Annotated in this window: 37 protein-coding genes, 1 rRNA gene and 1 pseudogene (2 of these 39 running past the window's edge); 13 read left to right on the top strand and 26 right to left on the bottom strand. The window is 36.4% G+C overall.

Translation table 11 applies throughout. The annotated features are described in order from the left end of the window. The 13 genes from E4Z98_RS01195 to pth all read right to left on the bottom strand — a co-directional run. Positions 1-777 (bottom strand): 16S ribosomal RNA (locus E4Z98_RS01195) (it extends 783 nt beyond the left edge of the window). A 498-nt stretch (positions 778-1,275) separates the two neighbouring features. After that, positions 1,276-2,742 (bottom strand): lysine--tRNA ligase, encoded by a 1,467-nt coding sequence (lysS, locus tag E4Z98_RS01190; RefSeq protein WP_135254917.1) that lies wholly within the window; start codon positions 2,740-2,742, stop codon positions 1,276-1,278. Between the two features lie 105 nt (positions 2,743-2,847). Further along, positions 2,848-3,789 carry a tRNA dihydrouridine synthase DusB gene (gene dusB / locus E4Z98_RS01185; protein ID WP_241856737.1) on the bottom strand — a complete coding sequence of 314 codons (942 nt, stop codon included), beginning with the start codon at positions 3,787-3,789 and terminating at the stop codon, positions 2,848-2,850. Positions 3,790-3,858: 69 nt separating this feature from the next. Then, positions 3,859-4,740, bottom strand: coding sequence for an Hsp33 family molecular chaperone HslO (gene hslO, locus E4Z98_RS01180; protein WP_135254914.1), 882 nt, complete (start codon positions 4,738-4,740; stop codon positions 3,859-3,861). 65 nt (positions 4,741-4,805) lie between these two features. After that, positions 4,806-6,947 (bottom strand): ATP-dependent zinc metalloprotease FtsH, encoded by a 2,142-nt coding sequence (gene ftsH, locus E4Z98_RS01175; RefSeq protein ID WP_135254913.1) that lies wholly within the window; start codon positions 6,945-6,947, stop codon positions 4,806-4,808. 67 nt (positions 6,948-7,014) lie between these two features. Continuing rightward, on the bottom strand, positions 7,015-7,554 hold the full coding sequence (gene hpt / locus E4Z98_RS01170; protein WP_135254912.1) for a hypoxanthine phosphoribosyltransferase: 540 nt from the start codon (positions 7,552-7,554) through the stop codon (positions 7,015-7,017). A 23-nt stretch (positions 7,555-7,577) separates the two neighbouring features. Next, positions 7,578-8,984, bottom strand: coding sequence for a tRNA lysidine(34) synthetase TilS (gene tilS / locus E4Z98_RS01165; RefSeq protein ID WP_135254911.1), 1,407 nt, complete (start codon positions 8,982-8,984; stop codon positions 7,578-7,580). A gap of 97 nt (positions 8,985-9,081) precedes the next feature. Continuing rightward, entirely contained in the window at positions 9,082-9,543 is a 462-nt protein-coding gene (locus E4Z98_RS01160; RefSeq protein WP_135254910.1) for a S1 domain-containing RNA-binding protein, read from the bottom strand. Positions 9,544-9,576: 33 nt separating this feature from the next. Next, complete coding sequence (locus tag E4Z98_RS01155; RefSeq protein ID WP_167790947.1) at positions 9,577-10,014, bottom strand: FtsB family cell division protein; 438 nt, start codon at positions 10,012-10,014, stop codon at positions 9,577-9,579. A gap of 61 nt (positions 10,015-10,075) precedes the next feature. After that, a complete protein-coding gene (locus E4Z98_RS01150; RefSeq protein WP_135254908.1) occupies positions 10,076-10,351 on the bottom strand; it encodes an RNA-binding S4 domain-containing protein in 276 nt (91 codons plus the stop codon). Between the two features lie 5 nt (positions 10,352-10,356). Continuing rightward, positions 10,357-11,940: a polysaccharide biosynthesis protein gene (locus E4Z98_RS01145; RefSeq protein ID WP_135254907.1), complete on the bottom strand. Its 1,584-nt coding sequence runs from the start codon at positions 11,938-11,940 to the stop codon at positions 10,357-10,359. A gap of 10 nt (positions 11,941-11,950) precedes the next feature. After that, a complete protein-coding gene (gene mfd / locus E4Z98_RS01140) occupies positions 11,951-15,478 on the bottom strand; it encodes a transcription-repair coupling factor (protein WP_135254906.1) in 3,528 nt (1,175 codons plus the stop codon). Positions 15,479-15,488: 10 nt separating this feature from the next. Continuing rightward, positions 15,489-16,058, bottom strand: a complete 570-nt coding sequence (gene pth / locus E4Z98_RS01135) for an aminoacyl-tRNA hydrolase (protein ID WP_135254905.1) — start codon at positions 16,056-16,058, stop codon at positions 15,489-15,491. A 209-nt stretch (positions 16,059-16,267) separates the two neighbouring features. Between pth and E4Z98_RS01130 the strand changes: the two genes are divergently transcribed. Beyond that, positions 16,268-17,650: a L,D-transpeptidase family protein gene (locus tag E4Z98_RS01130; RefSeq protein WP_241856709.1), complete on the top strand. Its 1,383-nt coding sequence runs from the start codon at positions 16,268-16,270 to the stop codon at positions 17,648-17,650. Between the two features lie 49 nt (positions 17,651-17,699). Here the strand turns inward: E4Z98_RS01130 and E4Z98_RS01125 are convergent, their stop codons facing one another. From E4Z98_RS01125 to E4Z98_RS01115, 3 genes and pseudogenes are all read right to left on the bottom strand, one after another. Next, complete coding sequence (locus E4Z98_RS01125) at positions 17,700-18,041, bottom strand: hypothetical protein (protein WP_135254903.1); 342 nt, start codon at positions 18,039-18,041, stop codon at positions 17,700-17,702. 26 nt (positions 18,042-18,067) lie between these two features. Further along, complete coding sequence (locus tag E4Z98_RS01120; protein WP_135254902.1) at positions 18,068-18,751, bottom strand: zinc metallopeptidase; 684 nt, start codon at positions 18,749-18,751, stop codon at positions 18,068-18,070. Between the two features lie 139 nt (positions 18,752-18,890). Next, positions 18,891-19,227, bottom strand: a pseudogene (locus tag E4Z98_RS01115) (zinc ribbon domain-containing protein YjdM). Between the two features lie 165 nt (positions 19,228-19,392). On the opposite strand from E4Z98_RS01115, the gene E4Z98_RS01110 reads away from it, so the two are divergent. Then, the gene (locus E4Z98_RS01110) at positions 19,393-20,946 is read left to right on the top strand and encodes an AcpB/EbpR/MafR family transcriptional regulator (RefSeq protein ID WP_135254900.1); all 1,554 of its coding nucleotides are present in this window, start codon (positions 19,393-19,395) and stop codon (positions 20,944-20,946) included. Next, the gene (locus E4Z98_RS01105) at positions 20,933-22,111 is read left to right on the top strand and encodes a GGDEF domain-containing protein (RefSeq protein ID WP_135254899.1); all 1,179 of its coding nucleotides are present in this window, start codon (positions 20,933-20,935) and stop codon (positions 22,109-22,111) included. Before E4Z98_RS01110 ends, E4Z98_RS01105 begins: the two co-directional genes overlap by 14 nt. A 55-nt stretch (positions 22,112-22,166) precedes the next feature. Here the strand turns inward: E4Z98_RS01105 and E4Z98_RS01100 are convergent, their stop codons facing one another. From E4Z98_RS01100 to E4Z98_RS01080, 5 genes are all read right to left on the bottom strand, one after another. After that, positions 22,167-24,038, bottom strand: coding sequence for an LTA synthase family protein (locus E4Z98_RS01100; protein ID WP_135254898.1), 1,872 nt, complete (start codon positions 24,036-24,038; stop codon positions 22,167-22,169). A 6-nt stretch (positions 24,039-24,044) separates the two neighbouring features. Beyond that, a complete protein-coding gene (nadE, locus tag E4Z98_RS01095) occupies positions 24,045-24,869 on the bottom strand; it encodes an ammonia-dependent NAD(+) synthetase (protein ID WP_425330216.1) in 825 nt (274 codons plus the stop codon). Between the two features lie 90 nt (positions 24,870-24,959). Then, positions 24,960-26,429 (bottom strand): nicotinate phosphoribosyltransferase, encoded by a 1,470-nt coding sequence (locus E4Z98_RS01090; RefSeq protein ID WP_135254896.1) that lies wholly within the window; start codon positions 26,427-26,429, stop codon positions 24,960-24,962. Between the two features lie 167 nt (positions 26,430-26,596). Then, complete coding sequence (gene trmL / locus E4Z98_RS01085) at positions 26,597-27,103, bottom strand: tRNA (uridine(34)/cytosine(34)/5-carboxymethylaminomethyluridine(34)-2'-O)-methyltransferase TrmL (protein ID WP_135254895.1); 507 nt, start codon at positions 27,101-27,103, stop codon at positions 26,597-26,599. A 203-nt stretch (positions 27,104-27,306) separates the two neighbouring features. Continuing rightward, positions 27,307-28,152, bottom strand: coding sequence for a methyltransferase domain-containing protein (locus E4Z98_RS01080; RefSeq protein WP_135254894.1), 846 nt, complete (start codon positions 28,150-28,152; stop codon positions 27,307-27,309). 113 nt (positions 28,153-28,265) lie between these two features. Here E4Z98_RS01080 and E4Z98_RS01075 point away from each other — a divergent pair, with 113 nt between their 5' ends. The 3 genes from E4Z98_RS01075 to E4Z98_RS01070 all read left to right on the top strand — a co-directional run bounded on the left by E4Z98_RS01075 (position 28,266) and on the right by E4Z98_RS01070 (position 30,546). Next, positions 28,266-28,898 (top strand): copper homeostasis protein CutC, encoded by a 633-nt coding sequence (locus E4Z98_RS01075; RefSeq protein ID WP_135254916.1) that lies wholly within the window; start codon positions 28,266-28,268, stop codon positions 28,896-28,898. A gap of 73 nt (positions 28,899-28,971) precedes the next feature. After that, positions 28,972-29,106: a hypothetical protein gene (locus E4Z98_RS10240; protein WP_280953118.1), complete on the top strand. Its 135-nt coding sequence runs from the start codon at positions 28,972-28,974 to the stop codon at positions 29,104-29,106. A 135-nt stretch (positions 29,107-29,241) separates the two neighbouring features. Continuing rightward, the gene (locus E4Z98_RS01070) at positions 29,242-30,546 is read left to right on the top strand and encodes an ISL3 family transposase (RefSeq protein ID WP_135961155.1); all 1,305 of its coding nucleotides are present in this window, start codon (positions 29,242-29,244) and stop codon (positions 30,544-30,546) included. Between the two features lie 115 nt (positions 30,547-30,661). Here the strand turns inward: E4Z98_RS01070 and mgtE are convergent, their stop codons facing one another. Genes mgtE through yjbM form a run of 4 tightly spaced genes read right to left on the bottom strand, consistent with a single transcriptional unit; the run spans position 30,662 to position 34,418 of the window. Further along, positions 30,662-32,008, bottom strand: coding sequence for a magnesium transporter (gene mgtE, locus E4Z98_RS01065; RefSeq protein WP_425330210.1), 1,347 nt, complete (start codon positions 32,006-32,008; stop codon positions 30,662-30,664). A gap of 30 nt (positions 32,009-32,038) precedes the next feature. Further along, the gene (locus tag E4Z98_RS01060; protein WP_135254358.1) at positions 32,039-32,926 is read right to left on the bottom strand and encodes an RluA family pseudouridine synthase; all 888 of its coding nucleotides are present in this window, start codon (positions 32,924-32,926) and stop codon (positions 32,039-32,041) included. Between the two features lie 18 nt (positions 32,927-32,944). Further along, complete coding sequence (locus E4Z98_RS01055) at positions 32,945-33,736, bottom strand: NAD kinase (protein WP_135254359.1); 792 nt, start codon at positions 33,734-33,736, stop codon at positions 32,945-32,947. A gap of 4 nt (positions 33,737-33,740) precedes the next feature. Beyond that, on the bottom strand, positions 33,741-34,418 hold the full coding sequence (gene yjbM, locus E4Z98_RS01050) for a GTP diphosphokinase (RefSeq protein ID WP_135254360.1): 678 nt from the start codon (positions 34,416-34,418) through the stop codon (positions 33,741-33,743). A gap of 161 nt (positions 34,419-34,579) precedes the next feature. Between yjbM and E4Z98_RS01045 the strand changes: the two genes are divergently transcribed. From E4Z98_RS01045 to E4Z98_RS01015, 7 genes are all read left to right on the top strand, one after another. Next, entirely contained in the window at positions 34,580-35,167 is a 588-nt protein-coding gene (locus E4Z98_RS01045) for a CYTH domain-containing protein (protein WP_135254361.1), read from the top strand. A 285-nt stretch (positions 35,168-35,452) separates the two neighbouring features. Next, positions 35,453-37,027 (top strand): ABC transporter substrate-binding protein, encoded by a 1,575-nt coding sequence (locus tag E4Z98_RS01040; protein ID WP_135254362.1) that lies wholly within the window; start codon positions 35,453-35,455, stop codon positions 37,025-37,027. Positions 37,028-37,093: 66 nt separating this feature from the next. Beyond that, complete coding sequence (locus E4Z98_RS01035; RefSeq protein WP_135254363.1) at positions 37,094-38,056, top strand: ABC transporter permease; 963 nt, start codon at positions 37,094-37,096, stop codon at positions 38,054-38,056. Beyond that, the gene (locus E4Z98_RS01030) at positions 38,056-38,889 is read left to right on the top strand and encodes an ABC transporter permease (protein ID WP_135254364.1); all 834 of its coding nucleotides are present in this window, start codon (positions 38,056-38,058) and stop codon (positions 38,887-38,889) included. The genes E4Z98_RS01035 and E4Z98_RS01030 overlap by 1 nt, the downstream gene beginning before the upstream one ends. Further along, positions 38,890-39,786, top strand: a complete 897-nt coding sequence (locus tag E4Z98_RS01025) for an ABC transporter ATP-binding protein (RefSeq protein WP_209316304.1) — start codon at positions 38,890-38,892, stop codon at positions 39,784-39,786. Beyond that, positions 39,779-40,681, top strand: a complete 903-nt coding sequence (locus E4Z98_RS01020; RefSeq protein ID WP_135254366.1) for an ABC transporter ATP-binding protein — start codon at positions 39,779-39,781, stop codon at positions 40,679-40,681. Before E4Z98_RS01025 ends, E4Z98_RS01020 begins: the two co-directional genes overlap by 8 nt. Positions 40,682-40,723: 42 nt before the next feature. Continuing rightward, positions 40,724-41,074 carry an OsmC family protein gene (locus E4Z98_RS01015; RefSeq protein WP_425330211.1) on the top strand — a complete coding sequence of 117 codons (351 nt, stop codon included), beginning with the start codon at positions 40,724-40,726 and terminating at the stop codon, positions 41,072-41,074. 80 nt (positions 41,075-41,154) lie between these two features. Here the strand turns inward: E4Z98_RS01015 and pepF are convergent, their stop codons facing one another. Continuing rightward, on the bottom strand, positions 41,155-41,986 hold the end of the coding sequence (gene pepF, locus E4Z98_RS01010; RefSeq protein ID WP_135254368.1) for an oligoendopeptidase F. The gene runs 980 nt beyond the window's last position; the window shows 832 of its 1,812 coding nt (coding positions 981-1,812); its start codon lies beyond the right edge, outside the window; the stop codon is at positions 41,155-41,157.

Here is a 41,986-nt window from a genome sequence, read left to right as displayed (position 1 = left end):
TCAGCGTCAGTTACAGACCAGAGAGTCGCCTTCGCCACTGGTGTTCCTCCATATATCTACGCATTTCACCGCTACACATGGAATTCCACTCTCCTCTTCTGCACTCAAGTTCCCCAGTTTCCAATGACCTTCCTCGGTTGAGCCGAGGGCTTTCACATCAGACTTAAAGAACCGCCTGCGCTCGCTTTACGCCCAATAAATCCGGACAACGCTTGCCACCTACGTATTACCGCGGCTGCTGGCACGTAGTTAGCCGTGGCTTTCTGGTTAGATACCGTCAAGGCGTGAACAGTTACTCTCACGCTTGTTCTTCTCTAACAACAGAGTTTTACGATCCGAAAACCTTCTTCACTCACGCGGCGTTGCTCGGTCAGACTTTCGTCCATTGCCGAAGATTCCCTACTGCTGCCTCCCGTAGGAGTCTGGGCCGTGTCTCAGTCCCAGTGTGGCCGATCACCCTCTCAGGTCGGCTATGCATCACGGTCTTGGTGAGCCATTACCTCACCAACTAACTAATGCAGCGCGGGTCTATCCATCAGCGACACCCGAAAGCGTCTTTCATCATTCGATCATGCGATCAAAAGAGATATGCGGTATTAGCACCTGTTTCCAAGTGTTATCCCCCACTGATGGGCAAGTTACCCACGTGTTACTCACCCGTCCGCCACTCTTTTTCTTTCGGTGGAGCAAGCTCCGGTGAAAGAAAAAGCGTTCGACTTGCATGTATTAGGCACGCCGCCAGCGTTCGTCCTGAGCCAGGATCAAACTCTCAATAAAAGTTTTGATAACACCCGAAGATGTCGCTCATTTATGTTTGCTAGCGAATTACTTCACTAAAATTTAAAAATTGTTGGTTTTGTTTTACACTTTGTAAAACACCCTACACATTTGGTTTGTCTTATTCATTGTTCAGTTTTCAAAGGTCTACTTTTTAAGTTATTGTCTTTTGTGACAACTTCTAAAGTTTATCATGTTTAGTTGACGTTGTCAACAACTTTTTTAAACTTTTTTATTTTGTTTTTTCAAGAACTTTCGTTCCTGACAACTTCTAAATATTATCATGAATAGTTGAATCGGTCAACTACTTTCAAGAAAAAATTTTCAGTTTTTTTAACAAATGATGTCTTTTTAAGAACTTTATTAGATTATCATCTCAACAACTAATCGTCAAGTGTTTTTTTATTAAAAAAGCTCTTTCCAATTAACTTGTTTTATAAGTCAATTGACTTATATCAATATAGCAAGTTATGTTGGAAAAAGCAATTATTTTTTAAATTAATTTCTCATTGTCGGAAACAATAGTACGTCACGAATTGATTGAGAGTTCGTTAATAACATAACTAAACGATCGATACCAATTCCTAATCCACCTGTTGGAGGCATACCGTATTCTAACGCTTCGATGAAATCTTCATCAATTTCATTTGCTTCGTCATTTCCTAGTTCTTTTTCTTTCATTTGTGCTTCAAAACGTTCACGTTGATCGATAGGATCGTTTAATTCTGTAAAAGCATTTCCGTATTCGTGGCTGCAAATAAAGAATTCAAAACGATCAGTAAAGCGACCATCTTCAGCATTTTTCTTAGCTAATGGCGAAATTGACACTGGGTGACCATATACAAATGTTGGTTGTATTAATGTTTCTTCAACGAACGTTTCGAAAAATTCATTTACTACGTGGCCAAAGTCCATATGATCTTCAATCGCGACATTATGTTCTTTTGCAATAGCACGTGCTTCTTCATCTGTCATTTCTTGCCAGAAGTCTACACCTGACGCTTCTTTAATCGCATCTACCATATGCACACGTTTCCAAGGTCCTTCTAAATTAATTGAATGCTCACCGTATTCAATTTGTAGTTTACCTAAAACAGTTTGTGCTACGTGTGTAATAATTCCTTCTGTTAAATCCATAATATCACGGTAATCAGCATATGCAGTGTATACCTCTAACATAGTGAATTCTGGATTATGTGTTGTATCAATTCCTTCGTTACGGAATACACGGCCAATTTCATAAACTTTCTCCATACCACCAACGATTAGACGTTTCAAATGTAATTCTAAGGCAATACGTAGATATAATTCCATGTCTAATGCATTATGATGCGTAATAAACGGACGAGCTGCTGCCCCGCCTGCTAAATTATGTAACGTTGGGGTTTCAACTTCTAGATAGCCGTGTTGGTTTAAATAGTTACGAATTTCTGACACGATTTTACTTCTTAGCATAAAGCGGTCAAAACTTTCACGGTTACTAATTAAATCTAAGTAACGTTGACGGTAACGTTGTTCTACGTTTGTTAGCCCATGATATTTATCTGGCAAGGGACGTAGTGCTTTACTTAAAAATGTAAATGATGAAGGTTTAATCGTTACTTCACCTGTATTTGTTTTCATCACTTGACCTGTTACACCAACAAAGTCTCCTAAATCAGCGTGATCAAACAACTCATATTCTTGTTCCGTCATGGCATCTTTACGTACATAAATTTGAATTTGTCCTTCACGGTCTTGTAAATGGGCAAACCCTACTTTACCTTTACCACGTTTAGTAACAATACGACCTGCAACTGTCGCTTCGTTTTTTTGCTCTTCTAATTCTTCTTTTGAAAAACCATCATACATAGTATGTAATTCTTGAGAATTATGCGTTCTATCAAAACGAGTGCCAAATGGATCTAGACCTGCGTCTGCGATTGCTTGCATTTTTTCTCTTCTTACTATAAGCTGATCATTCATTTCTTGATGTTCAGTCAATTGATATCTCTCCTGTCCTATATATTCAATTACTATAATGACACAAAACCACAAAAAAAGGCAAGGGAAAATTCCCCTTTGCCTCTACTAACTTCTTCTTAGTGCAATCTCTTCTGATTTTTCCATGAACTCTTCCAAAATAGATGACATCTCTTCTGGTGTTTCTGCGCGATTAATCGCTACTTTTGCTTTTGCTGAACGTGGCACACTCTTCAAATAATAAGCGGCATGTTGTCTAAACTCTAAAGTTGCTAATTTAGCACCTTTTAATTTTACTAAACGTTCCAAATGAAGCTTAGCTGTAGTAATCTTCTCACGTGGACCTGGTTCTTCTAACAATTCACCTGTACGTAAGTAATGCTCAGTTAAATAAATCATCCACGGATTTCCTAACGCTGCACGACCAATCATGACGCCATCACACCCTACTTCATCAAGCATGCGTTTAGCATCTTGAGGCGTACGCACATCGCCATTCCCCATAAAAGGAATCGTCAAGGCTTCATTTACTTGACGTAAAATATCCCAATTGGCTTTTCCTTCATACATTTGAACACGTGTGCGCCCATGCATTGCAATAGCACTAGCACCAGCTTTTTCAGCTGCTAACGCATTTTCTACCGCAAATAGATGATCTTCATCCCAACCGATACGCATTTTAACCGTCACAGGCTTATCAACCGCAGAAGAAACTGCCTCTACCATCTCATACACTTTGTTAGGATCCAATAACCAACGAGCACCAGCTTCGGCTTTTATGATTTTATTAACTGGACAACCCATATTAATATCAATAATATCTGCTTTCGTATTTTCCGCAACAAATTGCGCGGCTTCTACTAATGTTTCTTTTTGCCCACCAAAAATTTGGATGCTAATAGGGTGTTCTCCTTCTTCAATGTGCAACATATCTAAAGTTTTTTTGTTTTTAAAATGAATCCCTTTGTCACTGATCATTTCACATACTACCAGACCAGCACCAAATTCTTTAACCGTTAATCTAAATGCGCTATTACTAATTCCTGCCATCGGCGCAACTACGACACGGTTTGGAATTTCAACGTTACCTATTTTCCACAAAGTGGGATCCTCCTTTTATTACGCTTGAATCTCTGTGATAAGTTCATTCAAGTCATCTTCTGAAAAATGATATTTATTATTACAGAAGTGACACACTGTTTCAGCGCCATGATCTTCTTCAATCACTTCTTGCAATTCTTTTACACCTAATGTCATTAACATAGCACCAAAACGATCTTTTGAACATTGGCACTTAAATCCAACGTCCATTTTGTCTAATACATGAACGTTTTCTTCTCCTAATAAACGATTCAAAATTTCTTCTGGTTGTTCCCCTTGTTCAATCAAACGTGAAACAAATGGAATTTCTGATAAACGACGTTCAATTTCGCTTAATGTTTCTTCGGTTGCCCCTGGCATTACTTGAATCATAAAGCCTCCTGAAGCAATAATTGATTCATCCGGTGCTACTAAAACACTTAAACCAACAGCTGAAGGTACTTGTTCTGAGTTAGCTAAGTAATAAGTAAAATCTTCACCTAGTTCACCAGAGATTAGCGGAACTTGTCCAGAAAAAGGTTCTTTCATTCCTAAATCTTTAATGACTGTTAACGTTCCTTCTGTCCCTACAACACCACGTACATCAATTTTTCCTTTTTCATTCAATGGCAACGCAACGTGTGGGTTAGTAATATACCCTTTCACTTCACCCTTACCATTTGCATCAACCATAATTAAGCCACCAGGGCCATTACCTTCAATTTTTACAGTTAATTTATCTTCACCTTTTAATTGTGAACCTAATAATAATCCTGCTACTAAAGAACGACCCAAGGCAGCTGAAGAGCTATGCCAAGTATCATGGCGTCGTTGTGCTTCACTAACTGTTTCTGTTGCATTCACTGCGAATGCTCTAATTTGTCCGTCAAATGCTAATGCTTTAATTAAATAATCTTCCATGTTTTTCACCTTTTCTTTTCTAAACATTAAAAGTGGGTCGCCTAAGCAACCCACCTTATCATAACCTATTGTTGTTCATTTTCACTATCGTTTTGCTCAATTTGACGCTCTGAAGGAAACTCAGTTACTTCTGGTTTTGCTTCAGCGATAACCTCTTCAACAGTTTCTTCAGCATCAGTTGACACGTCCGTAGCTGTTTCTGGATGTTGCTCATCATATTCCGCTTGCTTCTCAGCTTCTTTCTTTTCTAAAGCTTGTTTAGCTTCTTCAAAAGAGGCAGCTGTTTCACTTGGAAATTCATCTGCTAAATCATTAGAAGGCATTTGGCCTGTTTCAAATAATGATTTAATTTGACGAGCATCTAATGTTTCATGTTCTAATAACATTTTAGCAATTAGTTCATGTTTATCACGATTTTCTTCGATAATTTCTTTTGCTTTATCATGTGCTTCATTTAAAATACGACGTACTTCTTCATCGATTTCATAAGCCACTTGATCTGAGTATGCTTTTGTTTGACCGTAGTCACGACCAACAAACACTTGATGATTTCCTTCATACTGAACAGTTCCTAGGCGGTCACTCATTCCGTATTCTGTTACCATGCTTCGTGCTAAACCAGTTGCTTGTTCAAAGTCATTGCTTGCACCTGTTGACTTAACACCGAAGAAGACTTCTTCAGCGACACGTCCACCAAGCAACCCAACGATTTGTTCAAACATTTCTTCTTTGGTCATTAAGAAACGATCTTCTTTAGGTAATGCGATCATATAACCACCAGCACGACCACGTGGAACGATTGTTACTTTATGAACCGTACGAGCATCTCCTAATACTAAACCACAAATTGTATGACCTGCTTCATGGTAAGCAACCAAGTCACGTTCTTTAGAACTAATCACACGGTCTTTCTTAGCTGGACCAGCAATTACACGATCTTGTGCTTCATCTACATCTGATGAATCAATTTTCTTCTTATCACGACGAGCGGCTACTAGGGCTGCTTCGTTTAACAAGTTTTCTAAATCCGCACCAGCAAAGCCTGGTGTTTGTTGTGCAATTACTTTTAAGTCAACATCTGCTGCTAACGGTTTGTTTTTTGCATGAACTTTAAGAATTGCTTCACGTCCTTTAACATCTGGACGACCTACTAAGATTTGACGGTCAAAACGACCTGGTCTTAATAACGCTGGATCCAAGACATCTGAACGGTTTGTTGCCGCAATAACGATAACACCTTCGTTACCATTAAACCCATCCATCTCAACTAACATTTGGTTAAGGGTTTGTTCACGTTCATCGTGTCCGCCACCCATACCAGCACCACGCTGACGACCAACTGCGTCAATCTCATCAATAAAGATAATAGATGGCGCATTTTTCTTAGCACTTTCAAACAAGTCACGTACACGACTTGCTCCAACCCCTACAAACATCTCAACGAAGTCTGAACCTGAGATTGAATAAAACGGCACGCCTGCTTCACCGGCTACTGCTTTAGCTAGTAATGTTTTACCAGTCCCTGGAGGTCCCTCTAATAAGACACCTGCTGGAATACGTGCACCTAATTCAACGAAGCGACGTGGATCTTTCAAGAATTCTACTACTTCCACAAGTTCTTGTTTTTCTTCCTCAGCTCCTGCTACATCAGAAAAACGAATTTTGTTAGCTGTTTTGTCTGCTTCTTTGGCTTTTGATTTACCAAAGTTCATAACGCCACGGCCTCCGCCACCTTGTTGCCCTTGTCCCATCATCATATAGAATAAGAATCCCATAAACAATAACGGTACAATTGATAATAGAATCGTTAAGAAGGCACCACTACTGCTTTCTTCATGAACTTCAACACTTGCGCCAACTTCTTCGGCTTTATCAATAACTTTTGCAATTGAGCTATCATTTGGTAACAAGGTTGTACTAAAACTATCTGTTTCAACCGATGTCCCTCCAAATACTTTAACCCCATTACTTTCAACTTTTTGTTTCTCTGTGTACGTACCATTAATAACATACGCACCATTACCAGGTTTTATATCAAAATCTTTAACCAAACCTTTTTCTAATTTTTGGCTAAATGTAGAATAAGGTATTTCTGTTCCTACACTGCGGTCTCCATTAAAAAACCAACTCATTAAAAGCGCTAGTGCGATTAAAAGCACTAAATAATAAGCTGTCCCTTTAGGCGCACCACTTTTCTTTTTGTTCATTCAAGCGCCTCCTCCTATTTTACCATTGATAGCTTTATTTTATCATAACTTCATTAAAAAGTTAGAATTATGACTCATAAATCTCTTCTTTTAAAACGCCAACATATGGCAAATGACGGTAATTTTCTTTGTAATCTAGTCCGTAACCAACGACAAATTCGTTTGGTACTAAGAAGCCAGCATAATCTGCGTCTAATTCAACAGCGCGACCTTCAGGCTTATCTAGAAGTGTCACAATTTTCACTGATTTGGCTTGACGATAAATAAATAGTTCTACTAAATATTTTAATGTACGTCCGCTATCGATAATGTCTTCGACGATTAACACGTCACGACCCATCACGTTAGTATTTAAATCTTTCACAATTTTTACTTCTCCTGAAGATACCATAGCATCCCCATAGCTTGAAACGTCCATGAAGTCCATTTCTAAAGGTACTTTGATTTCACGAACCAAATCAGCCATAAAAGGAACTGCGCCTTTTAAAATACCTACGACTAATGGCATCGTGTCTTTATATTCTTCTGTTAAAATTGACCCTAATTCTTGTGTTTTCTGTGCAATTTCCTCTTTACTTACTAGTACTTTTTTAATATCTTTTTCCAACTTGTGTTTCTCCTTCCGAATAACTACTCATTTTTTGAATAAGTTAGCTTGTAAAATATTTTATCAGTTTCAAGAGCAATACTCAAATAACTTTTTCTAAAACCGACAATCCAAATGACTTCTCCTTGATTATTAACGACCAACGGAATTTTCTTGCGTTCTTCTCGGGGAATCTTTTCATCGATAAAAAAACGAGAAACTTTCTTTGTATGACCTAATGCATCCAACTTCAAACGATCCCCCTCTTGAATGTAACGAATGCGTAATGGCAACCATGACGGACTTACTTGTAATTCAAATGGGTTATTTTTTTCAGAACTATCTTTTGTCAATACAAATTGCTCATCATTATCAACTTGGATTGTCTGACCCACATTAGAAAGTAGCCATTCCTTTTTATCAGGACTTTCTTGCTCTTTTTGCGAGAGTTTAAGAAACTGATAAGTTTTTTTGACGTACCAACCGTTTGATAAATGCCAAACTTGTTCACCTGCTACTTTTAGATCTTTCATCATCATCTGTAATTGTCGTTGTGAAAGCTGACCGCCTTTAGTGATTAACTCCTCTTGAAAATAATTGGTCAACACAAAGTATTGTTTTGCTTGCGATAATTCAGACCATTTCTCAACATCTAATAACACTATCCCGTCCGCTTCATTGACTAGACACGCTTCATAAACTGGTTGAATACTTTCATGAATCAGCTCATTCGCCAAATGAAGTTGATAAGAAAAATCCGACCATTTCTCTACATAATTGGGCGCTTCTTTAGCTATCTGAGGAACAATATGATGACGCAGACGATTTCTTAAATAATCATCCCCTTTATTACTTTCATCTTCCCAAAAACAAATCGACTGTTGATCTGCCCACTGTTGAATTGTTTCTTTATTAAACGACAGTAACGGACGCACTAATTTAATAGTGTCTCTATAACTTACAGGTCGAATGCCTACCATATTAGGTAAAGAACTTCCACGAATCATTTTGATTAATAATGTCTCCACTTGATCATCACCATGATGGGCAGTCAATAACGTCGTATAACCATAATTCCTAGCTGTTTCTAATAAAAACGTGTATCTAGCTTTTCTAGCGGACGCTTCTACCCCGTCTTCAATCACTTGATTATCCCATATTCCTCGGTGATAAGGTAAGTCATGTTGTTTACAGTAATAAGCGACTGCCTTAGCTTCATCAAAAGAGGACGCTCTTAATTGATGGTCAAAATGAGCCACGCCTATTTTACCAGGTGAAAGATTAGACGGGAGCCTCTCCATTAATCTCAATAGAACCATAGAATCTACCCCACCTGATACAGCAATTAAGACGTGATCTTCCTTTTGCCAATAGCGAGAGGCTTCGATTATTTTTCTAAACGCTCGTTCCATCTTCTCACCACCTTTAAAATGATAAAAGAGGTGTGACATTTAGTCGCACCTCTTTATTTTTACAGTTGATACTTTTATCTTACTTAGTTTATTCTAAGACACATCATTGTTAATCAACTACTAAGCGGTCTTATTATTAGCTACGGCGTCCGCCGCGTCCGCCACGTTTTCCTTCAGTATTACGTTTTAATGATAACAAACGATCTTCACTATCTTTCATGAAATCACTCATTAAATCATCAAAATTTTGTTTCTTCGCTACTGTTTGAACAGCTGGTTTACGATACTCTTTACGAGGAGCGCGTTCTTCTCTAGGTTTTCTCGGAGGTCTGCTAGCAGTTTCATTATTAGAACCTTCTGCTCCTTCTAATAAGCGACGGATAGATAAACCAATCTTTCCATCTGTGCCAACACTCATTACTTTAACATCTACAGCATCACCCACGGTTAATACTTCGTTGATATCTTTTACATAGTTGTTAGAAACTTCACTGATATGGACTAAACCTGTTTTTCCTTCTCCTAAATCAATAAATGCTCCAAAATTAGTAATCCCTGATACTTTCCCCGATACTTTTCCGCCTACTTCAATCGACATAAAACCATTGTTCCCCTTTCAAATCTTTACCTTTTATTGGTTATTTTTGTTATCTTCTTGTAATTTTTTTTCTAATTTAGGAATGTAATAAACCGTCTCATCATCAGTTGAAATCAATAATTTTTGACGTGCTAATTTCGCTAAATATTCTGGATCATTAAGCAATTCCACTTCTTGCGATAGCAAATCTTGCTTGTCGTTCAAATTTGATTGCTCTTTAAGAGAGCTGACATATTCTTTTTCAAGAACCGAAATTTGACTTAAGTTTCTGATAATAGTGGTACCTAAAAAACCTAACATTAACACCGAAGTAATACCTACGATGGCCATTCTGCGTCGTCTATAAATGATTTGCTTTTGTACGTCACTAAAGTCTCTTCGTTGCTCTTTCGTATAATGGGTTGCTAACTCGGTTACATTAGATTGTTGATGATTGTCTTCATCATAATGATAATTATTCAATTGTTCCATAGTAACCCCCATAGTTAATTTATTTTCTACTTTCCATTATAGCAACATGTTTAGTCATTGTCTAATCAAAATTAGTGTTTTCACGCGTATCAATTTCTTGAATAATTTCATACATTAAAGCAGCATCTTCTTTTTTTGTCGACTCGTGTAATGCGAGCACTTTAACTTCTAATGTTTTATTCCCAAAAACTATGGTTAATTTATCTCCTAACGCCACTTTACTGGATGATTTAGCTAATTTATCATTAATTGAAATGCGCCCTTTATCCGCGACTTCTTTAGCAACTGATCGCCTTTTAATCAAACGTGAAATTTTTAAAAATTTATCTAAACGCATATTGATCACCTCTTTATTTTTTTTATTACTTTGTCTACTGAAAATACTTCATATTCATCTTTTGTTATTAAGTGTGTTTTTATCATACCATAACAAAAAAGAAAGCCTCCAATAATTGCTGCTGTAACAGCAAAGAGTATGGCTGATACCCGCTCAGAAAATAAATCTGTCATACCTAATGAGTGAAACGCATAACGTAGCCCAACTACCGTAAGATACATCACCACTAATAATAGTACTAGATGCGTTAAATAATAGGGGATGGCTGATCCTGCTTCTTTTAAATACACCTTATAATACAAACAGCCTAAAATAACCATTAATCCAAACAATGTTGATAGACTTGCACCGATGCTTCCCCACCAATAAATCAACGGATAACTTAACAAACATTTAGTCGCTATTCCTATCACACTCACCTTTAATAATAATTTGTTTGCGTGATTAGTTTGAGCAATCACTTGCAACATTTGGATAACACTCATTAATGCAACAACCACAAGAAACACTCGAATGGCTGGCACTTCTTTATTATCACCAAACAATCCCACGTTTAACTCTGGCACCAGTGCCATCAATCCTACCGTTGCTGCTAACCCAACAATAGTTGCTAACTTCATTAATTGTTTAAATCTTGTTTGATACAATTCGCCTAATTCTTTTTTTAATTGCATTAAGTTGGGTAATTGACCAATTACAAGTGCCGTACTAATCACCATGCCTACTTGCGCTAGTGGCTGACCGCGATCAAACGCACCTTTAATAATTTTAGCTTCAAGTTCGGAAACACCGGAAGCTACTAACGCATTTTTCATCATAAAGGAGTCTACTAGTTGAAAAACAACCAATAACGCGGCGTATAAACAAATCATTCCTCCCTCTGATAGAAGTCTTTTCCAAAGTGCTCTGGTATTGTCGACTTTTTCTGTGACATGCTCAAAAGAAATCAATGCATTTTCTTTGCGCGTAACACGCGTAATATACATAACCGCACCTGCTGCACCGATAATCGCTCCTGTTGATGCAACAACACCTATTTGATAAACATTTTCTAACAAACCTTTTTGGAGCATAATGGCACTCGCGATAATGACCATTACTCGCAAGACTTGTTCGATTAGTTGAGAAATAGCCGTCCCTTCTAACATCAATTTACCTTGCATATAACCGCGATATAACGCTAGATTAGGCACCAACAAAAATAAGAATGCTGTCACACGAATTAACGATGATAACCGTGTATCCCCCATTAATTCAGCTAACGGTGTTGCAAATATCAAAAAGAAAAAGAAAAAAACAAGACAAATTAACCAAATCATTCGTCTAATACTATTAAGTTGACGAAGTGTTGACAAATTATCATCTGACTCTGCTACTAATTTAGAGATGAATAGTGGTAGCCCCTCAAGCGCCATAATACTGGCAATCCCATAAATTGGATACACTTGCTGAAAAACATAAAATCCTTCATCTCCAACGATATTTTGAAATGGCACGCGATAAGTCGCACTTAATATTTTAACTAAAAATGCACTGATAGATAAAATAACAGTCCCCTTCAAGAGCGTACTTTTTGATGTTGTCTTCATAAGTACCTCCTTAGGTTGAAATAGTTTTAGTCAAACGTTGTTTACGCAATGCTTCAACAAACTTAGCCAGTTCTTTTAACCAGATTTCTTCTATCATTTGATTAGGAATAGTCAAAGTTATCACCATGTGTTCACCATCTTGTCCCATATCTGATTTAAGCGTAGTCGCACTTAGGGCTTTAAATAAGTCTTCAACCATATACGTCTTCGAACCAACTTTGCTTAATCGAATGGTTAATCGCTGAGCAGTTTTACGAATAGAATCGATTAAAGCTCGGTCCCCGTCCATCTTAATTCGACCTACTGTTAATAAATAAACCACTTCATCTGGGAACTCGCCAAAACGATCAATCAAGTCGCCTTCTAGCTCCTCATACATTTCACGACTCTCTAATTGTCGAACCCGTTTATATATTTCTATTTTTTGACGTTCGTCGCTAATATACGTTTCTGGCAGATAAGCGTTAAGCTCTAAGTCAATTTCGACAGACGTACGATACTCGCTAGTATCTTTTCCTTGCTTACGTGCAACTGCTTCTTCAAGCATTTGTGAGTATAGATCAAAGCCGACTGTATCAATAAATCCGTGTTGTTGAGCACCTAACAAATTCCCTGCCCCACGAATCGACAAGTCACGCATCGCAATTTTAAAGCCTGAACCTAGTTCGGTAAAGTCTTTAATCGCTTGCAGACGTTTTTCTCCTACTTCGCTTAATATTTTTTGCGGAGCATGCATAAAGTAAGCATAAGCCACTCGATTACTACGACCGACACGACCACGTAATTGATACAACTGTGATAAGCCCATATGATCCGCATTTTCAACGAACAATGTATTAGCGTTAGGAATATCAATACCTGTTTCGATAATTGTCGTAGTGACTAACACATCATAAGCCCCTGCAATAAAGTCCATTAACACATTTTCTAACTGAACTTCAGTCATTTGACCATGGGCATGTGCCACACGTGCATCTGGAACTAGTGCTTGTAACTCTGCCACTTTTTGTTCAATCGTATCCACGCGATTATGTAAATAAAAGACTTGACCACCACGTGACATTTCACGCTCAATTCCATCACGAATCGCACCGAAATTTTCTTCCATGACATAAGTTTGAACGGGATAACGGTTTGATGGTGGTGTTTCAATAACCGATAAATCACGTACACCAAGCATCGACATATGTAACGTCCTTGGAATTGGTGTTGCAGTTAAAGTTAAGACATCGACTTGTTTACGCAACTGTTTCAAACGTTCTTTGTGTTTTACCCCAAAGCGTTGTTCTTCATCAATTACAAGTAAGCCTAAATCTTGGAACTCAATATCACTTGATAATACTCGGTGAGTACCTACTACAATATCTAATTGGCCTTTTTTCAATTGTTCAATCGTTTCTTCTTGTTGTTTTTTACTCCTAAAACGGCTAAGTAAACCTACACGAACTGGAAAATCTCTAAAACGATCCACCAACGTTTCATAATGCTGTTGTGCTAAAACTGTCGTAGGCACTAAAATCGCCACTTGTTTATCATCTCGAACTGCTTTAAAGGCAGCACGAATAGCGACTTCTGTTTTACCATAACCCACGTCACCCACTAATAAACGATCCATTGGTTTTTCTTTTTCCATGTCTTTTTTAATTTCTTGGATACTGCGTAATTGATCTTCTGTTTCAGAATACGGGAAGGCATCTTCAAATTCTTTTTGCAAGCTATCATCTGGCGAAAAGGCAAAACCTCTTTCTGCTTCACGAGCGGCGTAAAGTTTGATTAAGTCATCTGCTATATCTTCAACTTTTCCTGCTACTTTTCTTTTAGTCTTAGTCCACTCACTTCCACCTAACTTGTTAATTTTAGGTGTTTTAGATTCTGAAGCAACGTACTTTTGAATCAGTTCTAATTGTGTCACAGGGATAAATAATTTATCGTTATTCTGATACAAAATGGATATATAATCTTGATGAACACCTCCACTAACAAGTGTCTCCATCCCCACATACTTCCCAATTCCGTGGTTCACATGAACGACATAGTCGCCCACTTTTAATTCATTATAGCTACGTAAACGCTCTGCATTTGAAATGGTTTGACGACGTGCGCGCTTACGTTTAACTGTCTTAAGCAACTCTTTTTCCGTGACAACGACTAACTTTTCGTCAATCCATTCAAAACCATTTTGTAAAGAACCTAGACGAATTTGCGTTTGAGCTTCTATAATCTCACCAGTATGTTGCACAACCACTGGAATATCATAGTCTTCCATCATTTCTAATAGTTTTTGACTCTTTTCCTCATCAGAAGCCAAAATCAACACTGTTTCTTTTTTCTTGTGCCAGTTAGCAACTTCTTCTTTTAATAGTGGCATTTGGCCAAAGAATTGTTGCATCGCTCGACATTCAAAAGCAACCACTTCTTTAAAACTCATGCGTCCCATTCCTTTTTGGAAAAGAGAAAGAAATGATTGTGAAACTATTTCTTGTTTTACCAACTGACGGATGTCTTTACCAAAAGAAATATCCGTTAGCATACGGACTTCTTGTAGTTTCATCGCTTGCCACTCAGCTTCTTCAACTAACAATTCTTTTTCAACTTCTAAAATACGTGCATAATCATCGAAAATCAAACAATCGTTTGGATTCAAATAATCAAGCAACGTTAACTTTTCTTGATAGATAAGATCAAGCCACTGACGGATGGTCTCAGTTGGATACCCTTGCGCCCATTCCGTCGCCATTTCGTCAAAATAAGCCATAAACAGGCCCTTATCATCAGGGTTTGTCATGACGGTTGCTTGTTTTAATACTTTTTTACGAAGGCTTTCAGATGCGTGTGCTAATTCGTCGTTTGTTACTACTACATCAACTGCTGGCGTTAGAGTAAATGACGTTATATTTTCTAATGAGCGTTGTGTCTCAACATCAAACATGCGTAGCGAATCAATTTCCGTATCAAACAAATCAATACGATAAGGATTCGCATTAGTTAACGGGTAAATATCAATAATACTCCCACGGATACTAAACTCACCTGGCTTAGTAATCATGCCTTCACGACGATAACCCATTAATACAAGTTTCTCAATAAAGGTTGGAAGCTCAATATCCATGCCAACACTTATCGTTTGTTCATAAGATAACCAGGTTGTTTTAGCTGGTAAATAGCGACGAAAACCCGCTGTTGGGACTACTAAGATACCTGATTTTTCACTCGCTAAAAAAGAGAGTGCTTGAATCTTTTCAGCCATAACTTCTGGTGAAACAATACTCATTTCTGCCGATGTCACTTCATCAATTGGGAAACTAAATAATTGTTCATCAGGAAAGAGATGACGTAAGTCTTCCAGTACTAGCCCCATTTGATAAACATTGGGTACTACAATCACTGTCTTATTTTTCTTTTTTTCATACAGAGCAGCCATCGCCAAGGTTTTAGCCGAATTGGTTAAGCCTACTAGCAACTGATTGCCTGGTTCATTGGTTCGTTCAACCCATTGTCTTATCTTGGAAGAAGCCAATATTTTTTCTAATAATGCCATAATGCCACTCCTAAATTCTGCCGTTAAAGCGATTCATCGTCCCTACAAAATCATTTTGTGCTACCCAATCTTCGCATGCATCTGCGGATGTCTTCACTGCTAGTAACATCTCTTCATGCGTGTCCTTAGGAAATGGGCTTAAGACATGACTTACCACATCTTGCCCTGAATAAGGACGATTAATACCGATCTTAATTCTTTTGAAATTTTGTGTACCCAAATGTTGAATTAAACTTTTGATACCATTGTGACCACCTGCACTTCCTTTTTCACGTAAGCGAATTTTCCCTACAGGTAAGTCCATGTCATCATATATCACAACGATATCTTCTACGTTCAATTGATAATAATCCATTAATGGACGCACACAACGTCCTGATTCATTCATAAACGTTTGTGGTTTTACCAATAATACTTTTTCACCATTTAAAAACAATTCTGCTATGTCACCTTCAAATTGATTTTTATTAAAGCTAACCTTCTCACGACTAGCCAATTCATCTAATGTAATAAACCCAATATTATGTTTAGTTGGGGCATATTTTTTACCAGGATTTCCTAGTCCAATTATCATCTTCATTTATTGCTTACTCCTTTGCAATTCTTCTAGACCAACACAAAATACCGAGCAATCGAGATTGCTCAGTCTTCCTCGTAGTATATCATATTCGCACCTTATTCGGCTAATAGCTACTCACATCATTTTTTAACAATAGACCTTTTTATATTCTTACTTAATGAAAGTATGATACAATAAATTACAGAAAAAAGTTTGAGAGAGGTATGTATATGAATAAAAAAGCTATTTTACTCTTATTATCCGGCCTCCTAATTGTCTTAGCTGCTGTTGGTTATTTTTTAAAAGCCGATTATTATAACAATCACTTTTTACCTAATACTACTATTAACACTTTAGATGTTAGTAATTTAACAGCTGTTGAAGCTAATCAAAAATTAGTTGAAAAAGCGGATGAGAATCAATTTGTCATTACAGACAAAGAGAAAAGTTGGAAAGAGATGCGTACGTCATCTTTAGGAGTTGAGTACGACTTCAAGCAAAAAGCAACAGACTTATTAGCAAAACAAAACAAGAACACTTGGTTATTAAGTTATCTTAGTGACCACAAACATACGATTGAAAGTAACGCTATTAATGAAAAAGTTTTGAACTCGGCACTAGATGAGTTATCCAAAGAGGTTAAACAATTAAACGAGCAACGAACACCGTCAAAAAACGCTTCTATCGAGCAAACAGATAAAGGGTTCCAAATAACTCCTGAAGTATATGGTGATGCGATTAACGTGACCGCGTTTATCAAAGAATTAAAGAACAACCTTACACAAGGCAAACACACCATTGAAATGGAAGCATTTGTCGATAAACCATCTGTCACTGAAAAAGACGAATCATTAACAAAAGAATTAGAACATATCCATAGTATTACTAAACAAACCGTTACATATCACATTAACGGTGAAACTATCAACGTCCCTGCTGAAACAATTACATCATGGGTTATTTATGACAGTAAAGAAAAGCACGCAACATTAGATCAAACAGCTGTATTAAACTATTTAACTAGCCTAGCAGAAAAATATAATACCAGCTCACAGCCAACCAAATTTGCTAGTTCTAAACGTGGAACAGTTACCGTACCTGCCGGAAGCTATAGTTGGTCAATCGCAACGGAAACCGAAGCTGCAGCACTAACAGCTGATTTAACTGAAAATAAAAGTGTCGATCGATCACCCGCTTACCAAGGGAGTGCTTCACCAGATAGCCCTCTAATCGGTAATACATATATCGAAGTAGACCTAGACAACCAACATATGTGGTATTACAAAGACGGTAAAGTCGTGTTAGAAACAGATATCGTATCGGGTAAACCCAAAACACTTACCCCACATGGTGTTTTCTATGTTTGGAACAAGGAACGTAATGCAACATTACGAGGCACCAACGATGATGGAAGTAAATATGCTTCACCTGTTGATTACTGGATGCCTGTTGATTGGACTGGTGTTGGTATTCATGACTCAGATTGGCAACCAGAATATGGTGGCGATTTATGGAAGACACGCGGCTCTCATGGTTGCATCAATACACCACCCGCGATTATGAAACAATTATTCGAAAAAGTGGAAGTTGGAACACCTGTTTTAATTTTCTAATCACAAAAAAAGAGAATGCCTAAACACGGCATTCTCTTTTTTTACTCACTTAAAGTATTGGCATCGTATCTAAAAATTTAACTAAAAAATTCTTTACTGTTTCTTTTTCTTCCGACACACTTGGCCCTACAACATTAACATTTTTTTTGCGTTGTTTAACGCGTTCTAATATTTCTGACAAATTAAAAATTTCTTGTTCCGTTAGTAAATCAACTACTTCTCGATATTGTTTATTACCTGCCATATTATCATCGACAAATTTTTTCAATTCTTGCTTTTTGGCATAACCTTTTAAACGTTTCACAACTTTTTTTGATGCTAAAATAGCTGCACTTGTTCCAACCAATGTAATCGCACTTCCACCAACTAAAACTTTTGTTAAAGACTTCATACAAAAAACCTCCCTTGAATGTGTAATTAATTATCGCGACGGTCGCCAAATAATAGAATTAAACGATAGAACTGTAAAAATGTTGCTATCGCACTTGCTATATAAGTTAATGCTGCTGCTGTTAGTACTTTTTTTACTACCGCTAATTCTTCTTCCTCTAGAATGCCATCTGCTCTTAAAATTTTCATTGCACGATTAGACGCGTCCAATTCAACAGGTAACGTAATCAGTTGAAAAAGCAAGACTAATCCAAAACATAAAATACCAATATTAACCAATGGCCCAATAGATAAAAACAAACCGCCCAATATTAGTGGAAAAGATAAATTAGCACTTATATTAACAACTGGTGCCATAAAATTACGCATATTCAGAGGGAAAAAAGACACGTCATCTTGAATAGCATGCCCACATTCGTGCGCTGCCACACCAATTGCAGCAACCGAGGTTGAAGGCCCTACGCTTTCAGATAAATTCAACGTTTTTTCTCTTGGATTATAATTATCGGTCAAAGAACCCGTCATTCGTTTCACTTGTACATCACGGATATTGGCATCGTTTAAAATTAGACGAGCAACATCATCTCCTGTTAACCCTTTGTTATTCTGATACTCGCTATACTTGGCAAACGTGCTTTGAACATAGCTTGAAGCCGCCATGGATAACAACGCCCCAACAATCACTAAAAAATATGTCTGGTCAAACCACATAGATTCCCCTCCTTTTTACTTTAATTATATTATAACGCTTTCTTGATTAATGATAAATAAATTGAGACTAACTTAAGAAAACATTAAATCTTGTTATATAAAAAGGCAACCCTCGTAAGGATTGCCTTTTTATAATGGCTTATATTTTTTTTACAAATTCGGATTTTAATTGCATGGCACCAAAACCATCTATTTTGCAGTCAATATCATGGCCATTGACCGGATTTTCTAATACACGGATATTTTTAACTGTTGTTCCTTTTTTGATAGCTGTAGAACTACCTTTAACTTTTAAATCTTTAATAACCGTTACAGTATCCCCTGTTTGAATAGGATTTCCATTTGAATCTTTCACAACAACCACTTCTTCTACAGTATCCTCTTCTTTAAATTCATGCCCACATTCTGGACACACAAAAAAAAAACTGGTCCTCATATACATATGTCGATTGACATTTCGAACAATTTGGAATCATTTAGATTTCCTCCTTTATATTTTTCACTAGCATATCATAATTACCTATCATTAGACAATCTACATATTGCTATTAAACAAACGAATTTTGTAGTAAAATATTCATATACTTACTTTTATCAAGTAGTAAATTGACTTATTCGTTACAGTAAAGGAGTGGTGGCTCATGCGTAAACTATTAGATAATTCAACACGTCGACGCCTAGAATTATTAGAATATTTAAGTAACACTTCTGGTTGGGTTAACTCAAATGACTTAGCCACCAAACTAGAGGCTTCTTTGCGTACGATCAATAGTGATATTCAATATTTAAAAGAAAATTGGTCTCAATATATTACTATTGAAACATCTAAAAAAAATGGTGTGAGATTGACTACGCCACCTAATAGTCACTTACAACTAATTTATAAAGAAATTGTTGCTAATTCTGATAACTTCCTGTTGTTAGAAAACATGTTCTTTTGTCCTACCAAAAATTTAGAAGATTGGGAAAACGACTTATATACAAGTTACTCCTCTCTTTATAGAACCAGCCAATTAATTACTGAGGTTGTTAGTAGGCATGGACTTGAATTGAAAAAAGCGCCCTTTCATATTTCTAATAAGAATGAGATTAATGTTCGTTACTTTTTTATTAATTATTTTAATGAAGTTTACTTTAATCAGCATTGGCCATTTAAACTAGATCGTCAATTGGTCACATCACTTGCTATAGATATTGCCGAAGCTTTCTTTGGTGTTTCTCACCATGAAATAGACGACATTATGCTCGTCTATCTTGCTTATGTTCTAGCGGTTAGCTTAACCCGTTATTCACAAGGATTTATCATTGATGATGCCTTTAACTCCTCTCTAGAAAAATACTTACCTATTGTTGAAGGAGAAAAAGGACAACTAAAAGAATTAGCAAAATACCTAGCAATTGACTATAATGACGAGTTATTAAAAGATATCGTATCAAGTATCTATTTATTTAAACGCGAAGCATTTTCTGTCAAAGAGTGGGCGTTAATTTCAAATGAACTTAATACATTTATCGATGAATTTGAAGTCATTTTGAATGTACATCCTACTGAGGAAGATCGTTATTTAATCAATCGTACGTTCAAAGCTATTTTCTTACATCATCAAACATACCCTGAGCGTGAAGACGTCCTATTTAATTCTTATACTTATAATGCAAAATTAATTATGGAGAATTATCCAGGTTATTCTAACTATCTAAAATACGGATTAAAACAGCTAGAAAATAAAACAAATTTCCCATGGTATTCTCAATACTACGAACATTTAATTTACTGGTTAATGATCAAGTGGAATAATCTTGCAGTGTTGATCGATCAGAAAAAAAAGAAAGCGAGTGTGCTTATTTTAAACGATCACGGAAAAGACCATACGCTCTTTATGGCGAATCTTTTCCAACACAACTTTGGCAATAAAGCATCGTTCACTCCGTATACAGGAGAAATGTTGTCAATTGAGACACTAGATCCAAGTTTATGGGAGGATTATGATGTCGTTATTTCTAACTTTGCCTTGAATGATATTCCTGAAGAAAAACTGGTACTCGTTAACTCATATCCTAGTAATCAAGAATGGGCAAAAATACGTTATGCCATTAATAAAGCACATCATCTAGGAATAGAATTGCTACACAGTATCTTTAATTTAGCAGAAGAAACCTCACAAGACGAGGAGATAATGAATGAACAGCATTGAAACGATCATTAGTAGTGTTAGCGTTAATATTTCAATTATTTTCAGCTCCATCTTATTGATGTATTTCGGCATACTAAAAAAAATCATTTTACGTCCTCCTGTACAATTAAAACAGTTTAATGAAATGAAAATGTCTCGTTCAACCCGTATTCATTCAGGGATTATTTTTGCTATAGCCTGTTACTTGCTGTCAATCAATGGTATACAAATTGACCAATGGCAAACTGTTGATACTCGTTATTTATTGATTTACTTTGTCATGTATTACGCTTCTACCTTATCAGGAATGGTCTGTGGCTTACTATTTATGGCCATCAAGTCTGTTGTCATTTTATTGTATGGCTTTCCTATTTTGTCTGTTGAATTTCTGAATAATTTATTTTTAACAGGTGCTACGTTAATTATTGCGTATTTTTGTACACGAAATAAATCAAAAACTTGGCTGAACAACTCGATTTTCCTGATTATTTTGTTCATAGTACGTGCCGTATTAATTTATAACTATATCCCTTATATTGACAATCAAGAATGGTCACCTAATTTATTAGCTTATTATTTAATCACCACAGGATTATTTGTTATTGTTTTTACACTTATCAAATCAAGTACGCAACTTATCAACTCGATTATTACGTATAAATTAAGTGCACAAATTGATTCATTAACTTATTTATTTAATCGCTCTGCATTATTAGAGCATTTTGATACAATTCTTCGTCGATATCTGCCTAATGATAAACAGCCACCCTATGTCATATCCTTAGGTTTAATTGATTTAGATATCTTCAAAGAAATCAATGATGAACACGGACATGCCATAGGTGATCAAATATTAGCAGAGTTTTCTAATGAAATGAAAGAACATTTCGTTACAAATTTCTTATATCGTTTTGGTGGTGATGAATTTGTTATGATGTTTATCGAAGATCCGTCAACAGTCAATTCACACGTCACACAATTCATCACCCATGTACAAGCCCATATCTTCTTAGAGAAAGTGAAGCCGATGAAATTATCTATTTCTGTAGGGCTTACGCATGCCGTTCTCAACGAAGACCTTGACCTACAATCATTACTAAGTCAAGCTGATGATGCTTTATACGAAGCAAAAGACAATGGTAAAAACCAATTAGTGACGTACAACGAGACAATGAAACTATCCTAAGCAAGCACTAACTCTAACTACAAAAAGGACCGATACGACTGTATCGGTCCTTTTTCTATTCAAAAAATCCTGTTGCCGTACTATACTGATTGCCACCAACAATATCATATTGAATCATTTGATAATCTTCATACAATTCTTTTGTTTCTTGATCGCTTAGATCAAGTTCTTCTTGCCATACACCATTTTGATAACTATTTGTTTTTTCAAATGCTGGTATTTTTTTTGATAATTTAGACAACATTCGGTCTATAGGGGCTTGATTTAATCCTGCCTGCCCCATCATTGTCGACGTAAAGTAAAATGGACTAATAATCGCATCATGTTTCTGATGATTAACCAAGCGATTGTCAGTATCATACATCAAAAATTCTGTTAAATGTAAATCTACAGAATTCACACGTGATTGTAAGTCATCTGAATAAAGCGCTGGTAAATGATCTCCCCAAAATACGACAATCGTACGTCGTTTCACTTGTTTCAAATCATTTAAAAATTTAATAAATGCTTGAGATGAATACTCAATATCTGTTAAATAATCAGCAATTCCTTCTGTATTAACGTCCCCAGTCGCTTGAATAGTTCGTTCAGGATATTTTTTCCCATAAGGCATATGCGTTTGCATCGTCACTAAGTGAACAAAATTTGCTTGGTCTTGATTCGTTTGTAAGGTCTCATAGACTTCTTGGTATGCCGCTTCATCCGAAATATAAGGATTATCAGCTAATTTATTTTGATTGCTTATCTTGTTTTCATCCAAAAATTCATCAAAGCCAAACACCTTATATACATCCTTACGTTTATACATCGACGTATTATACGGATGAATCGCGGTTGTATAATAATCTTGTTGTTTCAAACGTGATACGAGTGTTGGAAACTTTTCTTTTTTAGGGACTAACATCGTATAAGGTGTAGTCATTTGTGCATTCATTAGTTGCATTGATAAACTAGATAACGCTTCAAACTCAATGTTTGCTGTCCCTCCTCCATAGTTTTGGGAAAGCATTAAGCCACTGTACGTTTGATTGGCTAACTTGCGATAATTTTCTAACGGATCTTTTGTCGCCTGAATACCTAACCTAAAAGGATCCGAAAAGCTTTCTGACATGACATACACAATATTAGGTTTTTCTTCATTTGTTGTTGATGCTGATGTTACTTTATACTTTTCTGTAATTTCTTTAATTGCTTGTTTAGAATAGCCAGCTGGCTTTTCCATCGGTTCAACAGTTAAATTATATAAAAATCCTGCTACAAATCCTGTATTATAGTAATTCATTTTTTGGCTATAAGGAATCCACTTGGCTGTTTTATCATATTCTTTACGCAATAAGTTATTTGGATTATTAAAATCACTAATATACCATATGCCCAACAGACTAAGTCCTAGACAGATGACGCGAATAATTTGTTGCCATTTTTTTATTTTAATACTGTTCCAAATTGTCTTAAGTAGTACATAGGCTAGTAACAACATCAAGAGAACAAACCCCATATACAGTGGGGTGCCAATCATATCATGAAGAATACCCCATTCATTAATCATCGATAAATCATCAGGATATAGTGGCTCCATCCGATTAAACATTTTGCTATAGTTAGCAAATCCTAATACTAAAGACCCTACAAAGAAAAATAAACTTCCCATTGCAACCGATCCTAGCAAAGAAATCATAAACATCAAAAGACACGCTAAGACTAAGCAAGACAACAGAAATTTATCCGTATGCCATTCAAATGCAAACTTATACGCAAGGTCAAACGACCAATTATTTTGAGATAATTGTAAAAAATAATTAGCTAGAAAAGGTAACGCCAATACCACTATCCAACCGATTGGCTGTACTAATCGTTTCTGCTTGAAACGTTGCCAATTAGACAGCCATTTTTCTTCTTTATCTAGCCAATAGTTAAACCACTTCATGTGTGCTTACTTCTTCCAAAATGTATCGTTAATAGTAATTGGCAAATGGCGTTTATGTTCACTATTTTGGTAAAGTTGTTCAATGCGTGCACTCGCTTCTGGCGTCACTTCTTTACCAGCTAAATAACTATCGATTTCTTCGTACGTTACGCCTAAAGCAACCTCGTCTGGTAACTGCGGTTTATCATCTTCTAAATCTGCAGTTGGCACTTTTTCATATAGACTAGCGGCTGCACCTAATGCTTTTAATAATTGTTTTCCCTGTCCTTTGTTTAGACCAAATAATGGCACTAAATCTGCTGCACCATCTCCAAACTTCGTATAAAAACCTGTCACTGCTTCTGCCGCGTGATCTGTTCCGATAACGGCACCTTTTGTTTGACCAGCAATCGCATATTGAGACGTCATTCGTAAACGTGCTTTAATATTACCTTTATTAAAATCGCTAATGTCAAATCCTTGCGATTCAAATTGTTCCTCTAACTGATCCACACTATCTTTAATGTTAATCGTCATTGTCTTGTCCGGCTGAATGAAAGCCAACGCTTGTTGACAGTCATCCTCATCTGCTTGAACACCATAAGGTAGACGAACGGCAATAAATTGATAGTTAGCATTACCTGTCTCTTCACGTAGCTCATTAATCGCTAATTGTGCCAAGCGTCCTGCTAATGTTGAATCTTGTCCACCACTTATGCCTAATACATAACTTTCTAAAAATGGATGTGCAACTAAATATTCCTTTAAAAAATCAACACGCTTTCTCACTTCTTCTTGTGCGTCAATTGTTGGTGCCACCTGTAAGGCTGCGATAATTTCTTGTTGTTTCATATTCATCTAAAGGGCCCCCTGTCATTAATTTTAATAAAGTTGGGGATTTGCCTCTATTAGCCAACCCCCCATTTTATTAAGTTTTTATTCTTATTTTTGATATAATGCTTGAACGCCTTTCTTCACTTCTTCAATAATTGAAAGTTTATTATTATAGGCTGCTGTTGATAAATCAACGGGATACGTTTGTGGATTTAAATCACGACGGTATTCTTCCCATAATGATTCATGACGCGTTGCGGCGTATTCTTTCATTTCTTTTAACGTAGGAACTTCATAAACCAGCTCACCTTTACTAAAAATATCTTGTAATAAAGGTCGTGCGGTAAAATCCGTAATGGTTTTATTTACGTATGTATGAACTGGATGGAACATGAAAATTTCTTCTTGTAAATCTGGACGTTCTTCCCATAACGCAATATAATCGCCTTGTGATTTGTCATCTGAATTACGTGTGATACGCCACACTTGTTTTTTACCTGGTGTTGATACTTTTTCAACATTACTTGATAATTTGATTGTATCTACCATTTTGCCCTTATCGTCTTCAATCGCAACGATTTTGTAGACCGCACCTAATGCTGGTTGATCATACGCCGTAATTAACTTCGTCCCAATTCCCCATGCATCAATCTTAGCTTTCTGCATTTTTAAGTTCATAATCGTTGTTTCATCTAAATCATTTGATGCATAAATTTTGGCATCATAAAAACCTGCCTCATCTAATTGCTCACGAACTTTTTTAGAAATATACGCCATGTCTCCGCTATCAATACGCACGCCTAGGAAGTTAATCTTATCGCCAAATTCTTTAGCTACTTTAATTGCATTTGGCACACCGGACTTCAAGGTATCATACGTATCCACTAAGAAGACACAATCTTTATGTGTTTGGGCATATGCTTTGAATGCTTCATAATCATCACGGTAAGATTGCACAAGTGAATGTGCATGTGTCCCGCTAATTGGAATCCCAAATAGTTTGCCTGCTCGAACGTTACTTGTCGCATCAGCACCACCAATATAAGCAGCTCTTGCTCCCCAAAGTGCCGCATCTAATTCCTGGGCACGACGAGAACCAAACTCCATGAACAAATCATCGCCTAAAACTGATTTAATACGTGCCGCTTTAGTCGCAATTAACGTCTGATAATTCACTATGTTTAAAATAGCTGTTTCAATCAATTGACATTGTGCTAGTGGCCCTTCGACTTGAACAAGTGGCTCATTGTTAAAGACAATTTCCCCTTCAACCATCGAACGAACATCACAGCTAAATTTAAACTCTTTTAAATAAGTTAAAAATTCTTCAGGATATTCTTGCGTTTCACGTAAATAAGCTAAATCAGCCTCGGTAAATTTAAACTCTTTCAAGTAATTAACAATTCTTTCTAATCCTGCAAATACTGCGTAACCATTATCAAATGGCATATCTCTAAAATAACATTCAAATACCGCATGGCGGTCAGCACGACCTAATTCCCAATACGTTTTCATCATATTGATTTGGTATAAATCTGTATGTAATACTAAACTATCATCTGGGTATTGATACGACATGTTCTTAATTCCTCTCTTTATAAGCCTGTATTTTTTCCAAAGATGCTTCCATATTCTCTTATTAAATTAATCTTATCCCTTATATTTTACTATACATTGCAAAAATAAAAAAATACAAAACAACCTTTAAAGATTATTTTGTATTTTAATTAATATATTCATTATGATTATGATAATTTATCATTCTCATAAATATGAGTTAATTCTAAATTTGGAAATGATTGTTGTTTTAACGCTTCATAGACAATTAATGCGGCTGTATTGGATAAGTTAAGTGAACGTACATGCTCGTCATTCATCGGAATACGAATGCACTCTGCTTCATGAGCGCGCATAAATTCTTCTGGTAAACCTGTCGTTTCTTTACCAAAAATAAAATAATGGTCTTGTCCGTCATTATAGTCTAAATCTGAATAGACGTGGCGAGCAAATTTTGATACTAAATGTAACGGTTGGTCACCAATATGTGCCATAAAGGCCTCTAAAGAAGCATGGTAGGTAATGTCTACATCATGCCAGTAATCTAAACCTGCACGTTTCAACATTTTATCATCGGTTGAAAAGCCTAAAGGTTCTATTAAATGCAAAGGAGAGTTCGTTGCTGCACATGTTCTGGCGATGTTGCCAGTATTAGCTGGAATTTGTGGTTCAAATAATACGATATGGTTCGTCATAATAACGCCCGCTTTCTTAATTTGGAGTATAAAAAAAACGTAGCGGCTCGGTGATTGTCCACGGCGAGTCCGTACGTTAGTGAAGTTTCTTCACTAACTTTTATCAGAACAGGAATCTGAGAAAAATCAATGAAACAACTAGGACTACTATAGCAAAATTACCGTCTTAATGCAATGAATTTTCATGCGAAATTGTGAAGAAATCAAGAAAAATCTCCGACTAATACATGAACATCGATTGTTATCGTTTTTATTGGATGTTTTTTAATCTCTTCTCGCTTTTCTTCGCTTGCCTGCCAATGTAGAGGGGACATGTAAAGAAAGTCCACATAATGATTTTCAGGTATTTCAAATTCATAAGTTATTTTTTCTTCTGAAATCAATGTTAACTCTTCTTTAAAACGTTTATAAACTTTTTCATTAGAATACGTTTCTTTAGACGTCCCACCTAAGACGCGTTCTCTTAGTTCTTTTAAATAATAGGGCCCTGGAATAATTTTGATTAGTTTACCATTTGGTTTTAAGACACGTTTAAATTCATGATAATGACTAGGAGAAAAAATATTCAAAATATGACTCATGCTTTGATCTTGTATTGGTAAATTTGTTAAATCAGCTACTAACCATAATGCTTCAATTTCTTGACTTGTGGCTAATTCGATACCTTCTTTTGAAATATCAAACCCAATGTTTATCGACGAGGCAACTTGAGTCGCTAATTTTTGTAAAAAGCTCCCCTCACCACAGCCAACATCTAACAGACCATCCACGTTCGTTAAGTGTTTAGCAATTGCCTCCAACATTGGCGCATACATGGCCGTTTGAATCATCTGTTGACGATGACTCAGCATCTCTTTTGTATACTCACTATCAATTTTTTTATTCAAGAAATACAGTGAGCCTTTTTTGGATAAATTATAAACATGACCTTGTACACAGCGTATACTATGTCCTTCAATTTCAAAGGCATTATGGCATTTTGGGCAAGCTAGTCGGTTGGGATTATTTGCAATCCAACTAGCTGAGCGATCAATTTTTTTCTGTAACATGGCTTTTCCTCACTTTTATAAACATCTAATAACCTTGCTCTATCATAACATAAATGTATTCAGTACACATTTATGTTACTATAATAATAACTAAAAACTGGAGGTTTCTTATGATTATTAAAGAATTTTGTGCTGAAAATTTTACAACTATCCCTCAAGCTATTCAACATGGTGCACGTCGCATTGAGTTGTGCGATAACTTAACGGTTGGTGGCACTTCCGTGAGCTTAGGTGTCTTAACTGAAACAATTAGTTACTGTCATGAACTAGATATTCCAGTCATGACGATTATTCGTCCACGTGGCGGAGATTTTTTCTATAATGATACGGAACTAAAAATGATGGAAATTGATATTTTAGAAGCAAAAAAAGTTGGAGCTGACGGTGTTGTGATTGGCTGCTTAACCGAAGACCAATCAGAAATCGATATTGAAGCAATGGACCAATTATTGGCTCATACTGAAGGGCTACAAGTAACATTCCACATGGCCTTTGACGCCTTATCAAAAGAAGAACAGTTCAACGCCATTGATTGGTTAGTCGAGCGTGGTGTGGAACGTATTTTAACGCATGGTGGACCAGCAGGCACACCGATTCAAGATAACTTTGAACATTTACAAGCATTAATCGCACATGCTGATGGCCGAATCATCATTTTACCTGGCGGCGGGATTACAGCTGAAAATGCACAAGAAGTCATTGAGACGTTAGGCGTTAAAGAAGTTCACGGTACAAAGATTGTTTAGGCCGCTACTATGAAAAAAACTATCAAGCATTTAAGAAAAACATCCTTATCTCACTTTATTTTTATGGATGGTGTTGGCTAGTTTTATCAGGATTACGATTGAGTACGTCTTGAATAAGGACTTTATTGCGGGTGGTATTTTTACAACCATCGCGTTATTCATTATCGCGACTTTACAAATTAAAAAGAAAAACAGTCACAAGGATTAACGGCTCTATAATAAATAGGACTGATGAAGGTTTATTCCTTCTTCAGCCCTATTTTTGTATTTAATCTTAAAAAAACATATCGCCTTTTGTTAAAATTAAGTTACCACACAAAACAAACAAAAGGAGCGATATGCTATGATTAATGATATCAAAAAAATTTATGGAATTGAAGACTCTAATCTAACAATTTCTAGTGTTTCCGAAGGAACCTATCGTAATAAGCCTGCGAAAATTATAAAAGCGAGCTATAAACCTAAAACGATAGCTTGCCCTAATTGTGACTCTTCTCCAAGAGAATGCGACGGCAAGTACGTTATTGTTAAGAATGGTTCTAAAGAAGTAGAGATTCTATTAACACATGAGAACACAGGAATTGTCTCTATGAAGCTATCTAAGCAACGCTATCGTTGTCGCAACTGTAATAAGCACTGGACTGCTCAAATTGATTTAGTTAAACCTTGTCACAATGTTTCAAGGATAATTGAAGGCAAAATTATTGAGTTATTAGGTGAAAGAATATCTCTAAAACTAATTGCTAAATTATGTAGTGTTTCAATAAGTAAAGTGATTCAGGTATTAAAATCGTTAGAAACTTACCTTCCTAGTCCAAAAAAACGTTGGTTGCCTGAGGTTTTAATGGTTGATGAATTCCGTTCGCATACAGCCATAGAAGACTCTATGAGTTTTATTTGTGCTGATGGTGAATCAGGACAATTAGTTGAAATATTGGAAAGCAGAAGATTAAATTATCTTATACCTCACTTTAATCGCTATCCAGATGAAGAACGATTCAGAGTCAAATACCTTGTGACAGATATGAATGCAGCTTATTTCCAATTAGTGAAGGATATCTTTCCAAATGCTGAATTAATCATTGATCGTTTTCATATTGTTAAACATTTGAATGAAGCCTTTAATAGTTTCAGAGTACGGGAAATGAAAAAACTCAAGGCATCGGGACATAAAGTAGAAGCAAGTAAACTTAAGAAAAATTGGCGCTTCCTACTTAAAAATAGATTAGACATTAATATCTCTGAATACAAAAGATGGCCGAGCTTTCGGTCAAATAAGTATCCTTATTTGACCGAACAGATGATGATTGATCGGTTATTAGATTTTTCCGAACCTCTAAAATTAGCCTATGGCTACTTCCATGATTTATTAGATTCATTTAGAAGAAAAGAATATGAACGATTCTTTGAATTATTGAATACTTTACCAGATGAATTAGATGAAGAGTTTAAAGGACAAGTACAAAACCTGATACGTCATCAGGAAGGAATTACCAATGCTTTAATACATCCCTATTCAAATGGGAAGATTGAAGCAAAGAATACACACATCAAAACATTAAAACGAGTTTCTTATGGATTCAAATCTTTCAGCAATATGAGGATTAGAATCTTTTTAACCGAAGGTTTGATAGAAGTTAATCATTAAATAACAAAAAACCATGAAATCAGAGAATGTTTTCTCCATTTTCATGGTTGGCTAAAATTACTCATCAGTCCAATTTGACAAAGAGCCGGATTAACACCTTGCGACTGTTTGTTTTTTATCCAATAAAATAGCCCATAAACATGCTTGCGATACTAAAATAAATCAGAACACTCGTTAAATCACTCAACGTCGTAATAAATGGCCCACTTGCAACAGCTGGATCAAAGCCTAATTTATCCATTAACATTGGAATCAAGCTACCCGCCAAGTTGGCCACCGTAATCGCGCATAACATAGCCATCCCGATGACAAATCCTAGCATAAAATTATGTTTCCAAATCCCAACGATCAGCATAATCGTTATACCGGTTACTAAACCAGTGATTAAACCTGTAATTAATTCCGACATAATCAATCGCAAAAAACTACGATCATCTTCTTGGACCGCTAAACGGCGAACAGCCACGGCTAGAGACTGTGTACCGGCATTTCCGGCTGTTCCGGTAATAAGCGAAATAAAGACGGCTAAAATACTCGCCTCACTTACAAGCGCTTCATAATGCCCAATCAATGTAGCTGTAGACATACCTAAGAAAAGTAAGGTAATTAACCATGGCAAACGTTTGGTTGCGGCGTGAAGTGGATTTTCTGCCACTTCATCAACGTCAACCCCCGCTAAACCAGAATAGTCAGACGTTGCTTCTTCATCAATAACATCAATAATATCATCGACTGTGACAATCCCTAACATACGATTCTTATAATCAGTAACTGGTACTGCTAAAAAGTCATAGTCACGCATGGTATTCGCAACATCCTCTTGATCGTCGCCAACTTTCACTGAAATAACACGCTCACTCATCACATCACGAATCAACGACTGATCGTCATTAACAATTAAATCTCTTAACGAAATAACACCCACTAAATAGCCATTTTCATCTACAACGAAAATATAATAAATAATTTCAGCGTCTACGGCAGCTTCTTTTAGGTAACTCATTGCCGATTTAATCGTTTGATCAGCCGCAATGGCCACGTATTCTGTGGTCATAATTGAGCCGGCTGTATCGTCTTCGTAATGCAACAGATTTTTAATCTCTTTTGCACTTTCAGGATCCATAATACTCAAATACATTGCGACATCTTTTTTATCTAATTGATTCAAGGTATCTACTGCGTTATCGGTAAACATATACGCTAACATATCGGCAGCGTAACCCGAATCCATTTCTTTTAGCAATTGTTCAACGTCTTCTTGTTCCTCTTCAATACCGTCGAATAAGTCAGCTAATTCTTTTGGAGATAAATAACGATAAAGTTGTTGACGTTCTTCGGTTGTTAAAGAGAGATAAAACTCACCTTGTTCATACGTATGTAATTCAAAGAAAATATCACGGAACGTCTTCATATCACCGTTCATCAGTTCTTCTAATAAAAATGGGGTAACATTTTCATTCATCTCTTCTGACATTTATTTGCCTCCTTCTTCTCATAATAACTGCTGCATATCCCTCGGTAATGCTTGCTCTAATTCAATATTTTCTTTAGTAAACGGATGATTAAACACTAATTTAGCACAATGTAACGCCTGTCTTTCCATCCCAACATCCATTCGTCCGCCGTACATATCATCTCCTAATAAAGGATGACCAATCGCTGAAAAATGAACGCGAATTTGATGGGTACGACCTGTATGTAATTGAATCATCACTAAAGAAAAACGTTCATCCTCTTGCAACACGTGATACTCTGTATGAGCAAATAATCCCTCTTGGCCTGTTTTACGCTTTATAATACTTGTCTCATCGCGCATAATTGGCAACAAAATATCGCCATCTCCAGACAATTGTTTAGCATGTATGTTACTCACTAGGGCTTGGTAATATTTATGAATAGTACGTGCTTGTAATTGTTTATCCATCATAGCATGCGCATAGCCATGCTTAGCAAACAACATTAAACCCGTTGTATCACGATCTAAACGCGTCACAACATGTACAATTTGATTCACATAACCTTGTCTAACATAATAGCCTTTGACACGATGCGCCATTGTACCATTAGGATGATATTGTGCAGGGATGGAGGCAACGCCACTTGGTTTATTAACTACCAAAAAGTGTTCATCTTCAAACACAATATCTAGTGGCTCATGTTCAGGAACCAGTGTCTCATGTTCTCCTTCATCAGGAATTCTAACAGAAATATGATCTCCAGCCGTCAAATAGACTAAGACGTTTTGTACTGTATCATTAACACGGATTTCGCCACCTTGAAACTTAATTTTTGCTAATAACCCTCTAGAAATTCCTTGGTCCTTTAAAAATGTTCGTAACATTAGTGGACTTTCTTGTTCATAAGTCCATTCAAACTTCATAATCTACTTCCTTTTTCTTTATTTAATGAAGGCATCTTTCACACGTGTCCAAAAATGATTGTGACGATAACCACCAAAATGAATACGTTCTTGGGCTACACGGTAAGATATTTTTTCAACATTTTCCTCAGCCATAACTAAATGGTCTATCGATAACATATGTTGCCCTAACTCGTTAACCGCAATGGCTATCCACTCTTCTTGTCCGATGACTAAGGGAGAGCCTAATGTTCGATACACACGGTTATTAATCGACGCTATTTCAGCTAGTTGAAGGGCGTTCACACTAGGATGGAGAACTGCTCCTCCCACACTCTTATTATAGGCAGTTGAACCAGTTGGTGTTGAAACAGATAGGCCATCTCCACGAAATTGTTCAAACAGCTCATCTTTTATATAGACATCTGCCCTCATTGTTCCAGTTACGCGACGAATAACGCATTCATTGAGTGCCAAGAAATGTTTTGGTTCTTGATCATCACAATACGTCACCTTTATCTCTAATAACGGATAACTCACACTGTGACTAACAATTTCTAATAAAGAGTCAACCAACTCTTCCAATTCAAAGTCACGCCAATCCGTATAAAATCCTAAATGTCCCGTATGAATTCCAATAAAACGAATACGATCCAATCGGTGAACAAAACGATGAAACGCAGATAACAAGGTCCCATCTCCACCAATTGTAATAACTGTTTCTGGGGTCTGATTGTCTAGCGTTAACCCTTTTTCTATAATCAACTTTTCAAGCTCACGCTTTTTTAACTGGGAATGATCCGTATCACTCGCAAAAACAGCTATTCGCATTCACTTATCCTCCTATGTTTTTAGCCATGTCATCATATAGTGTCACGATATCTTCTAAATCCTGTCCTTTTCCATGTGAAAATAAGTGCTGAGCTTCTTGAATTTCTTCGCGAATTTCAGACATTTCTTCATCTAATAAATAGGCCGCTTCTGCCGCGTTAATTAATCGTTGCTTTATTTCAACAGGAAAATCACCTTGATATTTATAATTTAAAGAATGCTCGATGGTCGCCCAAAAATTCATTGCTAAGGTTCTAATTTGAATTTCTGCGTATATTTTTTTCTCCCCATCAATAGATTGCACAGGGTATTCAATAATTAAATGATACGAACGATACCCACTATCCTTCTTATTTGCTATATAATCCAGCTCATTAATTACACGCATATCTTTACGTTGCTTAATCAATTCTACCACTTGATAAATATCATCAACAAATTGACACATAATACGCAACCCTGCTATATCAGTCATATCCTTTTCTAAACGCGCTTCACTAATACCACGTCGCTTCAATTTTGTCTTGATACTATGCTCTGGTTTCACCCGTCCCGTAACAAATTCAATCGGTGAATGCTCTCCTTTTTCGCGAAACTGTTTACGAATCCCTTTTAACTTAATCTTTAATTCAGAAATAGCTTGTTCATACGGAACAAAAAATGCATGCCAATCTTCCATTATTTATCGACTCCTTAACCTAACCAATAATCATCAATCGTTTATATTTTAGCATATTCCACACAAAATAGTTATTCTTGCCTATGAAAAAACAGACTTCTGTTAGTTGACTAATTCCCGCTTTTATTCGACAATTAAGAAAAACAAGACAAAGGAGCCCGTAAATGTCTGAACAAATCGAAATTGAATTCAAAAATTTATTAACCCAAGATGAATATCGTCATCTGATTAAACACTTTAACTTAACAAATGTTCCACCCATTTTTCAGGAAAACATTTACCTAGACACACCGGATTTCAAACTAAAACAACACCACGCTGCACTTCGTGTTCGAATAAAAGAACACCAACAAAGTGAAATCACATTAAAAACACCTATCGAAAAAGGTCTATTAGAAACAAATATTCCATTAACAACGGAAGAATGTTTAATGTTTATGACGGATCAACAATTACCCGAAAAAAAAGAATTAGAGATGAAATTAAAAACGTTTGGAATGAACCATTCATCCGTTGATGTCTTCGCCTCTTTAAAAACTAAACGAATAGAAAAGCAACTGACACCGGACATCCTCATTGTTCTTGATGAAAGTTGGTATCATGGACAACATGATGTTGAATTAGAAATAGAAGCTAGTAACTACGAAGACGGTGAACGTTTTTTCTTGACTCTGTTAGCACAGCATCACATCCCTAGACGCCACACACCTAATAAAATCCAACGTGCCATGCAAGCAAAATTAAATCCCTAATCTTTAATTTCTTTTGAAGTTAGTCGAGGTTGTGACAGACGTTTGTCACACCTTTTTTTGTTATAAAAACGTTTTTCTTTTTCCTTTTCACTATCAATTGTACCACTCCTTTACCTTTAATGAACATATTATGTACAACACAAATCGTAAATGTTCCTATTTTGTACAAATGAGACAAATTATGAAGATTTTGATTTTTTGTATGTTATAATTTCGTCAATGCTTACCAAAACTAAGCAAAAAAGTTTTATTAATGTTTTATTAGGGAAAGGAATGTAGTAAATAATGAAGAAAAAGTTTTTAGGTTCATCCGTCGTTGCAACAATAGGGTTATTGGTATTAACTGCATGTGGCACTAACGATGACCAAACAATCTCAAACAATGAAACAACAAAAGATACCTTTACATATGCAATTAGTGGCGATCCAACCTCATTAAATCCTATTAACGTTAGCGACCGTTGGGGGCTAACTGCTACTAATATGATTTATTCACCTTTAGTACGTGTCGAAGAAGATGGATCATTAAAGTACGAACTTGCGGACAGCATGGAAACAACTGATGGTGGTAAATCAGTGACTGTTCACTTAAAAGAAAACGTTAAATGGTCTGATGGTGAAGCTTTTACCGCAGATGACGTTGTCTTTACTTATGAAAATAAAGTATTAAAAGAAAACGGAAATGCTGATGCTTTGTGGATCGGTGATGAGCCTGTCAAAACAGAAAAAGTAGATGAACATACTGTTAAATTCAATTTTCCTAAAGTAAGTGCAGCAGCAGCTAATAACATTGCAACTGAAACGTATATCATGCCTGAACATTTATATGAAGGCCAAGAAGAAATCGATTTTTCAGGTGCTGAATTAGCAGATGGGAATGAAGTAGGAACTGGTCCTTATGTATTATCTGAATATAAACGTGGTGAATATTTACAATTCAAAGCAAACCCTAACTACTACGGTGGGGAAGTTGGCGTTAAAAATGTTACCTTACGTATTATTACCAATGCGGATACTACTAAAGTAGCTTTACAAAAAGGCGAAGTCGATGCTTCAATGGTATTACCAAGTGATATTGAAGATTTAAAAAACAACAACCTTAACACATTTTCTTACAGTGAGAATCGTGTCGGTTATATGGGATTAAACTTAAATTCTGATAAATTAAGCGATCAAAAAGTACGCCAAGCAATCTTCTTTGCCCTAAATAAAGAAGACATGAACAAAGCAGCCTACTTGTCAGAAGAATTCTATAACACGCCTAACACTATTTTGCCTCCAAATAATCCGTTTGCGACAACAAACGTAGAAACTTACGCACAAAATGTTGAAAAATCAAAACAATTATTATCAGAAGCTGGTGTAACTGATTTAACAATCAATTTAGCTTACGGTTCTGATAACCCAGAACAAACTTTACAAGCTACCTTAATCCAACAACAATTACAAGCTGTTGGAATTAACGTTGAATTAGCCGGTGGGGATGCAGCTGCCATCTTTACTGAACTAAGAAACCCTGGTTCAACTAAGTATGACATGTTCCTTGGTGGATATATTATGGGGAATGACCCAGACTTATATGCTTCTTTATATAAATCTGGTGCTGGCGCTAACTATTTCAATTATGCTAGCGAAAAAGCAGACGCCCTATTTGAACAAGGTGCAGTTGAATTAGATGAAAACAAACGTAAAGAAATTTACGCCGAATTACAAGCAACCATTAATGAAGATGCTATCGTTTACCCTATTGTAGACAACAAGAAAATTTTAGCAGCAAGCAAAAATATTCAAGGCATTGAAGAGGCACGTTTAGTTCCAATTTACTCATTTGAAGATTTATCAAAAATTTCTTTAAAATAATGAGTTCGATTAACAGCACAATAATCCTGATTATTGTGCTGTTTTTTCATTTGAAAGGAGTTCCACATGATTAAATATATTATCAAACGATTATTGCAATTGATTCCGCTATTATTTGTGATTTCATTTATCGTTTTCTTTTTGATTCATCTAGCTCCGTATGATGCGATTGATGCAATTGTCACGCCTAATATGTCCGTTGAAACGGTTGAATTGATGAAGCAACGGTATGGATTAGATCAACCCTTTTTAGTCCAATATGTGAAATGGTTAAGTGAACTTTTGAAAGGAAACATGGGGTATTCCTTGCTTAACCAACAAAGTATTTCCGCTGAATTAGCTACACGTATTCCTAATACGATGAAACTTATCATTCCTGCTTATTTAACAGCGTTAGTATTATCCATGATATTTGGACTTCTTGCTGCCGCTAATAAAGGGAAATGGCTAGACAAACTTATCGATGGCATTTGCTCTATCGGGATTGCTACCCCTACTTTTTGGTTTGCGATGATTTTAATTTATTTCTTAGGATACAAATTGAATCTTTTCCCAATTATTGGAATGAATACCATTGGACAGACACCAACAGTCGGAGATTTTTTAAAACACTTCTTTATGCCCTATTTAGTTCTAACCGTTGCGTTCTTCCCAGATTTAACACGCTATATTCGTAATTCTGCAATTTCTCAGTTAAATGAAGACTACGTCATAGTGCAACAAGCATTTGGTTCAACAAAAAGAGAGATTTTTATGAAACATATTAGTCGAAATGTCTTAATTCCTGTCGTTACACAAATTGGCCAAGCTCTACCTATGTTAGTAACAGGCGCGATTATTTCTGAAAGTATTTTTGGTTGGCCTGGTGTGGGACCTTATATGATGAGCGCAACGAAGGCGTTAGATTATCCCGTTATTATGGCGATTATGTTGTTATCCGCAACGCTAGTTATTTTAGGAAACCTTCTATCCGATGTTCTTTATCGTTTAGTGGACCCTCGTATTCGTCAAGCAGGAGGTACTAACTAATGATCACTCTTAAACGAATCAAAAAAGTTCTAACAAACACGCCGACCTATTGGTTAGCTATTGGCTTTCTTACCTTTCTTATTATGTTGAGTTTGGCAGCGCCATTTATTCCTATCGACCCCAACAAAACAGACGTTAGCAACATGTCAGCTATGCCTAGTTTAGCGCATTTATTCGGAACAGATGAAGTGGGTCGTGACTACTTTATTCGTGTAGTTCATGGTGGACGTATTTCTTTATTAGTCGGTATATTAGCCATGATTGCTTCGACCTTTATTGGAACAGTGATTGGCTTAGTATCAGGCTATTTTGGTGGAATAGTTGATGGTGTCTTCATGCGTATTGTGGATGTTCTTTCAAGTATTCCTTGGATGGTTCTCGTCATCGTGCTAAGTGTCTTTATGAAACCAGGATTAATTACCATCATTATTGTTATCGGTTGTTTCTCATGGATGTCTACTGCCCGTTTAGTACGAGCCGAAACATTATCAGCCAAGGAACGTGAATATGTAGTCTACTCTAATTTTATTGGTATTAAACCCTTAACAATTATCACGCGACATATTCTTCCTAATGTATTACCCACATTAATTATCGCGGCTACTATGAACATTTCAGGTGCTATTATGACAGAATCAGCGTTAAGTTTCCTAGGCGTTGGGATTCAACAACCCATGGCTTCTTGGGGAAGTTTGCTTCAAAATGCACAAAGTAGTTTGCAACGAGCACCACATATGGCCGTTCTTCCAGGACTATTTATTATCTTTACCGTTTATTCATTTAACACATTAGGCAATTTCTTACGCGACATTGCTTCAGTTGAGGAGGCTTAAATAATGTCAAAGATTATAACCATCAAAAATTTAACCATTCAGACACATAAAAAGAACCAACCACCTACCGAATTGATTCATGGAATTGATTTAACTATTACCAAAGGGAAAATCACTGGTGTAGTGGGTGAATCTGGTAGTGGTAAAAGTTTAACAATGAAAGCTATCATGTCGATTTTACCAGAAAGTTTAGACGCTCATATGGCTTCTTTCAGATTTAATGAAGAACCCGTTGACTTTCACAAGCGACTACCTGCTTCTATGATATTCCAAGACCCTATGACTGCTCTTAATCCATTACGCACGATTGGCTATCATTTAGTCGAAGTCATCCAACGTTTCCAGCACATGTCAAAAAGACAAGCACTAAAACTTGCTGAAGCTGAACTAGAAAAAGTAGGAATTACTTATCCAGCGAAACGTTTGAAACAATACCCACACGAATTATCTGGTGGTATGCGTCAACGTGTGATGATTGCAATGGCTCTTCTGGCTAAACCAGAATTATTAATTGCGGACGAACCGACCACTGCCCTTGACGTTACAATTCAAGCCCAAATATTGACCTTAATCAAACAGATTCAAAAAGAAGAATCCCTTTCTATGGTATTAGTGAGTCATGATTTTGGTATTATTGCTAGTATGTGTGACGAAATAAAAGTAATGTATCAAGGAAAAATTGTAGAAGAAGGGCTAACCGAAGAAGTCTTCGCTAATCCTCAACATCTCTATACAAAAGAATTATTAAAAGCCATTCCTACAGGTGATAAATCAGACAAACTTTACGCTATTAACCACCAAGCATTACAGGCGTTCATGCAACATGAGCATACTTTCAAAAAAGTAAGCCCAACGCATCGCTATTTAGCGTTAACAAAGGAGGTAGCTTATGACTAATGAATTAATTCGCTTAGAATCAGTAAGTAAACATTTTCCAATAAAAAAAACGTTGGGACGTGTCACTGAAACACTTAAAGCAGTTGATGATGTATCGTTTACCATAAAAAAAGGTGAAACATTAGGCCTAGTAGGTGAATCTGGTAGTGGTAAAACCACATTAGGACGAACTATTTTACAACTAGAACACGCAACGGGTGGAAAAATCTTCTTTGATGGCATTGATATTACTAATCTGAATGCCAAAGATAAACGTGAAATTCAACAACGCATGCAAATTATTTTTCAAGATCCTTATGCATCCCTTAACCCAAAAAGAACTGCTATCGAACAAGTCATCGAACCGCTAAGTTTACACTATGACAAGCAAGAAGCGCATCAACGTGCCCTTGAGATGCTAAACAAAGTAGGAATTGAAGGTGACGCAATTCATAAATATCCACGCGAGTTTAGCGGTGGGCAACGTCAACGTATCGGGATTGCACGTGCCGTGGTAATGAACCCTGACTTTATTTTGTGTGATGAACCTATTTCAGCTCTTGACGTATCGATTCAAGCTCAAATCATTAATTTGCTCGTTGAGTTACAAGCGTCACTAGGCTTAACGTATCTCTTTATCTCACATGATTTATCCATGGTTCGCTATATTTCAGATCGAATCGCTGTTATGTATTTAGGTAAATTGGTAGAATTAGGACCAACTGATAAACTATTTGAACAGCCACAGCATGCCTATACAAAAAAACTACTATCAGCAATTCCTGTAGCAGATCCTGCCTTGGCTAGTCAGGCATTTAACCAAACATCACCTGCATTATCAAATACAAACATTTCAAACGAAGGTTACTGGACCGAAGTCAGTCCGGAACACTTTGTTTTAAAGGAGGATATCTAAATGAGTCAAGAAACATTAGAGTTAGTACAAGGAACTAAAGGAATGGAATTACCTTTAGCACAAGGTAATTGGGTGTTACTACGTGAAGAAGGCTATTCACCTGTACAAAGTTTAGTCGCAGCGACTGGAGCTTGTGGGGCTTATGTTTACCAAAGCGTTTTGGAAAACTCAAAAATCCCCTATACGTTCCACAAAGTAACCATTAATTATGAACGAGACATGGAACATGCTCCTAATCCAATTTCTTCTATTAGCATGACCTTTCATGTGACCATTGAAGAAGACTTACAAGACCGTGCCACACGTGCCTTACGCTTGGTATCAAAACATTGTCCCGTCATCCAATCATTAAATCCGACTATTACAATTGAAGAACTCGTTGATTTTATTTAAACAAAAAACAAGAGCGATGCCATAAAAAGGCATCGCTCTTATTTTTCATCACGGGATGATGAATTGGTTATAGTCTATGATTATAATTGATCGATTAACGCTTCAAATTCGTTTAATCTTGTTTCAAATACTTTCATAGCATCTTCTAAATAATTGGCTTGTGTCATATCAACACCGGCTTTTTTCATGATATCAATTGGATAATCACTACGTCCAGCTTTTAGATAAGTTAGATAGTTATCTAAGGCACCTTCTTCACCAACCACAATTTTAGCAGCTAACGCTGATGCTGCCGCAAAACCTGTTGAGTATTGGTAAACATAGTAATTATAGTAAAAATGAGGAATACGAGACCACTCTAGCGCAATTTCTGCATCTTTTTCTACAGCTGGTCCATAATAATTAGCATTTAAATTCGCATAATAATCACTTAAGAATTCACTTGTTAATGGTGTTCCTTTAGCATCTTCTACATGAATAAAGTGTTCAAATTCTGCAAACTGTGTTTGACGGAAAACGGTTCCTTTGAAACCATCTAGGTAACGATTCAAGATGAAGGCACGGACTTTAGGATCTGTTTCAGTGGCTAATAAGTGCTCTGTTAAGATATTTTCATTGGTTGTTGACGCAATTTCCGCTAAGAAAATTGAATAGTCTCCATAAACATACGGTTGATTACTGCGTGTGAAATAACTATGCACACTATGCCCCATTTCATGAACCAATGTATATAGTTGATCCAAACTATCGTGCCAGTTCATTAAAATGTAAGGTGCAGTATCGTAGGCGCCTGAAGAATACGCACCACTACGTTTCCCTTGATTTTCAACTACATCAACCCAGCGATTCGTATAAGCTTCTTCTACTACTTTACCATATTCTTCACCTAATGGTTTTAACGCTTCTTTTGAT

The sequence above is a fragment of the Vagococcus xieshaowenii genome (genome assembly GCF_004792515.1).
Taxonomy (GTDB): domain Bacteria; phylum Bacillota; class Bacilli; order Lactobacillales; family Vagococcaceae; genus Vagococcus_A; species Vagococcus_A xieshaowenii.
The sequence above is the reverse complement of the archived record's forward strand: the minus strand, read 5'-3'. Positions and strand labels throughout refer to the sequence as shown.

Excerpts from the sequence above, each read along its gene's own strand:
- lysS (WP_135254917.1), bottom strand. The coding sequence starts at position 2,742 with ATGAATGATCAGCTTATAGTAAGAAGAGAAAAAATGCAAGCAATCGCA.
- dusB (WP_241856737.1), bottom strand. The coding sequence starts at position 3,789 with ATGGCAGGAATTAGTAATAGCGCATTTAGATTAACGGTTAAAGAATTT.
- hslO (WP_135254914.1), bottom strand. The coding sequence starts at position 4,740 with ATGGAAGATTATTTAATTAAAGCATTAGCATTTGACGGACAAATTAGA.
- ftsH (WP_135254913.1), bottom strand. The coding sequence starts at position 6,947 with ATGAACAAAAAGAAAAGTGGTGCGCCTAAAGGGACAGCTTATTATTTA.
- tilS (WP_135254911.1), bottom strand. The coding sequence starts at position 8,984 with ATGTCACACCTCTTTTATCATTTTAAAGGTGGTGAGAAGATGGAACGA.
- E4Z98_RS01160 (WP_135254910.1), bottom strand. The coding sequence starts at position 9,543 with ATGTCGATTGAAGTAGGCGGAAAAGTATCGGGGAAAGTATCAGGGATT.
- E4Z98_RS01155 (WP_167790947.1), bottom strand. The coding sequence starts at position 10,014 with ATGGAACAATTGAATAATTATCATTATGATGAAGACAATCATCAACAA.
- E4Z98_RS01150 (WP_135254908.1), bottom strand. The coding sequence starts at position 10,351 with ATGCGTTTAGATAAATTTTTAAAAATTTCACGTTTGATTAAAAGGCGA.
- E4Z98_RS01145 (WP_135254907.1), bottom strand. The coding sequence starts at position 11,940 with ATGAAGACAACATCAAAAAGTACGCTCTTGAAGGGGACTGTTATTTTA.
- mfd (WP_135254906.1), bottom strand. The coding sequence starts at position 15,478 with ATGGCATTATTAGAAAAAATATTGGCTTCTTCCAAGATAAGACAATGG.
- pth (WP_135254905.1), bottom strand. The coding sequence starts at position 16,058 with ATGAAGATGATAATTGGACTAGGAAATCCTGGTAAAAAATATGCCCCA.
- E4Z98_RS01130 (WP_241856709.1), top strand. The coding sequence starts at position 16,268 with ATGAATAAAAAAGCTATTTTACTCTTATTATCCGGCCTCCTAATTGTC.
- E4Z98_RS01125 (WP_135254903.1), bottom strand. The coding sequence starts at position 18,041 with ATGAAGTCTTTAACAAAAGTTTTAGTTGGTGGAAGTGCGATTACATTG.
- E4Z98_RS01120 (WP_135254902.1), bottom strand. The coding sequence starts at position 18,751 with ATGTGGTTTGACCAGACATATTTTTTAGTGATTGTTGGGGCGTTGTTA.
- E4Z98_RS01110 (WP_135254900.1), top strand. The coding sequence starts at position 19,393 with ATGCGTAAACTATTAGATAATTCAACACGTCGACGCCTAGAATTATTA.
- E4Z98_RS01105 (WP_135254899.1), top strand. The coding sequence starts at position 20,933 with ATGAACAGCATTGAAACGATCATTAGTAGTGTTAGCGTTAATATTTCA.
- E4Z98_RS01100 (WP_135254898.1), bottom strand. The coding sequence starts at position 24,038 with ATGAAGTGGTTTAACTATTGGCTAGATAAAGAAGAAAAATGGCTGTCT.
- nadE (WP_425330216.1), bottom strand. The coding sequence starts at position 24,869 with ATGAAACAACAAGAAATTATCGCAGCCTTACAGGTGGCACCAACAATT.
- E4Z98_RS01090 (WP_135254896.1), bottom strand. The coding sequence starts at position 26,429 with ATGTCGTATCAATACCCAGATGATAGTTTAGTATTACATACAGATTTA.
- trmL (WP_135254895.1), bottom strand. The coding sequence starts at position 27,103 with ATGACGAACCATATCGTATTATTTGAACCACAAATTCCAGCTAATACT.
- E4Z98_RS01080 (WP_135254894.1), bottom strand. The coding sequence starts at position 28,152 with ATGTTACAGAAAAAAATTGATCGCTCAGCTAGTTGGATTGCAAATAAT.
- E4Z98_RS01070 (WP_135961155.1), top strand. The coding sequence starts at position 29,242 with ATGATTAATGATATCAAAAAAATTTATGGAATTGAAGACTCTAATCTA.
- mgtE (WP_425330210.1), bottom strand. The coding sequence starts at position 32,008 with ATGAATGAAAATGTTACCCCATTTTTATTAGAAGAACTGATGAACGGT.
- E4Z98_RS01060 (WP_135254358.1), bottom strand. The coding sequence starts at position 32,926 with ATGAAGTTTGAATGGACTTATGAACAAGAAAGTCCACTAATGTTACGA.
- E4Z98_RS01055 (WP_135254359.1), bottom strand. The coding sequence starts at position 33,736 with ATGCGAATAGCTGTTTTTGCGAGTGATACGGATCATTCCCAGTTAAAA.
- E4Z98_RS01045 (WP_135254361.1), top strand. The coding sequence starts at position 34,580 with ATGTCTGAACAAATCGAAATTGAATTCAAAAATTTATTAACCCAAGAT.
- E4Z98_RS01040 (WP_135254362.1), top strand. The coding sequence starts at position 35,453 with ATGAAGAAAAAGTTTTTAGGTTCATCCGTCGTTGCAACAATAGGGTTA.
- E4Z98_RS01035 (WP_135254363.1), top strand. The coding sequence starts at position 37,094 with ATGATTAAATATATTATCAAACGATTATTGCAATTGATTCCGCTATTA.
- E4Z98_RS01030 (WP_135254364.1), top strand. The coding sequence starts at position 38,056 with ATGATCACTCTTAAACGAATCAAAAAAGTTCTAACAAACACGCCGACC.
- E4Z98_RS01020 (WP_135254366.1), top strand. The coding sequence starts at position 39,779 with ATGACTAATGAATTAATTCGCTTAGAATCAGTAAGTAAACATTTTCCA.
- E4Z98_RS01015 (WP_425330211.1), top strand. The coding sequence starts at position 40,724 with ATGGAATTACCTTTAGCACAAGGTAATTGGGTGTTACTACGTGAAGAA.